Below are 43823 nucleotides of genomic sequence, written 5' to 3'. Positions count from 1 at the left end.
GCATAACCTTAACTTTTCAATATTCAATTTTTAAAGCAGCCACCGAAAGATGGTTTCTTTGTCATGCGATCAAGGGAATGGATACCCTCTACTTTTCATTTTCAATCTTTCATAACAGCATTCATCTCCTTTTCGTTTTCATTATTTTGGATTTATCCTATCTATCTAAACCATTACATACAATGATTACAGATTACAACGCCGCATTTTCCTCAATCCAGCTCTGAACGTGATCCGCTATCACATCGTTATTCAAATCCTGGAACATAAAGTGGTCATTTCCGGTGATGCCTTCCTCCGGAAGATCCACGACCGTGCAGTTTCCGCCCTGCTCATTGTAGGCTTCCTCGAAGTCATAGCAGGTCTGGCGCATGGCCTGCCACATACCTGTGGCCTGAATAGCCGGATCGCCGTTGTCGATATAATCGCCAAAGTACATAGTAATCGGAATGTTCTTTTCCGCAAGCACCTGGAAGTCTGTGGAGTCTGCCGCAGGAGCTCCGCCCGGCTCAATGGCTACAATCGCCGCGATATGGTCAGTATACTGTGCCGCTGTCCAGCCTGGTCCGCCGCCCTGGGAATGTGTTACCAGAATGGCATTCTGTCCGGTCCTCTCAGAGACCTCATCGATCGCCGCGGCCACCGCCTGAGCAACCAGATCGTTGTCGAAGTCTGCGCCCATATCGGAGGTCATGCCCGTATCCGGCGTCATCTGACGGAAAAACTGATCGACGGATTCTGGATCGTTGGGGAACTGGGAGCCTTCATTGACTACGGATTCTCCATTTTCCCAGCGGCCAATGCGGAACTGTGTATACCATCTCTGATCCAGCGTCGTTGTGCTGATGGTTCCGCTGACGGAAGTCGCTCCGGCTTCTCCTCTGTGGGGCTGGTCAATCAGAAATACGCTGTGTCCCATCCGGAGGAACATGTCGGACCAGCCTTCCCGTCCGTCCGGCGTCGTCATCCAGCCCATACGGGACTGTCCGTAGCCGTGCAGAAATACCATCGGCAGTCCTGTCACATTTTCCGGGATCTGGTAAAGTACGTTCGCGTGATCTACATGGGCGGTCTGTCCTGCTCCGGTCTCCTCCCACTGGTTTTCCGGATCAAAGGTTCCTTCTGAGGTAATCGTGGTTCCTCCTGCGCGTTGAAATCAATCTGATTTGCCATGTATGCCTTTGCGGCGTCCTCCAGCGACATGTTATAGTAGCGGGTGTTCTTATCTACTTTTGCGATCTCAGCCATCTCCTCCTCTGTCAGTGCAAAGTCAAAGATATTGAAGTTGTCACGGATATGGTCTGCGTTTTTGGAGCCCGGGATAATGATGTTGCCTGCCTGTACATGCCATCTCAGGACGATCTGCGCGTTGGTCTTTCCATATTTCTGTGCAAGCTTCGTGAATACCTCTTCTCCCACAAGAGATTTATCGCCGTGTCCCAGCGGATACCAGGCCATCAGAACCATCTGATATTTTGCAAGATATGCCTTCAGCTCAGTCTGCGGATAATAGGGATGAGCTTCCACCTGGACCATCTGAGGCTTTATCTCACAGTGGTCAATCACATCCTGAATCAGCTTTTCCGGGAAGTTGGAAAGTCCGAGAGCTTTCACCTTTCCTGCCTTGTAAGCCTCCTCCATAGCATGGTAGCCTGCCAGGTAATTTCCCACCGGCTGATGAAGAATCAGGAGATCCACGTAATCCGTTCCCCGTCTTTTCAGCGTGTCCTCAATGGCCTTTGCTCCATCTTCATATTCTGTCGGCCAGAGCTTTGTCACCAGGAAAATATCCTCTCTTTTTACGCCACTCTTTCTGATGCCGCGTCCTACGCCCTTTTCATTCATGTAAGCATTTGCTGTATCTACCAGCCGGTATCCCGCCTTCAATGCCTGATATACAGACTCCTCTGCCTCCGCAGGCTTCAGAAGAAAGGTTCCGATTCCCTCCATCGGCATCTTTATTCCATTATTTAAAACTGCATATTCCATAACAGGGTTCCTCCTTCTTTTCTGTTTTCATGGTCTCATTATAAATAACCTTCTGACAATACAGAATACCCGATTAGTTTTTCAGCATTTACCTCCTGGTTTATAGTGTGCTGTCACAGAGCTTCTTTCGGTTAAACATTTTCGCGATAGCAGGATTTCCATAATCCATGATTTCACTGCAACCCAGATCCAGGATTTCAATGGCCTTTTTGTCTGCCTCTGACAGGCTGAAATCCCAGATATCAAAATCCTCTTCCATATGCTCCGGAACGCTGCTTCTTGTCACTACGCTGACCTGACGTTCAATATTCCAGCGAAGTGCCGTCTGCGCAGCGCTTTTTCCGTATTTCTTTCCGATCTGTCTGAGCACCTTATTGGAAAAGATTTGTTTCAGGCCCTCGCACAACGGCGCCCAGGCCTGAGGCTGTACGCCAAATTCTCTCATAATGCGCAGCGCTTCCTCCTGATGATAAAAGGGATGGAGCTCGATCTGGTTTACCATGGGCATAATCTCGCTGTTCATGCAGAGATCTGTCAGGCGCTCCGGGCTGAAATTGCTGACCCCGATGGCGCGGACCCTGCCCTCCAGGTACAGCTTCTCCAGAGCGCGCCAGGCTCCGTAATAATCGTTGTAGGGCTGATGGATCAGATACAGATCGATATAATCCAGCCCCAGCCGCTTTAAGGACTGTTCAAAGGCTTTTTCTGCCGCTGCCTCTCCAGCGTCCTGGATCCACAGCTTCGTGATGACGAACAGCTCTTCCCTGCAGACCATTCCGTCCTTCACTGCTCTCTTCAGCGCCGCCCCCACGGCTTGTTCGTTTCCATAGGAGGCTGCCGTATCGAACATCCGGTATCCGGACCGGACCGCCTGAAGCACGCACTGCCCGCATTCCTTCGAATCCTTCATCTGCAGAACTCCAAATCCCAGAAGCGGCATCGAAACTCCGTTTTTTAACACAATCTCATCCATTTTTATATCCTCTTTTCCTTGCTTCCGCTTTCATGGTACTGTAAAATAAAAAGGAAGTAAAATACTGTTTCTGCAATTGTTTATAACTTGAACGCATACTCCGAATGACAGCAGCCTGCCGGAATTCCTGTGAAGGAGGACCGGAACGGCTCAGAAACTTTTGGAGACTTAAAGGAGAATGCTTTATGATCGAGATCCATTTATTTGAACAGCTTGTGGCCTTTGCCGATCACGGCACCCTGTCTGCGGCCGCGGAGGAGCTTCATATATCCCAGCCCGCCTTAAGCCGTTCCATGCAGCGCCTGGAGGATGAGCTTGACGTAAAGCTCTTTGACCGCCAGAAAAGCAGGCTTACTCTCAATGAAAACGGAGAGCTTACTGTGCAGTACGCGAGGAATCTGCTTCTTCAGGAAAGCTCCATGATCGACCAGATTCGGGCCTTTGACCGGAAAAAGCGGACTATTTCTCTGGGGTCCTGCGCCCCGGTCCTGGTTCCCGAAATCGTCTCCCTGCTCTCTCAGCTTTACGAGGGCATGACCATTTCCGCAGAGATAACCGGCGATCCGAATCTCTTAAACCAGCTGCAGGAAGGCCGATATCAGCTTGCCATTCTCCACGAAAAGCCGGACGAAGAAGAATTCTGTTCCTGCCCGGTGGCCAGCGAGCATCTCTATGTCTTCCTGCCACCGGCACACCCGCTCGCAGATGCCGATGGAGTCTGCCTGAAGGACCTGGACGGGCAGACCTTTCTTCTCTATTCTCAGATCGGCTTCTGGGACGGCCTGTGCCGCCGGAAAATGCCAAACGCCCGCTTTCTCATGCAGCAGGAAATAGAGGTGCTCGGAGAGCTGGTCGCCAATTCTGCTCTTCCTGCCTTCACGACAGATTATGTGATGAGACAGTCAGACTATAAATCAGACCGGGTGGCCGTGCCGATTCTCGATGAAGAGGCGAATGTCACCTATTACTGCGCCTGTGTGAAATCAGAGAGAGCCCGTTTCCGCCCTGTATTCCGACATTACAGGAAGGATTGATGACTTGATTTCGGCATAGGTGGACAAGTGGTAATACGCTCAGCGCACCGACGCTGCTGTTGTGGCACGAATAAAATTTCCTGTTAAATGAAAAAAGGTTTACAATGGTGCCGTAATAGGAAAACTCCTCTGGCGCAGACACCGGCTTAGCTGTGAATCTTCAGGCTGTGCAGCATTTTTGCAAATCCCGGATCGTCATGGTTTACAATCTCGCTGTGTCCCAGATCGAGCTTCGCAATCTCTGCCATATCCTCATCGCTGAGTTTAAAATCCCAGATATTCATGTTCTGTTCCATACGTTCTTTGTGTACGGACTTCGGAATGACCGTCACACCTCTCTGGACATTCCAGCGCAAAGCCACCTGAGCCGCGCTCTTTCCATACTTTTCCCCTATCTTTGTCAGAACCGGATGTGTGAAGATGCCATGATTGCCTTCAGCAAAAGACCCCCAGGCTTCCGGATGTACGCCGTACTCCTTCATGAGAGCCAGCGCGTTTTCCTGCTGGAAGAAGGGATGCAGCTCTACCTGATCTACCGCAGGCTTCACCTCTACCGTCTCGCAGAGATCCGCCAGGCGTGCCGGATAGAAATTGCATACGCCGATGGCACGGAGCGTTCCCTCCTTATATGCCTCTTCCATGGCACGGTATGCGCCGATGTAATCGCCCATGGGCTGATGGATCAGATACAGATCCAGATAATCCAGTCCCAGCTTGTCAAGAGAGGTCTGAACCGCCTTTTTGGCGGACTCATAATCTGCATCCTGCACCCAGAGCTTTGTCGTAATAAACAGTTCTTCCCGGGGAACGCCGCACTTTTTGATGGCAGCTCCCACTGCAGCCTCATTCATATAGGCGGCCGCGGTATCAATCAGCCGGTAACCGCTTGCGACAGCGTCCAGAACCGCCTGCTCGCACTGTGCCGGATCCGGCACCTGAAATACTCCAAAACCTTCCAGAGGCATTTCTACGCCGTTATTTAAGGTTACATACTCCATGATAATTCCTCCTTAAAATCCCCAGACGCCGGTGTACAAAGGGTAACCGCCCTGATACACCGGTGCTGTTATTTTCCCTTACATGTCATATGGTAGGACATTTCTCTGTAGAAGTAAAATGCCGATATTGCAGAAGCCTATAACTTTAACGCATACTCAATTTGCAGCTGCCGGACCCGGAGCTACTCTTCTGCCACCGGAATTCCCGTCTGCTTCAGCACGTCCGTTACCCAATGAACCGGGATAATCGTCAACGCTTCTTTCACTTCCTCTGCCACATCCATCAGATCGTCTTCATTCTCCTCCGGAATAAACACCTGCTTCACACCGGCGCGTTGGGCAGCCATCAGCTTTTCCGGCAGGCCGCCTATAGGCATAACCGCTCCTCTTAAGGATACTTCACCAGTCATCGCGTACTCCGGATTGACGCGGGTTCCGGTCACAAGGGAGGCCAGAGCTGTCGTCAGCGTAATTCCAGCGGACGGGCCGTCCTTGGGCACTGCGCCTGCGGGCACGTGGATATGCAGATCGTGGCTGTCAAACTGATCCGCGTACTCTGGAAACAGCGCCTTTACCAGGCTGACCGCAATCTGGACAGATTCCTTCATCACATCTCCAAGCTGTCCGGTGATTATGACCTTTCCGTTTCCTTTCGTGAACATGGTCTCAATAAACAGGATTTTCCCGCCGGCCTGGGTCCATGCAAGACCGGTTACAATTCCCGGATTTTTGGCCTCCAGAATATGGTCGTGCCGAATGGGCGCCATCTCCAGAAGGCCGCGCAGATCCTTGGTATCTATCTCTACCGATTTCTGGCTGCCGCTTACGATTTTCACGGCCGCCGCACGACACAGGGAATCCAGCCGGTTTTTCAGGCCTCTGACACCTGCTTCCATGGTATAGTCCGAGATCACAGACTCCAGGGCCTCATCGGTGAGCGTCAGCTCTTCCTTCTGGATACCCGCTTTCTGCATGGCCTTTGGAAGGAGATGCTTTCTTGCGATCTGGAACTTTTCCACCGCAGAATAGCCGGGGAAGGAAATCACTTCCATACGGTTTAAGAGCGGCTCCGGAATCGTGTCTGTCGTGTTTGCAGTGCATACAAAAAACACATCCGACAGGTCATAGGGCACATTCATATAGTGATCCGTAAACGTGGCATTCTGCTCCGGGTCCAGCACTTCCAGAAGAGCGCTGGACGGATCCCCGCCGTAATCGCGCACCAGCTTGTCCACCTCATCCAGCACTACGACCGGATTGGAAGCGCCGCTGCGCTTGATGCCGTCCATGATCCTGCCCGGCATGGCTCCGATATAGGTGCGCCGGTGTCCGCGGATCTCCGCTTCATCCCGGATACCGCCCAGGCTGATCCGGACATATTTGCGCTTCAGCGCCTTTGCGATGCTCTGTCCGATGCTGGTCTTTCCGGTTCCAGGCACTCCTACAAAGAGCAGGATAGAGCCTGACTGCTTTTTATTCAGCGCCATCACCGCGATCTGCTGGATGATACGCTCCTTCGTCTTTTTCAGTCCAAAATGCTCATCGTCCAGCACCTTCCGGGCGGCCTCCAGATCAATATTCGGAGCCTCTTCCTTTTTCCACTGAAGGCTTGTCACAAAATCCAGATAGTCATAAAGCATGCCGTATTCATGGCTGTCCTGCCCTTCCTGCTTCATGCGGTTCAGCACTTTTTCTGCCTCTGCCTTTGCGGTCTCGTTCATGCCGCTCTCTTGAATTTTCTGTTCAAATTTCCGCACGTCCGTCACATTCTCCGGATGCATCTTGTCCAGCTCATTCTGCAGGAAATTCATCTGCCGTTTAATAGCCTGCTCCCGGTAGATTTCCTCGTTGGACTGCTGCTGGGCGGTCTTTGCCTCATTGCTGACCTTGTAAAGCTCCAGGGATTCATAAAATGCCTTTTCGATCATTTCGGTCCGTTTTGCGACGGAGTCCTCTTCCAGAATCGCATACTTTTCTTCCACTGTAATCTGCAGAAGGGCGGACGTAAACGTAATGAGCTCATTCATATTTCTCCAGCGCATCACATAGTTTCTCATTCCCATCTGCTGCTGGTTTTCCTGAAGAGAATTCAGCAGCGCGGAACGCATCTTCTGGAAGCGTCCCTTCAGCTCCTCCGGATCAATGTCCTCGATATCCGGACGCACGCGCATTTCCAGCTCAAAAATCCTGCCGTTTACCCGGACAGAATCCAGGCTCACGCGGCTGCTTGTGTGAATCAGAGCCCACTCTCCGTCTATGCTCTCCACCGTTCCCCGGGTAGCAATCGGATAAATGTCGTCAGCAGTAACCTCGCCCTCTTCTTTGTTATGCTTCAGCATCAGGAACAGAACCTTGTCCCCGGCGCTTACCGGCCTGTCGGACAGCCCGTTCAGGTAATCCACCTGGAAATAGCAGGATACGTCCGGTAGTGACAAGCCGTTATAATATGTAATGTAAATCATGAATCTTCCTCCTTGTCTTTCTCCTCTGTTCTCTTTTTATGTCTCCCCTCATCCGTTTCCGGTTATTTTTCATTTTTAAAAAGCAGAGCCAGGGAATTCCTCTCCTGCCGGCTCTGCTTTTTTGCAGCGCCTGTATGCCGGGTGAATTTTTCTCTCTGCATACCAGCGCTGAACCTGTGTCTGAATCCATATGGAACCTCATGACGGCTCCCTGCCCTGAAGCCTACTTCAGTGCCGCTCCATCCTTAAAGGCGTTTCCTACCCGTTCTCCCAGGCGGTAATAGCCTGCGTGCACGGTATCAAAAATAATGGGACTGAATTTCTCCAGGCTGAGCTCTCCATCCTCACCGAGAACACGTTCGTCGATGCTGACGTTCACGATCCTTCCCAGGTATTTGCCTCCGTCAATCACCTTCTTCAGTCTGCACTCCAGGGTCAGCGGAAGCTCATTGATGATCGGCGCATGAACAAACTCGCTTTCTGTCGTCGTGAAGCCGGCCTTTTCCATCTTTTTTTCCTCTTTTCTTCCGGATACCAGACCCACATAATCGCATGCCGTCATATGCTCCGCGTCAGCCACGCTTACGGTAAACGCTTTGTGAAGCATAATATTGTCCGTCGTCTTATGGCTTGACATGTCAATGATAATCTCATCTGCTCCGACGATTCCGCCCCAGGCCGCATTCATGGCGTTAGCCTTTCCGTTTTCGTCATAAGTGCCGATAATCATAACCGGCTGGGGATATAAATAGGGTTTTGCTCCAAAATTTTTTCTCATAATGGTCTCTCCTTACTTTCATATCATTTTCTTCACATCATTTTTGTTTACATAATAATATTATGTCTTTCTCTCCGGAAAGTCCAATGCCAATCCGGCAGAGCGTTATAATCTGTACGCATACTTGCGCATACTCTTTCCGCCCTCAGCCGGCATATACCGCAGGATTACCCGTGCATCTGCTTTTTCCTGTCCGTACTTTTACCTGCGGCGCGCAGCGCCCTCGCCAGATAATGTCCGATCCATACAAAAAGTCCCATGACTGCCAGATAATCTGCAAAAAACAAAATCAGCGGCTCCTCAAAATCAAAGAACGCGAAGGCAATCTGCAGGAGCATGTAAGCGCCAATCTGCCGCCGGAAAAAAGCGAATACGCCGTATCCCGCAATCAGAATTCCGATTGCTCTCAGAAGCCAGTCCCGGCGCAGTGAGGGTGCAGCGGCAGCACGGCCTGCCATTCCCATCATCATATTCCAGTGGAGGCCCAGATGCAGGGACATCAGTACAAAGCCCCAGTACGCTGCAAGCATGTGAAGGGTCCGCGCCCAGCCCCAGCCGCCCTGGATCGGCAGGAAGTCAAAGACATACCGGGACATTACGATTCCACTCACCATGGAAGATATCATACAGATCAGAACCAGAAATACCAGAGCCGTCTGCGCAATACGAAAAGGGGGGTACTTCCCTTTCAGAAGGTGCGCGGTCCATTTCCGGTTTAGGATATGGTGAACCACAAATGCAGCAAACATCCCCACGCCAAGCCACTCGTGTTCTTCTCTTCCAATCAGCTCAAAGGCCATCAGAAGCATCAGAAGAACTGTCATGAGCAGATCCACGATGATTTTGATTCTGACCTGTTTCGGCATTTTTTTGTTCATACCCTGCTGCTCCCGGATCTTTTTAATATCCAAGCTCTTCAAGCCAGTCCGCGATGTCATCCGTCAAATCCTCTCTTTTTTCGATACTGTTCTGTCCGGCATGTTCTGCAGAAGCAGGGCGCTGGTAAGCGCCGCCTGCTTCTGCAGATATTACCTGAAGGTTTATAGGGGACTTTTTTCCCTATGGCTACAGTATAAAAGAAACAGAAAGGATTTAGAAGTTTCTATTAGTTTTGGAGTATGAACCTCCAGGCTTTCACTTTCATCCCAAAGCCGCAGTTTTTCAGAATGTCAAGTGATGCACAGTTATTTTTTGATATATTTTGAATCTGAATCTGGAATACCTTCGTTGTCCGAAACATATCTTTCCACTCTCATGTGAAGATCATATTTTTCCCGAAGAGCGGCAATGGTACTCATCATGGAAGAGGCATGATGAACATCAAGGGACTCTTGATCTTTCCAGCTGTCAATCAGCAGAACTGTTTCGGGATCGTTCATCGGAAAAAAGTAGTCGTACCTTTCATTTCCGGCTTCTGCCCGAATCAGGCCGGCTGTTCCGCTGTGTTCCATTTCCTCGGCAAATTTGCGGGCGCTGCCATTTTTCCCAGTATAATAGAGATTCATAGTAATGCTCATGGTTCTTTTCCTCGCTGTCTTTATTTTTTTACATCCAGCAGCTTAACGCCCTCTTCTGGATTGCGGTCGATTGCGCCGACAATCCTGTGGGGGACATACGGCTCCTCCAGATAAGCGATGTCTTCAGCCGTAAGCCTGACGGCAAATGCCTCTGCGGCATCGTCAAAGTGGGACGGCTTGGTAGCTCCGATAATGGGGGACGTCACACCTTTCGCCCACTCCCATGCCAGAGCGATCTGCTGCATTTTGACGCCGTACCTTTCCGCAAGAGTATGGACTCTGCGGACAATCTCCATATCCTGTTCCTGAGTGCTGTCATATTTTCCCATGGCTGCCCGGTCCGTTCTGCTGCGGATGGAGTCAGAGTTCCACTCAGGCCGGGTCAGATGCCCCGCTGCCAGCGGGCTGTATGGCATGAGAGAGACATTCATCTGGCGGCAGATGGGAATCAGCTCCCGCTCGTCCTCCCGGTAGAGAAGATTATAGTGATTCTCCATTGCTGCAAACTGTGCCCAGCCATTGTCTCTTGCGGCAAGCTGCATATTGTAGAACTGATAGCCATACATAGCCGACGCACCGATAGCGCGAACCTTCCCGGCTGTCACCAGATCGTTCAGCGCTTCCATTGTTTCCTCAATGGGTGTGTCATAGTCAAACCGGTGAATGATGTACAGATCAAGATAATCGGTGCCAAGCCGCTTCAGGCTTCCGTCAATCTCGCGGTGGATGGCCTCTGAGGAGAGACGGCCGGGATTAAAGTAGACCTTGGATGCGATGACTACTTTATCTCTTGAAATATTTTTCCTGACTGCCCGGCCCAGGTATTCCTCACTGGTGCCTTCCGAATAGCCGTTAGCGGTATCAAAGAAGTTAATGCCCAGGTCTAAGGCGTGCTTTACGATTTTCTCAGTTTCGGCCTCGTCCACTGTCCAGTCGTGGAGTGTTCCGGCCTTTCCAAAGCTCATGCAGCCTACACAGAGCTTTGATACCTCTATCTCTGTGTTTCCTAATTTCGCATATTCCATATTGATTGACGCCTCCTTAAGGTTCCGGCAGCAGCTGCCGGATACAGTAATATGCAATTCATGAATTGTCGTCTGTGCAGCAGAAAGTTCACTTTCTCTTTTCTGACATCGTGTCAGCGATATTATTATACAGCTTTTCTGACACTGTGTCAACAATGGCTTTTGTAAATTCAGAAAGGTTCTGTCTGCAGATAAGCTTCTGCCTGTCTGCCATCTCAAAAGCTTATAATCCCTGCCGCGTTCAGAAAGACAATGATTCCGCCCAGCAGAATCCGATACCAGCCAAATACCTGAAAATCATGCTTTCGGATATACCCTAACAGGAAATGAATTACTGCCATGGACACCAGGAAAGCAGACACCATCCCTGCGAGCAGAGCCAAAAGCTCTGCCTGGGTGAAGGAAAGTCCATACTGCAGGATCCGCAGAAGGCTCGCGCCGAACATGACCGGTACCGCAAGATAGAAGGTAAACTCCGAAGCTGCGGTCCTGGATACGCCGAGCAGCAGGGCTCCCACAATCGTCGCGCCGGAACGTGAGGTTCCCGGAAATACAGCTGCCAGAAGCTGAAAGACACCGATCACCAGTACGGCCGGAACCGTAAGCTGATCTACAGAGGTCATCACCGGCTTTTTTCCTTTGTTCCATCTCTCAATCACAATCATGGCAATCCCAAAAAGGATTAGCGCTGCAGCCACGGGAAGGGGATGATAGAACAATTTCTCAAAAATGCTGTCAAACAGGATTCCGGCGACGGCCGCAGGAATACAGGCCAGACAGATTTTTCCCCACAGGACCAGCTTCTCCTTTTCCAGCACAGGCTTCTTTCTATCCTGAAGCTGCAGGGGAAAAAGCCGTTTCCAGTACAGCAGCGCAACCGCCAGAATTGCTCCAAGCTGTACCACTACCAGAAACAGCTGAACGAAGTCCGCGGAAGCTCCCAGGCCCACGAACTCATTCAGCAGGATCATATGTCCAGTGCTGCTGACAGGCAGCCATTCCGTAATTCCTTCCACAATGCCAAATAAGACTGCTCTTAAGATTTCCATCCTATCCCCTTCCTTTCCTTCTGGCTGAACCCGTTCTGACAGTCCCCGCCTCCCCGCTCAGCTCCATCCTAAGCCTTCGTGCATGGCGTTCTCTTTCTGTCTCATAGACCGCCTCCACCTTCCGGGCAAAGCTTTCCGCTGAAAAGGGTTCCGCTGAATCTGCAGCTGCCCGGCGCATTTCCTCCTTTTCCGTCTGGGGCAGGCTCAATAATATTCTCCTATCTGCTCATGGGGAATCATTCCGGTAAAAATCACGCTCGCCTCTATCCCCAGCAGACTCACCTGTTTTTCCAGCTCTCTCCGGTGCGGCCCGTCCCCCGCAATCATCAGCACCGTTCCTTTCCCCTGCGTTTTCTTGTGGCAATACAGAAGCTCCTCTATGCTTTTTTCTTTTGCCAGCCTTCCCACATACAGAAGCACTGCGGTCTCAGAATCTATGGAATATTTCGCCCGGATTTTCTCTCTCCAGAAGGGATTCCTGTACCGGGCATACTCTGACAGCTCGACTCCGGAAGGAACCACGTAGACAGGGCACGATACCCCGTATTCCTCCAGAAGTCCTTTTGTCTTTTCGCTGGGCGCAATCATTGCCGATACCCGTTCGGAAAATCCGAGCATCGCTCTGCGGACGAAGGCCCTTCCCCACTCCCTGCGCGGGGAAAAATAATGGGTATATTCTTCATAAACCGTGTGGCAGGTATGTACGACAGGAACATCCAGCTGAGCCGCAAGACGTCTTGCCGCAGGGAATGTGGAAAATTCACACTGGGAATGAATGATATCCGGTTTCCACTCCAGCAGCTCCTCCTTGCAGCAGATGGCCGCGGGAATTTTGACTCTCGCCTGCGGATAGACGCAGCCGGCCCCGACAGACGCCATATAAATTACATCGTTTTCTTCATGAGAATGGCATGTGCCGGATAAGGTCAGAATTTTTACCTCATGTCCTCTTTTTCTCAGTTCTCTGTCCAGTGTAAGCACAGACATTACCACGCCGTTGACCACCGGATAATACCAGTCTGTTGTAATCAATATTTTCACTTCCGTTCTCCCCAATCTGTTTTCTTTCATGCCGCAGGCCGCGGTGCAGGCGGTCTTTCAGGAAAGCTCTTCCATCTGGTAGATTTCATTCAGGCGCATTCCGGTAAGAAAAAGGCTGTGTTCCTCTGCCAGCCTTCTTCCTGCCGCCGTCAGATCACGGCATCTGCCAGAGCATACCATGTCCAGTCTCGCCCGGAACTCCTCGGCATTTTCTGCTTTAAACACATGTATGTTTTCCCGGAGCCAGCCGTCATAGACCGGAATTCTTCTCACGATCACGGGAACCTTGCAGGAGAGCGCCTCCAGCACCACGATGCCCTCCGTTTCCTCCTGGCTGCAGAACAGGAAGGCGTCCGCTCCGCAGTAAGCGTCCTTCAGCTCCCGGCGATCCACATAGCCCGCAAAAATCACATTTTCCGGCTTTCTGCGGACTGCTCTTTTCACATCCCGCGGAACGGCCCACCAGCTTCCGCCTCCAAACCAGACAAACATGGTATCCGGCATTTCCGAGGCAATCTGAAGGAAATCAAAAATCCCCTTCCTGCGAATCAGATGTCCCGCGGAGATAACGGCCTTCCTTCCCTCCGGTATTCCGTATTTTCTCCGAAACCGCTTTCCAGCCTCCGCATCCGGCCGGAAAAAATCCGTATCTACTCCATTGGTTATGGCATACAGAGGCTTTTTGATCCCGTAGCCTTCAAGTATTCTTCGGGAGTATTCCGTAGGCGTCAGAACAAGGTCACCCATACCGTAGCAGAAACAAAGCCATTTTTTAAAATATGGCGCCGCGAAATTGGAGCCGATAAAGGAATTTCGGAAGTCCTCCATGGTGGAATGCCCGTAATAGACCACCCTTTTCTTCTGCCTTCCGGCTACGTATGCCGCCAGCGCCGAATCTGGAAATACCGTATTGATATGTACCACATCTGCATTGCGCCAGCTGTCTGTCAGAGGCGCTCCTGTCATGCGCAGCATCTGTTCCTGGTGACAGACCGCGCTTCCCACGCCGCTCCTCTTCACAATGGAAAAGCCGCCCTTATAGATGTAGATTTTCATAATTTCCCACCTCCGTGCTTCGAGAAAGTCCCCGCAGTCCGGCTGATGCCCGTGAACACAGGCGCCGCAGCCGCAAGCCACAGAAGCAGGCAGAATACAGAAACCGCAGCTCCCAGCCGTAGGCCCGGCACCTCATAGCGGAGTTCCACCTTATGTAATCCCTTTGAGACAGGAACGCCCAGCATTCCGTCCAGATTCAGCGTTTCTGCTTCATTTCCGTCCACCCATACATGAATTCCCGCATCGTAAAAGGCGCCGAAAAACAGTATTCCGTCTTTAGAGGCCTGCATACTGCCTTTTCCATTTTCCAAATGGAGCTCATTTGCAGCCAGCTTCCGGTATATCTGGTCAAGCTGTGTCTCATCGCAGATACCCAGAAGGGCTTCCGTTCTGCTGTCTGTGAGCTCAATTCGAACGGTCCTGTCTGCGTCAGAATAACCCAGATCGAGAAAGTTGTTGTTCCAGTCGCCCTTCTTTCTCAGACTTCCGTCGATTCTTGCCTCATCCGGCTCTACTCCGCCGATCCAGAGATAGCCGTGTTCTCCGCCCTTCAGATCCACTTCAAACACGGTATCTGCTCCCGGCTGTCCCCGCAGGGCAGGTATGATCTTTGTCCGGTAAAGCGTGCCGCAGCCCATGGCAGACAGAAGATGGTTCTGTACCTCCAGGGGATTGTCCCCTGTCAGCCGGAAGCTTCTCATACTGCTGTCTGTCAGATACCCATCTGCCAGCGCCCGGGGATTTTCGTACAGATCAAAATGATTTCCGCTGTCCGTTTTCCTGTAGGGGGTCTGCAGCTGCAGATCCTTCCTGCATGCCAGATATTTTATGCCCAAAAGCATATCGGCTGCTTCTGTCCCTCCCGCATACTGAAACCGGTTTGCTCCCGTCTCAAAGCCCATCCTTTCCATCCACGCCTGCATCCTATCCGTGTTTGTGGAAGAGAACATGGAAACCCCGTTTATCTGATATAAAAGCTCCTCATTCCGTAAAACCGGGTTCACGATATCTGTCCGGTACCCTTGTCCCGTATCCTTTATGCTCATCATCTGCTTCAGCTCCTTTCCACTTATCTCATAAAGATTCCTGTTTGCGCTTCCGTCATGGCAGATGCCAACAATTCCATGAATTCCGATTTCCCAGAATATCAAAACAGCCAAAAGAAGCTCTATCCTTTTCCTTCCGGATTTTTTTACAGAGGCTGATGACGCTTCCATAAAAAGGCTGTAGTATAACGCAAGCATGCCCGCCGTTGCAAGGATCGTTCTCATGTTTCCCGTATTCACACCTACGGCGGCACAGAACAATACCGAAACGGCTCCGCCCGCTGCCGTTGCCCTCGCGTCCATTTCCATGCCTTTTCCCCAGCCCTCGGCGGCGGCCTTCAGAAGCAGAAAGATAAACAGAAAGGCAAAACGGTTTGGCATCCCGACAGGCTTGTGCAGGCCGTGAAGCAGCAGATTCAGCGCTGAAAAATGAAAGCCCGCAAAATAAAACAGCAAAAGACCTCCTAAAGCCGCTCTCTGCTGCCAGCGGATTTTCCGGTTCAGCAGATAAAGCGCCAGAAACAGGATTGCCGCACAGCCGCAGTAAAGATTGACGGCGGACTGGTCAGCGGTAGTAGCATAGGGCCAGGAATCCAGCATCAGCCGGCCCAGCTGTTCCCAGATGCTTCCATAGGTGACAGCCGGCGCAGACAGTCCTGCCTCCTTTGCTGCTGTCGTCTGTGCCACCGCAAACATGGCGGGAATCAGGATTACCGCCGCTATTCCTCCGCCCAGGACAGAGGCGCCTGCAAATTTCAGCCCTGATTTCCACCAGCCTTCTCTCCGCTTCTCCGCGCCAAACCGGGCCGCCAGATAATAAAGAACTGAAAACACACAGAGCAGAAAGCCCATATAATAATTGGACAGAATACAATATCCAAGCGCCGATATTCCCTTCCAGAAGCCTCCCGCATATCTGCTTAATTCCGCCTGCATTTTTTTCTCCTCCACACCTCTGATTTCTTATACCTGATACTACCTGCAAAAGCTAACGGAACAGAATAGAAACCTTAAACTTTTCCTAAACAAATTCTTAACTGGTTTCTGTTTTTTGTTCCTGTAACGTTTCAGAATTATGGAAAGAACAATGAAAAAGGGCTGCCTCTCTTTTTCAGAAAAGCAACCCTTTTTTTATTAGAATTCTTCATTTCTCCTTTTGTTCTGTATTTATTATAGGAGGTTCTTCCCTCTCAGCTTTCAAATACAGCTTCCAGCCAGGCGTCATACTCCGGAATCCATCCGCCTTCCGCGCCAAAGCCGTGGGGCATTCCTTCCAGCACATGGGATTCCACAGGGATCTCCGCTTCCTGAAGTGCCGCGATACACTTCTCAAACTCTCTCACGAAGGGATCTCTGGTCCCGTAGGCAAAATATGTGGGTGGCAGATCCGATGTCCGGAATTTCTCCACGTCTGTGGAAGCCACGCTGAGTCTTCCGTAAAAGGAATAAATCATGCCGCAGGCCGCCGCGTCGGCCGATACCTCATCCAGGGCGTCCGGTACATAGCTTTCATCCAGGGCGGTTCCATTTACGGTTCCGTCATAATTCAGAAGCATCTCGCCGCTTAGGATTCCGCCTGCGGAAAAGCCCATGACCGCAATGTCTTCCTCATCGATTCCATACTCATCTGCATGACTGCGGACAAAGCGCACGGCTCTCGCCAGATCAAGCGCTCCTTCTTCCTGGGTGTAGGGACGCAGCCGGTAATCCACCACAAAGCTCTGATAACCGCGTTCGCTCAAAGCCTCTGCCACAGGCGTGCCTTCATACTGATCGCTGCGGTACTGGAACGCTCCGCCCGCACAGATCAGTACGGCTCCCTTGATTTTCGTTCCTTCCGGAACCGGGAAAGTCCGCACAGTCGGACGGAAATCCGGATCATCCGCATAGCTTCCATTATTTACCGTATATTCTGTCACGGCAGGCATGTTTCCTTCTTCCCAGAGGTAAAAGGTCTGCCGGCTGCGCGGGTCTACCGATGCGCTGGCTACCGTACTGCCTGCGCCAGATTCCGGAGCATTTTCTTCCGGATCAAGCCCCAGAGATTTGGCCCATTCTGTGATACGCTCTGCCTGTTCTTCTATCCCGTCTGCCGGAATCTCCAGTCCGCTGCTCTGTACCAGCGCGCCCGGCTGAATCTGGGAAATGCTTTCCGCTGTCTGGCTGAGCAGATCTCCACTTCCTTCTGTGCCGCTGTCTTCATTTCCGCTAATCACAAAGGGAATGACGGCTTTGGCGCCGAAATCATAGGCATTCAGAAAGTCTTCCGCTGCTTCCGGCAGGCTGCCGTCCGCGCTTTCCATGCCAAGAATCACTGTCTCATAAGCTGCAAAATTTTCTACCGGATTCTCTTCCGGAGCTGCGCTGATTTCATACAGAGTTCCTCCGGTCTCCTGCGCAATCAGGCTGGCTGCATAAGCGGCGGCGTCTGTATTCTGCGCACTCTGCGCCTCCTGTCCGTCCTGCTCTTCTCCCTGAATGTCCTGACTGCTCTGCCCTTCTGCCGGCACATACGCTATCAGGACTCGGGAAACGCTGGTCTCTGAACCGCCTGCATTTTCCGTGCCGGTATTTTCAGAAGCCTCTCCGCTTTCCGCGCTTTCCATATGGTCACTCTGTTCACTGTCTCCGCTACTTCCGCTTCCCCGATTCGTTCCGCAGGCCGCCAGAAGGGCGGAAGCCATCACCAGAGCCAGAAGTAAACATATTACCCGTTTCATTCTTCTCACCTGCCGCCGTCTATACGTTTCTTACGAGACCTGCCAGATTCTCTACCACAGCAGGGTCACGGTGATTGAAGAAACAGCTTGAGCCTGTATCCAGAGCGGCGATCTGCGCCATGTCTTCCGCATCCAACCGGAAATCAAATACGTCAAAATTCTGCTCCATGCGCTCCTTTCGTACGCTCTTCGGAATACACACGATTCCTCTCTGCAGCAGCCAGCGGAGCACAGTCTGAGCGACGCTCTTTCCGTGTTTCTCCCCGATCTTCCGGAGAGTTTCATTGTGGAACAGATCGTTTTTTCCTTCCGCAAAGGGCGCCCAGCCTTCCATGACGACACCCTTGGACTGCATGTATTTCTGAGCTTCCTGCTGCTGGAAGAATACATTTGCCTCCACCTGGTTGACTGCCGGAGCCACCTCGTTAAACGCGATCAGGTCAGCCAGACGGTCCGGGTAGAAGCTGCACACGCCGATGGCGCGGACTTTTCCTTCCCGATACAGCTCCTCCATAGCTCTCCAGGCGCCATAGTAATCATTCAGCGGCTGGTGAATCAGATACAGGTCCAGATATTCCAGTCCCAGCTTATCGAGGGACTTCTGGAAAGCTGCCTTGGCCTTCTCATAGCTGGTGTCGGAGATCCAGAGCTTGGTCGTAATGAAAAGCTCTTCTCTGGGAACGCCGCATTTCTTCAGGGCGTGGCCGACTGCTTCTTCATTTCCATAGGAAGCGGCTGTATCAATCAGGCGGTAACCTGTGGAAATGGCGTCCAGCACCGCCTGTTCACACTCTGCCGGATCTTTGATCTGATAGACGCCGAATCCAAGCTGAGGCATCTTCACTCCATTATTTAAGGTTACATATTCCATAAAGCATCTTCCTTTCTCTTTTTGATTCTGGGACGGTTTATTTCTTGATTCTGGAACCGCCGAACACTTCTGACATGGGAACGGTATCCAGCATCCGGTCTATTTCCTGAAGCTCCTTTTCTGTCAGCTCCACATCCGCCGACCGGGCGTTCTCAATCAGGCGGCTGTACTTTCTGGTTCCGGGAATCGGCACGATCCACGGCTTCTTTGCCAGCATCCAGGCCAGGGAAATCTGTGCAGGCGTCGCGTCCTTCCGGTTTGCAAGCTCTTCCAGATAATGCAGAAGCTCCTGATTCTTATCGATGCCCTCTGCGGAAAACTGGGGCATCACACTGCGGTAATCTGTGCCCGCCGCAAATTTGGACTCTTTGTTGTATTTGGCGGACAGGAAACCGTTTGCCAGCGGGGAAAAGGCTACAAAGCCGATCTGAAGCTCTTCCAGAACCGGGAAAAGCGCTTCATAATCCCGGTACATCATAGAATACCGGTTCTGTACGGCTGTCACCGGGCATACCGCGTGGGCTCTTCTCAGCGTTTCCTCATCTGCCTCGGAGATTCCCCAGTGTGTGATCTTTCCGGCGTCAATCAGCTCCTTCATGGCCCCGGCGGTCTCCTCTATCGGCACAGTCCGGTCGATTCTGTGAATGTAGTACAGATCCAGATGATCGGTCTGCAGGCGTTTCAGAGAACCCTCTGCCGACTTCTTTATGGTCTCCGGCCGACCGTCCGGGATCAGCGGCTTGTTGACCTCCGCAGAGGTCTCGTCAAACCGGATGCCGCATTTGGATGCCAGCACAATCTGATTCCGGTACGGCTTTAAGGCCTCCCCCAGCAGTTCCTCATTGTCGTGGGGATTCTCCGGCGTTCCATATACCTCTGCCGTATCAAAAAAGGTATATCCGGTATCGATTGCCTGGGATAACAGCTCCGTCATCTCTTTCCGGTCAGCGGCTGGGCCGTAGGCGTGGCTCATCCCCATACAGCCAAGTCCCACTGCCGATACTTCCAGATCTTTTCCTAAAATACGTTTTTTCATTTCTGTTTCACCTCAAACTCTTAAATGGATTTTCCGGCTTCATACGCTTCCTGAAAGGCGGGCGTATCCCTGACCTCTCCCTTCTGATAGACGCCCTCTCCACAGATCTCTCCTCTGACGCGGGCGCCCGGAAGGCAGTCGGCAAAGCCTCTCATAGCGTCAAATGTCCGTTCCATCGCGTGCCGGCCTGCCGCAGCTGTGGCGATAAACCAGAGATCCTTATTCCGGATCTCCGTGTAGCGAGGCAGCGTCCGGTCTATCATGGTCTTCAGCTGTCCGTCCATGGAATAAAAGTACACTGGAGTCGCCAGAACCAGCACATCCGCCTGTACCATCTTATCCAGAAGCTCTGTCATATCATCCTTCTGCACACAGACGCCTTTTCCTTTGCAGCCGTAGCAGGCCATGCAATAGCCTATCTTCAGGCTGCGGAGATCCACCTTTTCCACCACATTGCCTGCCTCCTCGGCTCCCTTCTGAAACTGTTCGCAGAGTATGTCAGAGTTGCCTCCTTTTCGGGGACTGCCTGACAGAATCAATACCTTTTTGCTCATAATCTCTTTCCTTCTTTCACTTTTTTAATTTCTGCTGTCTGATATGTATCAGCTACAGGCCAAGCCCTGCCGCCCAGGAGCTGATCTCCTCTTCCGCACCGGCCACCTCGCTTCTGGAGATGCTTAAGCCGTCTTCCCGCACCTCCGCATCAGGCTGAAGCTCCGCGATGGTGTTTACCGTATTGGAAAATCCGCTGCCGCCGTGGGCCGTAAAGGGAATGATGGTCTTTCCTGAGAAATCATATTCTTCCAGGAAGGTATAAAGCGGCATCGGCATATCGCCCCACCAGTTTGGAAAGCCCAGAAGAATCGTGTCATACTGGTCCAGATTTTCGATCTGTGTGGAAAGCTCAGGACGGGCGTCTGCATCCTGCTCTTCCGCCGCCTGATCGACCAGCGGTTCGTGATCCAGCGGATATTCCTGTGCCGTCTCAATGCGGAAGATATCTCCGCCGACTGTCTCCTGAATCACATCTGCCATATACTGCAGATTTCCAAGGACTTCTCCATCTCTCACGACGATGCTTGCGCCGGCCACCGCATCGACGCCCTCTGTATCCACATCCTCAGGAACGGAGAAATACGCAATCAAAACATGCTCATCCGATTCCTGCGCGCTCTCCTGGCTGTCCGCAGACTTTTCTTCGGCTGCGTCAGCTTCCTGCTCTCCGCTTTCTTCCGCGGTCTGCTGTTCCTCGGTCTCTGTGCCTTCCTCGGTCTCTGTGCTTTCCTCCGTCTCTGCAGTTTCCTCCTGTACGGTCTCCGCCGACGCCTCTTCGCTGCTTCCGCAGGCTGCAAGTCCCATTGTCATCGCCAGTGTTAGCAGCATTGCAAGTGTTTTCTTCTTCATTTTCTTCATCTCTCTTTCTTTTTCTTTGTATGTATGTCTCAGTTTCTGTATGGAATTAATAGCATTCCTGAAAGATTTCCAGAATTTCCTGCGACTCTGTCTTCCGGTAGGCTCCCGGGGAGAAGCGGCAGGAATCCGCAATCTGTTTCAGCTGTTTTTTGTCTGTCACACCAAGCTCCCGAAGGGTGGTCGGCAGCCCCACCTCCCGGATAAAGTCCGCAAGCGCGTCGATTCCCGCCCGTGCAAGCTCTTCCCTGCTCTTTCCTTCAGGAGAAATACCCCACACGTTTTCTGCGAACCGTGTGAATTTGACGAGTCCGTCCCGGTAAAGATGCCGGTAGTAAACCGGATGCAGCACAGCTACGCTGCGGCTGTGGCTGCATCCCGTGTAGGCCCCTAGCTGATGCGCCATCAGATGACAGGTAAAATCGCATTTCTTTCCCAGCTTAATCAGCCGGTTTTCCGAAAGGGTGGAATCCCAGAGCAGGTTGCTTCTGGCTGTGTAATCCTCCGGGTTCCGGACTGCCTGCCTGAGATTCCGGATGATGTTCCGCATCAGTGCCTCGGATATCTCATCCGACACATTCTGCTCATCCGGTTCGCTGAAATAGGTCTCCATGATATGGGAAAGGCTATCGAAAGCCCCTGATACCATCTGCTCCTTTGGCAGGCTGAAGGTGTACGCCGGGTCCATCAGGGCGAATTCGGGATTGCATCTGGGATAATCATATCCTGTCTTGATCTTTCGCTTCTCATTGGTGATGACAGCGGCTCCGTTGCACTCGCTTCCGGTTCCTCCGGCTGTGACGATGACGCCCACAGGCAGCGGTTCAAAATCCACGATGCCCCTTCTGGCCCAGTAATTCTCCCAGGGTTCGCCGCCGCACCGGGCCGCGAGAGCCACCGCCTTGCTGCAGTCCATGACGGAGCCTCCGCCGATTCCCAGGATCATTTCCGCACGGCTTTCATTTGCCAGGCGGGTGCCCTCCAGTACCTTTTCGTAGGTGGGGTTTGGCATGATTCCGGAGAATTCCACGACATTTTTTCCTTCCTTCATCAGGATACTTAGAACCTCGTCATAGATCCCGTTCTTTTTCACGGAACCCTCCCCGTACGCCATCATCACCGTGCTGTACTCCTTCACCAGACAGGTCAGGAATTCCCTGACGCATCCCCGGCCGAAGTAGACCTTGGTTCCGTTCTCATAGATAAAATTGTTCATATTTTAAGCTTCCCCCTGACTGCTGTCGAGCTGCGCCTGCCAGAAGGCAATGGCGTCATCGATCCACCCTTCCGCAGAAGTCCCGATTCCCAGACCGAATCCATGCTGCAGATCGGGATAATGGTGAAATTCCGTCTCAACTCCCGCTTCGCTTAGGTTCGCAATTCTCTGCTCCATGGTATGCCAGTTGGCAATGCCGTCGTTTTCTCCCACACAGGCATAGGTGGGCGGGTCGTTTTCTGTATAATCCGTGTGCCCTGTATACTGCATAATGACTGCACCCGGCCGCGGAAGCTCCGCTCCTCCAAAGGCTGCCGGACCATAGGAGCCGAGATAAGCCGCCATTCTTGCTCCAGCGGAGCCGCCCCACAGGGAATAGCAGTCCGTGCTGACGCCAAGCTCTTCCGCGTTTTCAAAGATAAACGTGATGGCTGCCGCCAGATCCTCGCAGGCCACATCCGCTCCGCCTGTCCGGTACTGAAGAGCGAACGCATTGTAGCCCTGGCGGCTCAGCTCCAGCGCATGAGGAAAGCTCTCATGAATCGAACCCACATAGGAAAAGCCGCCTCCCGCGTTCACGACCGCAAAGGGCGCGTCCGGATCTCCCCGGAAGAAAAAGAGTCCCGTATTTTCCTTATCCGGGTCCTCCGCCTTTTCCTCGTCGGTGTAAATGTCGTAAAAAATGGTTTCGCCCGCAGATACCATATCCTTCATGGAGTTGAGGACGTCCAGAGTGGTGTCTGTATTGATATAATTGTGATAGGGCAGCATGGAATCGATGCTTTCGAGGGTCATGTTCTGATCCGGCTCTCTTCCGTTCAGCGGAAACAGGAACTGTCCGAAGCCTTCAAAATCCGGATCGGAAACCACGTCCGCCACCCGGGTATCCGCAGTCATATAAGCCGCAGAGCTGCTGTCCGAAACGCCGTCTTCCGTCTCGGTCCCTTCTGTCTCTGTGTTTTCCGTTTCTGCGTCTTCCTGCCGGTCGTCTCCGGCCGCTGCCGCCGTGTTTTCTTCTGGAGAAGAGGGCTGGAAAGTACATCCTGTTATTCCAAGCGCCAGGGCAAGAAAAAATACCGCTGCTGTTTTTCTCATCATTTAAAGCCTCCTGTCAACCGATAATACTGGCTTTTTCTATGTTTATTGTAATAAAAAAGAGACTTCAGCAGAAGTCTCGATTAGTTTCTCAGTTTATACCTTTCGCTTTCTAGTGATTTTGAAATCCGGTATAAAGTCAGCCCTGGCCGGCACGCAGTTTCAGACTGTCTTCTTTACGGCCTTCAAAAACCGCTTTACCAGATCGGAAGGCTCCGGTGAGTACAGGATTCCATAGGGAATCGTATACTTCCATTCCACAGGAATCACCTTCAGCAGAGGATGCACATCCTTCCAGTTCTCCACAACCATCAGAATATCATTGCTGTTCTCGCACTGGTTAAAAATGTCCACGCTGTAGATATCAAAATCAATGACATGGATCTGGGGATGGTTTTTCCAGATGTCGTCCCGCAGTTCATCCACATAGTTGCTCCATCCACGGTGCATCATCAGAAAATTTTCTCCATGCAGATCCTCAAAGGTCAGAAGTTCCTTATCCGCCAGTCTGTGATTGATGGAAACCGCGCAGCAGAGACGCTGTCTGGACAGCTCAAGTCCCGCGCACTGGCGGAGCTTCAGCATGGTCTCATCGAAGATTCCGGCTACCACGTCAATATTCTGTCCCAGATTTTTCAGGATCTCTCTGGCGTTTTCCAGGCTGTTCATATAGGGAATCATCTGAAGCTTGATGTCGGGATAATCCTTCTGTATTCTGGACCATGTCTGGACAAGGGGTGCCGCCGGCGTCATGGGAGAGGTTCCGATCCGGATGATGTTGTCTTTCTCCTGCATGGCTTTCTTTGCCCGTTCCACGGATTCCTTACAGTATTGAATAATATATTTTGCATCTTTATACAAGGATTTTCCTGCTTCTGTAAGCGCAAGCCCCCGGTGAGTCCGGATAAAAAGCTTCAGCCCCAGATCCTTTTCCAGAAGATTGATCTGTTTCGTGACTGCAGGCGGAGTAATATAAAGAGCTTCAGCTGCCTTATTAAAGCTTCCGAGATCCGCCACAACAATAAATGTCTCAAGCTGCAGGTTATACATAGAACCACACCTCCCATTTATTTTTTATATCACGAAACGTCGGAAAATACCAGATCAAGATGTAATTTTTTTATAAATATGCGCCCGTATGGATAAATTTCCTTTATCTCCCTGCTCCTCTGTTCTTTTTCCAGAAAGCTGCTGCATCGTCCAGCCATCCTTCCGCTTCCGTTCCAATCCCAAGGCCGAAGCCATGCCGGAGTCCTGGATACAGATGAAACTCCGTATCGGTGCCAAAGGCTTTGAGGTGCTCCAGACGTCTCTTCATGACACGCCAGTCAGCAATGCCGTCCCTTCCTCCCACACAGGCATAGGTAGCCGGATCCTTTCTGCTGTACTGACTGTAGCCCGTATACTGCATGATCACGGCCGACGCCCGCGGCAGCCGCCTTTCTCCGAAGGCATCCGTGCCAAAGCAGCCCAGCCAGGCAGCCATCCGTGCCCCTGCGGAGCCGCCCCAGAGCGAATACCCATCTGTGTCAATTTCCAGCTCTCCTGCGTGTTCAAAAATAAAGCAGAGGGCTCTCGCCAGATCCTCACAGGCCGCATCCGCACTGCTGGTCCGGTAGACCAGGGCAAAGCCGTGATAACCGCGGCGTCCAAGCTCCAGCGCATGCGGCAGGCTCTCATGAATGGAACCCACATAATAGAAGCCCCCTCCGGCGCATATCACCGCAAAGGGCGCGCCCTTCTTTCCCTGAAAATGAAACAGTCCGGTATCCCGTTTCTCCGGGTCCCGCCTTTTCTCCTGTTCCGAATAAATATCGTAGAAAATCGTCTTTCCCTCTATTCTCCGCTCTTCCATCGTACGAATGACATCAATGGTGGTTTCCGTATTTATATAATTGTGGTAGAGAAGCATGGAACCCACCTCATCCAGCGTCATGAATGAGGACGGACGCCCAAAGGCAGTGGGAAAAATCAGTCTTCCATAATGTTCAAAAAGCGGATTGTCAATGACATCCACCACCTTTGTTTTCGCCTCAATCAAAAATCGGCCTCTCTGCTTATTTCTTTCCATTTTCGAATTTCCTCCAGCCTCTTCTCCATGACCGCTTCCGCAGCTTCCGCATGCTTTCTCTTTCCTGAAGATTCAGGCGCAGGGTCATGGCCTGCTCCGGATACTGTGCCGCAAGCTCCCAGATCGTCTTCGGATTTCTGGCAGTCAGCGCCACATTTTCTCCATGCCGCAGAGCCGCCTCGGCGATTCCTCTTTCCAGGCCGCTGGAACAGCCTGTGATCAGCCATGTTCTTTTCATCTGATTATTCACCTCTTCTGTCAGCCTGCGCCTCAGGCGCCAGTGCTTTCTTCTGTTTCTATATGGTATCTGACTTCCAGAACGCCTGATACAGAGCTTCGCAGCGTATCCGCCGCATTCTTCTGGAAATCATGGTATCTTTCCTCACATCAAAGCCGTGGAAGGTTCCTTTCACATCCTCAAGCCGGGCCGGAACGCCTGCCAAGCGCAGCTTCTCCCGGAAGCGCACGCCCTCGTCATGAAGGCAGTCAAACTCTTCCACCTCGATATATGCGGGAGGGAGATTCTGAAAATCACCGGCTTCCAGCGGCGAAGCGAACCTTCGCATTCCCATATCGCCGTTTTTCAGATAAAGCTCCCACATTTTCTTTGTAAGCCGGGCATTCCAAAGTGGACTGTCCGTATATTTTTTCATAGACTCCGTCTCCATACGGGCATCCAGCACCGGATAAATCAGCAGCTGGAAACAAAGCTGTCTTCCCTGCTCTTTCTCCCAAAGGGCGCAGGCGGCCGCCAGAGCTCCTCCTGCACTGTCGCCGCCTACCGCAATCCGTTTTTCATCTATATGAAGCGCTTCCGCATGTCTTCTCACATAGGAAAGCCCTGTACGGCAGTCCTGGAACGGAACCGGAAAGGGATACCGGTCCGAGGTTCTGTAATGCACAAAGACTACCATACAGCGTGCTTTCCGCGCATACTCTGCCGCGATTTCATGGATATAGGGAGCGTCTCCCAGACAGAAGCCTCCGCCATGAAAATACACCAGACAGGGGATATCCTTCTTTAAATCTTCCGACTGGTAAATCGTAAGCCGGATCCATTCCCCATCCTCCGTACTCACCCATCTTTCTCTGCGCCGGATCCCCTGGGGAGGAGCCGGCAGCTTCATGGAAGCCAGCCGGCTGTTGGCTATATTAAGAAAGGGATGGGAAAGGAGATTTCCTGGAATGAAAAATTTATTAAAAAGTGGGTATTCATCCACCAGGGGATACCTGTGATTGCGCCAGCCGCACCAGGCCGCCAGAGCGGCCGCGGCGCCTGCCAGGCCAGGAAATTTCTTCTTCATCAAAGAATCTCTCCGTTGCTTTCAATGACCTTTTTGTACCAGTCGAAGGACTTTTTCTTCCTTCTGGAAAGATCGCCGGTCCCATCATCATATTTTTCCACATAGATGAATCCATACCGCTTGGCCATCTCTCCTGTGGATGCGCTTACCAGATCGATGCAGCCCCAGGGCGTATAGCCCATCAGGTCTACGCCGTCCTCCACGGCCTCACGCATCTCCTCGATGTGTCTGCGCAGATAATCAATCCGGTAATCGTCCTGAATGGAACCGTCCTCTTCCTTCTTGTCAAAGGCTCCCAGGCCGTTTTCCACTACCATAACCGGAATCTGATAACGGTCATAGATTTCATTCAGCGTATAGCGCAGTCCCTCGGGATCGATCTGCCAGCCCCAGTCGCTGGATTTCAGATAAGGATTCTCCACGCCTCCGATCAGGTTGCCCTCCGCTGCCTTTTTGCCCGGCTCCGCGCTGATGCAGCCGCTCATATAATAGGAAATGGTATAGAAGTCCACGCAGCCCTCTCTTAAGGTCTCTGCGTCGCCCTCCTGCATCTCGATCTTCATTCCCTGCTCCTTAAAGTACCGCAGGATATATCCCGGATAACGGCCCCGAACCTGTATGTCGCCGCAGAACCAGTTTTTCACCTGATTGAACTCCTGGCAGGCCAGCACGTCCTTCGGATTGCAGGTCAGCGGATACATGGTGGCAAAGAGCTGCATACAGCCCACCCGGTATTCCGGATCGATCTCATGAGCCAGCTTCACTGCCTTTGCGCTTGCCACAAACTGGTGATGCAATCCCTGGAAGCGGAGCTGCGGGATATCCACCTGATGCATGAAGTCCTTCGTGCCCTCATTGAGGATTCCCTGGGAAAGGAAGCCGCCAAACTTACCGGTAGCGCTGTTAATCTCGTTAAAGGTCAGCCAGTATTTCACCTTTTCTTTATAGCGTCGGAACAGTACCTCACAGTATCTGATAAAGAGGTCGATCAGTTCCCGGGACGCCCAGCCGTTGTACTTCTGGGTGAGCGCAAAGGGCACCTCATAATGGGAAAGCGTGATCAATGGCTCAATCTGGTATTTCCGGCATTCATCTATCACACGGTCATAGAATTCCAGCCCTTTTTCATTGGGCTCTTTCTCTTCCCCTGTGGGAAAGATTCTTGTCCAGTTGACGGAAAAGCGGAATACTTTAAATCCCATCTCCGCAAACAGGGCAATATCCTCTTTGTAATGATGGTAAAAATCAATCGCCTCATGGGAAGGATAAAAGGTTCCTTCCTCCAGTACCGGCGTAATCCTCTTGGGCCGGGTGTGGGTTCCCCCTGTGCAGATATCCGCACAGGAGATTCCCTTTCCGTCCACGTTCCAGGCTCCCTCGCACTGGTTTGCCGCCACAGCGCCGCCCCACAGGAAATCCTTTTTAAATGGCATACAAAAGCCCTCCTCTGTGATTTCGTTGTCACTGTTTCTTCCATTCGCGGCAGCAATTCGTTTTCTGCCGCCTGTTTTCTACCGCTTGAAATGTACAGTGATAAAATCATCATTTACAGCCGTCTGTTTCTGATCCGTCACCTGAAGTTCACTCATGTCATCGGGATTTACCACCAGCACAGGCGTCTGGGTGCTGTATCCCTTTTCCCGCAGAAGCTTCAGATCCACATCCAGCAGAAGCTGTCCCTTTTTCACCTTGTCCCCCTGCTTTACATGAGCCTCAAAGCCTTCGCCATCCAGCTGCACTGTGTCCATTCCTACATGGATCAGGATTTCCGTGCCGCTGTCGCTGGTAATGCCCACTGCGTGAAGGGTGGGAAACAGAGTCGATACGGTTCCGTCCACCGGAGAAACCACTTTTCCTTCAGAGGGCTCGATTCCCACGCCCTTTCCCATCACTCCGGAAGAAAAGGCCTCGTCCTTCAGCTCCTCCAGTGGAAGGACTTCACCGCTCATGGGAGCGCCGACGATCTCCTCACTTTTCAGGGCAAATTTCACAGCTTCTGCTTTATCTGCGCCCTCCGTTCCGGAGGAAACCGGTATTTCCGCTGCTCCGCCTGTTGTTCCTTCTGCAGCCGCTTCCACGGAAGTGTCCTTTCAGAAGAAATAGGTAAGCAGGAAGCCGATTACCATGGATACGAGGATACATACAAAGGAGTAATACATGGAGGTGGCGTCTCCGATCTGCTGGTCAATAAAGCTTACGGTACCGAAAATTCCAAGACCGCCGACCACATACTGGCGGCCGCCAAGGAAGGTGAACACTCCGCCGCCGATCGCTGCCGCGATACAGGAAAAGATAAAGGGCTTCTTCTCCGGCAGGGCGTATCCGTAGATTCCCGGCTCTGTCACACCGCAGAAACCGGAGATAATCATAGGAACTGCAAGGGATCTTTTCTTCTTATCCTTCATCTTGATGCACATGGCCAGCAGCGCAGCCGTCAGTGCAAAGGTGGTTCCAAACTGTCCTACCAGAATCGTATCATAGCCCAGGTTCTCGATATTTACCATAGCAAGCGGCACAATCGCCCAGTGCAGACCGAAAATCACGAGAATCTGCCATGCAAAGCCTACCAGCAGTCCGCTGATGATCGGAGAGAAACTGTAAACAGCCGCAAAGCCCTGGCTTAAGAGTTCCGTCAGCATGGAAATCACCGGTCCGATAATCAGAAAGCCAATCGGAAGGCTGATCAGAAGCACAAAAAAGGGAACAAAGAAATTTTGGAACGCTTCTGGAATCAGTTTTTTGGCATATTTCTGTATCAATGCGGCCAGCGCCACGATAATCAGTACCGGGACTACGCTGCTTGTATAGTTGGCCGGGACAAAGGGAATCCCGATAAACCGGGAATAATAATCTCCAATAAAGGGAATGGAACCAATTGCCTCTCCTGCCGCTGAAAGAGCGTCTGCCTGTATGGACGGATAACAGAGGGATCCTCCTATGATCATTCCCACTACCACATTGACATTGAATTTCCTGGCCGCCGTATAACCCAGAATCACCGGCAGGAAATAAAAGATCGCATCACCGATGGCGTTCAGGATCAGATAAGTTCCGCTTGTATTATAGGAGGTTCCCAAAAGAAATACAAGGAGCGCGTTCAGCCCCCGGATGATACCGGATGCGCATAAGGGCCCCAGAATCGGCTGGAAGCAGCCGCTGACAATGTCAATCAACTTATTGAACGCGCCCTTAGGAGCCTCTTCCCCGGCTGCTTCCTTTTCTTTTATCTCATTTCCGATTCCGCACACTTCACAGACATCCTCATAGACATAGGGAACATATTCCTATTTCCATATACAGCTTCTTTTCTGTCCGTACTTCCGGCCGTCAGAATGCGCGCTTTTTCCTGCCGTTCCCGTGAGCTCTCTTCCTGTCATGTTTATTATAAAAAAACCGGAGCTTCGACAGAAGTCCCGATTAGTTTCCCAGTTTATACCTTTGGATTTATACTCGAGCTGAAATACTCATGTGCCATAAAGCAGCACAAGAGAATTTGACAGACAACCGCCCACTATTCCGCAGCAACAGCACGTTGCTTGTTAAACCCTTGTTTTAAAGCTATAATGAATAAAAAATATCCTTTAGGAGGGACGGGCATGGAAATACGAGATATTCTTAAAAATTTGCGCGAAAAAAACAATTTTACGCAAGAGCAACTGGCAGAGCGTGTGCAAGTCACCAGGCAGGCGATTAGCCGCTGGGAAACAGGTGAAACGCAGCCAAATACAGATACATTAAAATTATTATCACAAGTTTTTGATGTGTCAATCAATACGCTTCTGGGCTCTCCACGGCAGCTTATTTGTCAGTGCTGCGGAATGCCATTGAATGAAGATGGTTTGATTAGCCGAGAACCAGATGGAAGCTATAACGAGGACTATTGTAAATGGTGCTATACGGATGGGAAATTTGCTTATCAATCCAAGGAATCTTTGTTGGATTATCTTGTTGCGAATATGCCAAATCCCGATAACACAGAGGAAGAAACCAGACGCAATCAGTTTGATTTGTATCTTTCACAATTAAAGCATTGGAGATAGTTTTATTTCCATAAGTTTCAACGCATAGCAGTCAAGGGGCGACAGCAAGAAGCAGAAACCGCTGCTACACAGAAGCCAACTTATCCGGCGTAAGCCAGGGCATGGAAAAGCGGCCATGCCGGAAAAGCATGGCCGCCTTAATAGAAACAACAAGAATCGTTTACAATGCGCTTTCCATATCGCTGGTAGTCACCAGAGCATTTTTTCATACTGTTCTATCTGCTGAACAGCCAGCCCATAATATCCTCATCCGCGGCAAAAAGATTTCCGCCGCCGTGCTGGTTCGTCATTCCCTGGCTTTCAAAATAGTCTGCGTCTTTCACATCCAGCACAAGAAGCTCACTGATCTCTTCTTCGGAAAGCCCCTCCTGAAGATAAAGAGCATGGAGGGTCTCGTAGGCTTCCTCTGAAGGCCCGGAACCATAATATTCGTCACTCTCTCCAACTACCAGATAGACCGGGGTTCTGTTTTCCACCACAGGCTCATAGGCGCCGTCCCACTGGGAGCTGCACTGCAGGTAAGCCGTAAACAGGTCCGGGCGCATCCCCATCACCTGGGACATGGTCTCTCCGCCGCCGGAATAGCCTTCCCCATAGACCTGATCCGGATCGATATTGTAGTGGGAAAGAAAATATTCCACCAGGGCTATGGTCTGTCTGGCGGAAGTCTCGCCCCAGTCGGAAAGCTGAGGCGCCACCACGATCATCTCCGGATTATAGTTCTGGGCGAGAAAACCGAATTCCTCACTGTACAGATTTTGTCCTACACCCTGGAAATAGAGCCCTTCATAACCGGGCAGCGTAAAAAATACCGCATAAGGCTCGCTGCCGTCATAGCTGTCAGGCACATACAGATTGTAGTGAATATCGCCCTCGGTCTCCGAATGAAGCACATTGTCCAGGACGAAGCCCCTGTATTCTTCTGTCCCTTCACTCACAGTACCGCCGCTTTCCGGAACAGACGCCGATTCTTCTTCCGCTGTATCCGTTCCCGGCTCTATATCTGACCCTGTGTTTTCTGCTGCACTTTCTACTGTAACTTCTTCTGTCTGCTCACTTTCGAAATCCGCAGCTTCTTCCCGCGTGCCATCCGCCGCGTTCTCTGCTTCGCTGGCGCTGCTCTGTAAAGCCGTCTCTGCCCCGCTTCCGCAGGCATTTAACAGCATCATCATTCCTGCCAGCAGCAGACTGCCGGCAATGCGAACTGTCTTTCTTTTCATCGTAATCCGCCTTTCTTTTCAAAGCCTCACTCACACACTTCTGAGCAATGTTCCCTCGTGTATGCTCTTTCATCTTTCTGCTATTTCAGCTTTCTCCAGGTATGCATATACATGCCGAAGGATACCGCCCGCATTCTCTTATAATTCTTCGCGGAATAATTGTATCCTACCAGCGGCATAAAGCCCTGGCAGAGGCCCATGGAGACATTCAGCGGGAACTGATCGATTCTCTTTACAATGCCGTAGGCCGCCACCGGAATGTCGCCGTAGCCGGAAGCCAGATGCACCATGACCATATTGGAGGCATTGCCGAGAGCTGTTGCCAGAGCGGACGCCAGCCCCACCGAGAAGATCGGCCAGGTAAACCGGAACGTAAAGTTCTTCGGAAGCAGGGAAACCGCGCTGCGGTTTCCCAGGCGCATGTAGACGATGACAAAAAACACCACGGAAGCCGCGTTGGAAAATGCGGTTGCGATGGCCGCTCCGGCCACATCCAGATGAAAGCCGAAAATCAGAACCGGGTCCAGTACCACATTCAAAATTCCTCCGAACATCATGCCAATACTGGCCGGACGGGCATGACCTTCACTCCACAGCAGATTGCTCAGCGCCGTCAGCAGGTTAAACCAGGGCGACACCAGCGATACCGCCGCTACCATATAGGGGTTTCCGATCTGTCCGATAAAAAAGGTGTCCGCCAGGTTATAGATCATGGTCACGACCTGGCTGATAATCGTCGGGACTGCCAGGGCAGCCACCGCTTTGGGAACCGGCATGGTCTCAAATAATTCTTTTTCAGCTGTTTCCTGTCTCATAATGCATCATATGTCTTCTTTCTTTTCCATTTTATATACCAGCGCTGGCGTACAGGGGAGATTTCCCTGATACACCAGCATTTTTATCAGTCATTATAAATAACCGGTTTAGTCAATGTTCTGTTATGTTTTAAAAACAGTTCCATAGCTTCGGGAATCTTATCCATCCCATGATAAAGCTGGTTTCCGATATTAAGCAGCCGAAGCTGCCCCGGCATTGCGATACCGCCCAGTTCCGGAGGACAGACAGCCACATAAGATGTCACAAGTGCCGCAGTTCCTCCCTTTGCTCTGGCAAGAAAATATTCCATACATCTTCTTATATACGCTCATCAAAAGCTTCTTCTTTTTCTTATGGATCATTATAGGCTTCTCTCTGCGGCTGCGGAAGAAACAATGTGTTGGCCAGAGGAAACCTTCAGGTTCTGAGCGTCAGAAAATACCCTGAGATTGTTTAGAGTCAAGGAAATTATACGGCAAACGAAAACCAGGACCGGCTTTCTGCCTGTCCTGGTTTTCATATGGGAACACACTTTACATATAGGGGTTTGTCAACTGCGTGTATGCATCGTTTACAAGGAAATCTGCAGTATCTATGAAAGCCTGCGTTACATACATTCCATCAGAATCTCATAGATCTCATCGCGGCCAAGTTCCCGCGGATTGCATTTGATCACATTGCAGGTATCTGCCACATTCTTTAAAAGCTCCGGCGTGATCTCGGTCTTCGAGCGAAGCTCACCCATCTTTGTGGGAAGGCCGCATTCTTTGATAAAGGCCGCAAGAGCCTCCACGCTCTCCCCGGCGCTTTCCACGCCGAAGACCTCTTTGCCGAACCGCTCGAATTTCTCCTTTGCGTCCTTTACAATATGACGATAATAAGCCGGATGGATCACGGCCAGTCCCTGTCCGTGGTTGCAGTCCGTATAGGCTCCGAGCTGATGCTCCAGCTGATGAGCCTGGAAGTCTGTGACTCTGCCCACTTTCAGGATTCCGTTCTCCGCCATTGCGGAGTCCCACATCAGGTTGCTCCGGGCCTGAATGTCATTGACATTCTTCAGAAGACGGCGCATATTTACCACTGTATTGCGCATGATCGCAAGGGCTACGTCATCCGATACGTTATCCTGGTCAGAATTTCCGAAGTAAGTCTCCATGGCATGGCTTAAGGTGTCAAAGGCTCCGGAAATCACCTGCATACGAGGCAGGGACATGGTGTACTCCGGGTCCAGAATGGCAAACCTGGGAGCCGCCGCTGCCATGCCGGCTTTGATGATTTTCTCCTCGTTGGTGATCACGGCGCCGCCGTTCATCTCCGCTCCCGTACCGGAAGCCGTCACCACCGCGCCCATGGGAAGCACTTCTGTGGGAAACTGATGCTCTGTCATCTCCATCTCCCAGAGATCTTTGTCCGTCTTTGCCTGAGCCGCCACGATCTTGCAGCAGTCAATAACGGAGCCGCCGCCCACAGCCAGAATGAAATCAATCTTCTGCTCCTTTGCCAGTTTTGCGCCCTCCTGCACCTTCGCGTAGGTGGGATTCGACATGATGCCGGAGAAATCTGTCACGGTCTTGCCCGCGTTCTCCAGGATCGTCTTCAGCTCGTCGTAGATTCCGTTTTTCTTTACGGAACCGCCGCCGTAGGCCAGCATTACATTTTTCCCATATCCGGAAACAGCTTCCGCCAGATGCTCTCTCGCTGCTCCCTCGCCGAAATAAACTTTTGTCGCGTATTCATATACAAATTTCTGCATACCACACAGCTCCTTCCTTCTTTTCTGAGTGTTATTATAGGCTCATTTTCAGAATTATAGAAGAAACAATGCGTTGGCTTGTAAAAACCCTCAGGTTTTATCTCTGTCTTAAACTCATCACTCCATCCATTTTTGTGTCTCCAGAACCTTTTCTCCCTATCCGCGGCCGCCTCCTGCGCTTAACCGCTCTCTTCCATCCGCCCAGGTATAACCAATCCCATAAACCGTCTTGATATAACGAGGCGTGCCCGGATTATCCTCCAGCTTATCCCGCAGGCGCTTTACGGCCACAGAGAGTGTATTCTCATCTGCGTACCGGGTTCCGTCGGTCCAGATACGTTCGATGAGCTCTCCTCTTGAGAGCGTAAGTCCCCTGTTTTCCACAAGAAGCTGCAAAAGCTTCTGCTCAGTCTTACTCAGCTCCACCCGTCTGTCGCCCTTGGTAAATTCCATCTTCTGAAACGAAAAATAAAAATCCCTGGACTGGTAGACCTGCAGGCTGCTGCTTCTGACACGGCGTATCAGATTATTGACTCTCGCCCGCAGCGCCATCAGGCTGAATGGTTTCGTAATATAGTCATCCGCACCTGCTTCCAGGCCAGTCATAATATCTGTCTCCCGATCTCGCGCCGCCAGAATGACGACAGGTATGCCATACGCTTCCTTGATCCTCTTTAGAAGCTCCGGCCCATCCCCATCCGGCAGATTCAGATCCAGAATCACCAGCTCTATCTTTTCGCTCTTAAGCATCTGTTTTGCCTCTTCCAGCTCAAAGGCCTGCAGAAACAGATAGCTCTCTGCCTTCAGCGCCAGAGCAATTCCGTTGTTCAATGCTCTGTCATTTTCTATAATTAATATTTTATGCATCCTCTATCCCTCATTTCAGAGACGTTCTGTCTGTTTGTACCTCTCATGATTAAAACGCTTCTTTCTTTCGGATTTCTTCACTTTTAAATCCTGTATTCATTATATAGAAAGAAGCTTTTTTTCCTTTTACATATTTCTTAAATATTTCTTAATTCTTACGTGACTGTTACAAAAATATTTCGTTTATTTCAATCATCGGAAAAAACTTTGATTTTTTAAAAATTTGGGAGTACAATAAAGATACAAGACAGATATTGTCCGGCATTTCAGGACACATACGGATCACAAATAAGAACGGAGGCAGAATATCATGAAAGAATATGAAGTAATCCAGGAAATCACCAATGCGTGCGGAGGCAGCAACGTTCCCCAGACCACCATCACCGAAATGGAACTGGAGGATATTGAAGCCTATGTAAAAAGCAAGCATCCAAAGGATTTTGACAGGGCCGTAAGGGAAGAAATGGAAGACGGCGGAGTCAAATATACGCTGGCTTTAGGTGCAGTGACCTACAAATATGTCTTTAATGAGATCTGAGAAAACTGACAGATGCGAAAACGGCAATCGAAGAGGCATAAGGCCGGCTGAAAATTCAGCCGGCTCTTTGCTTTCCCTTTTACAACACACATGTTTCCAGCACATACTGCCGGAAGGCCTGAACTGCCGGAGACATAAAGACAAGCTTGTTATGAATCATGTAAAGGCGTCGCTCACTGGCAGGTGAGTCTATGGGAAGAATGTTCAGCTTCAGCTTTCTGAGCAGATCCATATAGGGGACCACAGAGATGCCAAAGCCCTGGGCAGTCAGTCCCGCAATCACCTCGTCCTCTTCTGTCTCACAGGCAGCTGCAGGCCGGGTTCCCGTTTCCGTGAAAATCTGATCCACCACCTGCCGGAGTCCGGAGCTTTCTGAAAAATATATCATGGGATATGGCAGCAAGTCCTGAGGCTTTACGCGTTCAAGACCAGCCAGCGGGTGGTTTTCGGGTACAATTGCCACCATAGTCTGCTTCGTCACCGGAACAGCCGTAAGATGGCATTCTTCCGATGGCCTGGAACAGAAAACCAGATCATATTTTCTGTTATCCAGTTCAGAGAGAAGCTGCTTTGTCACTCCTGTGTGAAAGGTAAACTGAATTTCCCGTTCCGGATTTTCCTTCAGGAAACCGGCCGCCAGCTCCGGAATAAAATCCACACCCAGAGTCCTCAGAATTCCCAGGCGGATGATCCCTGCCCCCTGTGCGGCCTTCTGCAGAGAAGCTACACCTGCGTCCAGTGAAGCCAGGGTATGTTCCGCGCAGGGAAGAAATTCCTCTCCAAATCTGGTCAGCGTTGTTTTTCTTCCTGTCTTCTCAAAAAGCGGCACGCCCAGCTCCTTTTCCAGCTGGGCGATGGCATGGCTCAGGCTGGGCTGGGTGATGCAAAGCTGCTCTGCCGCTCTGGTATAATGCTGTACATGAGCTAATTTAACAAAATAACGCAGATAATACAGGTTCACAAAGATTTCCCCTTTTTCCTCATCTGTTTTCCTTTATTCAGCAATATTCAGTTTCAGTATATCATTCTTCATAGACAACGTCTATCATTTCATAAAAACTATTCATTTGCAAATCAGTCCACATCTCTTTACACTGAAGGCTGAGATTTATGATTGGAATAAGGGGGATGTTTGTGATGAAAACCGAAAATAAACATAAGCAGAAGATCTGCCGCGGAGAAGCCGCGCTTGTACTGGCAGTCCTGGTAAACAGCTTCGGCGTCATCCTGATGCTGTACTCCGGTTCGGGGATTTCCGCCATTTCAAGCGTGCCCTTTGCCTTTTCCGAAGTATTGCCGGAACTGACGCTTGGCACATGGACGTACCTGTTCCAGGGAGTTTTGATTCTAAGCCTGATGCTTTTGCGGAAACGCTTCGTTCTGCCCTATCTGTTCAGCTTTCTCGTCGGCTTCGCCTTCAGCGAACTGCTGGACCTTCACGAGCTCTGGATTGGGATTCTTCCTGACACGCTTCCCTGGCGGCTCCTTTATTTCCTAATCAGCTACGTTCTGATCAGCCTTGGAATCGCTCTGTCCAACCGCTGTGAGCTCCCGATCGTTCCTACGGACCTTTTCCCGAGAGAGCTTGCTCAAATTACCGGTGTTTCCTATCCGAAAATCAAGATTTCCTTTGATGTCATCTGCCTGGCCGTCACTGCCGGCATGACCTTTGTCTTTCTCGGTCATCTGGAAGGGCTTGGAATCGGCACAATTCTTGCGGCATTTACGATGGGAAAGGCCATCGGCGCCATCGGCAGCCTGCTGGACAGACGCTTTTCTTTTGTGTCTTTCCTTTCCTCGAAAAAACACCCGCTGTATCTATCCTAGCGCCACATCCAACGTCATCATCAGCGTAAAACCAAGTGCAAAAAAGACCGTGCCGACGTTGGAATGCTTCCCGGAAGACATTTCCGGGATCAGCTCCTCCACTACCACATACATCATGGCGCCCGCGGCAAAACTCAGAAGATACGGCAGCGCCGGCAGCACTATGGAAGCCGCCAGAATCGTAACCAGAGCTCCGAGAGGCTCTACGATCCCCGAAAGCATGCCATAGAGAAATGCCTTCGGCTTTCCGACTCCCTCTGCCCGGAGAGGCATGGAAATGATTGCCCCCTCCGGAAAATTTTGAATCGCAATTCCAAGGGAAAGCGCCAGAGCTCCCGCGGCTGTGATATATGCGTTTCCTTCTGACATGCCTGCATAGACTACGCCTACCGCCATTCCCTCCGGAAGATTGTGGAGTGTTACTGCCAGAACCAGCATCGTTGTTTTCTGAAGATGGCATTTTGGCCCTTCACATTCCGTGCTGTTCATATGAAGGTGAGGGATCACATGGTCAAGAAGCAGCAGGAACAGGATGCCAATCCAGAAGCCGGCCGCTGCCGGCACAAAAGCCCAGCTTCCCATATCCGCCGCCTGCTCCATGGCAGGAATCAAAAGACTCCAGATGGAGGCCGCTACCATGACGCCCGCCGCAAAGCCAGTCAGCGCCCGGTGCACCAGCGGATGCAGAGTACGCTTCATAAAGAATACCATAGCCGCTCCCAAAGATGTCCCCAGAAACGGAATCATAATTCCTCTTATCACAGTTCCTGTCATTTTGTCAGTTTCTCCTCTTTCACATAAGTTAGTTTAATCTAACCATCTTTTTCTTATTATAGGACAAGGCTGTGCAGCTGTCAATTCCAGTCTTTCTCAAAGCTCTTCTCTCCAGAACACCGGCTTATTCTGCCGTAAGCGGTACAGCCCTCACAACCGTAATCTCCCAGCTGTCGTAATAATCGTCCGGCAGGGCTTCATACCAGCCGTCCGCCGGAGCCTCAAAGGAAACCACAACACCCTGTCCTTTACCAGCATACTGGACTCCGCATAGCCTGTAGCCACCTTCTTATCCCCCTTATAGTAATCTATCAGGAAGGATACTGTAGAAATATCTTCCCCTGTCTCGTTGACACACTTGGCCACAATCCGGTTATCCGCAAGCTTTGCCTGCTCCGGGCTGGACTCTATAGTGTAGGAGAAGTTCTCAGCCGGGATGGCTTCCGCTTCATCGCGCGGATCTGCTCCTTCGTCTCAGGGCTTACCCGGTAGGATTCCACGATTTTCTGCAGCGCCTTGTTATAGGTCCAGTCGTCCAGCCGGTTATCCTTCAGATACGCAAAGGTCTCCTCCGGAAAATGCACAAAGTAAATGGAAACTGCCCAGGCCACTGCCATACGCACATAGTAGTGCTCCTCATGAATCCCATCAAAATATGCAAATGCAGCCTCGATATATTCCTTCTTTACAAAATGGCTTAACAGCATGACCACCGCAAACCGCAGCTCATAAGGCTTATCCGACTGAAAATATGGCTTCAGAAATTCCCAGTAGAGCTCCGGGTACTTATCCGCATCCTTGACGGATCCGCAGAAAATATCACAAACCGCCCAGTTTTCGATACGCGGCAGAAACTCCCGGATGCGCGCAAGACGCTCCTCCGGCTTCATCCTGGCTCCGGCTGTCACCAGCCCCTGCAGAATATCGTTTTCATACCAGGTACGGTTATTTTCCCGCAAAAAAGCTTCCCAGTCGCCTTTTATGATTTCCTTCGCCAGCTTTCTGAGATCCGGCGTACGCACGCCCATCACATTTTCCGTGCCCGGAAGCAGCTTGCTGTGAAAGTCTCTGTATTTCGGATCTGCCAGAGCCTCTAACCTTTCCTGAATCTCATTTGTGGAGAGCGCTGCCATACCTCTGCCCTCCGTATCTTCTTTTGCTGTATTCTGTCTCTTCGTATTTTCCGCCATCGCTCTTCCGCCTCACAGCGCTCCTTCCAGTTTCAAAAGATATTCCTTGATATCCAGGGATTTGTTCTTTCCCATGTAACCGGTCAGGCTGCCGTCTGCCCCGATCACCCGGTGGCAGGGAATGATGATCGCCACCGGATTATTTCTGTTCGCCATGCCAACGGCCCTGCTGCCCTTCGGACAGCCAATCTGCCGGGCGATCTCCCCATAGCTTCTCGTCTCTCCATAGGGAATTTCCCGAAGCGCCTGCCAGTCCCGAAGCTGAAATTCCGTGCCCTTCAGAGAAAGCGCCACATCAAACTCCTTTCTCTTCCCGTCAAAATATTCCTGAAGCTGTTCCCGCACGGATTTGAGAAAGACCGTCTCCTCCTCCCGGACTGCCGCATAGACTTCAGACTCTCCAAAGGAAAGGCTGCAAAGTCCCTCTTCATCTGCCACAAGCTCCAGCCTTCCGATCGGAGACTGGCAGTAGGATTTTCTCATGTCAGCAGCCCGCCTATTCGAAATAATTCGTGCTTCTGTTCTCGTCATAATAGATCACATTCTCCTGTAAAAGTCTGGCTTCCCCGTTTTTTACTTCAATCATGGAAACACCGCAGTTTTTATGTACGCCGCCCTTCCAGAAATCCTTCATATCCGTAATCGTCAGGCTGGAGAGCAGCCCTTTGACCACAGCCCCGTGTCCGGACAAAAGAACCGTCTTGTCCTGCATATCCGGATTCCGGATCAGTTCCGTCAGGAAATCCGTCGTCCGCACGCAGAGCTCCGCGATCGACTCTCCTCCCTCCGGCGGCGTATAATGAGCCGGATCTGTAAAGAAATTCACAAACTCCGGATCCGGAATGCTGTAGCCCTCCCTGCTGCAGCAAAGTCCCTCGTAGGGACCAAAGCTGATTTCCTTCAGCCTGTCATCCAAAATCACAGGAATCTCCCTGTCACCCCGCATGATTTCCGCTGTCTGCACCGCCCTTTGAAGTGGACTTGTATAAATGATGTCAAAAGGCACTTCCTTCAGGGCTGCGGAGGTGAGTTTTGCCACCTCGATGCCGTTCTGATTCAGAGGAATATCTGTGGCGCCCTGGAGGAGACGCTTCGTGTTCCAGTCCGTCTCTCCGTGGCGGATGATGTATATCTGCATAATGTCTGCTCCTTTTTCTGCTTAGAATACCTATATTGTATCACACTTGAGGTTCTATTTCACCCATTTCATACAGAAAGACAGGCATCCCCAGGCCTTAAAAGGACAAACGGCGGCTGAAATTCATCATTTCAAAGCCGCCGTCTGTCTGCATTCTCCAGCTGCGAAGCAGAGCTGTTCAGAAATTACAGAGACTCGCTTACAAACTCAATATCGATATCGCCATTATTACCGGATACAGTCAGCGTCTTTTCGCCGTCATCCTTCTTATCCGGCAGATTGCTCTCCCCTTTTTTTATTTCAGTCTGAATAGAAAAATCATCATAGCTTCCCACAACTGTACCTGAAATATCTCCATTTTTTGCGTTCAGTGTCAGGCTGCTGCCCACATTCAAATCTCCGAAGGCAATATCTCCTCCATTAGAAGAAATATCAATGCTATCCGTCACAGCCAGAGCAGAAAGCGAAATATCCTCGTTTGTCGTAGACAGCGTAAGGGTACTCAAATCTGCATCTGGTATCTGCAGCGATATTTTCCGGTTTTCAGCAGAGGGCTTTCCTCCAATATAATCTGTCCAGTCTTTCCCGCCCGCGCTTTCCATCGTCAGTACCCTTTCATCTGAAACAGCGACCTCATAGGCTTCCTTGCTGTTTTCAAAATAGGTAACGTGAATCTGATCGTCCTCTGATATTGACACTTCGATTTCCCTGTCGCGCACATCAATCCTGATTCCGTCAACCTGCGATGCATCAGCTGTATATTCCTTTTGCTCAAACGGCTCATCACTGCCGGAGCAGCCCGCCAAAACAAAGCTGCCCAGCACAAGACCCAATGCAGGTAAAATTATTTTTTTCATTTTCAATCTTATTCCTCCCTGTTTAACAAATTAGATTTATAATTCCAGTTCATAACGGCACACTGCCTGGTCAAGCTCCCTGGCAATGTGGAAACCCAAAGAAAGAGACAGCTTTTTCATCCCTTCATCTGCGTGGCCTGTGATCAGGCTTACCCTTTTAACGCCTTGGATTTCCAACCCCCGCAGGATATGCTCCAGGGCCTTTTCCTCAAGCCCCTTCTGCTGAAACCTGGCGTCTATCATAAAACGGCAGATGGTTGCCGTATCAGCTTAATTTTCTGTCCGTTTATACATAAAAAGCCTGACAGCGCTGTCTTGATTTATTGTCAATTCGCACACATCCAGGATATTCTGTGCATTGACTGCCTTGATTCGAATCATAACCATCCCTCTTGTCTATAAGGTTTTCCTTTTCAAAACAATAAGCCCTCCAAGAGATAATGCTGCGCTTAGCAGCAGGCAGAGGCAGATGTGCAGAACGGCATTGCCATTCAGCATGATAACCCGGAAAAATCCGGCCAAGACAGCACGCAGCGGCGCAATCGGCGTAAAAATGCAAATGATTGCAATGAGGAATGCGTCTGCGAGCCACCCATACCAATGTGCCTGCATGGATAACAGCACATGGAGGAAAATCATAACGAGCAGTAAGAAGAACATTTGCTGCAACCCGGCGGCGAATATTCCGTTTTCCGTCCATTTGCACACATCCATCAGGTTAATCACTGTCTGCGCTGGATATGCGGGATCAAGCAGCAGATGTATCACCGTGTTAATCAGAGAAATGCCAAACGCCAGGATCCCATAGCCGATCAGGCAGCCGAAAAAGTAATCTCTTTTTCCCGCTCCCAAATGCATGAGCTTTGTGAAATCATAAAATACAAAAAAGAATGGGCTTAAGACAGCAAGCAGCCAGGTATAATTTCCATTGCTTAACACAACCTCACCGGAGGATGCAGCACAGAGTACCACAAAAGCCGTAATGATAAAACTGATTTTATTGCTCGCAAGCAGGCGTTTTACAATCGCGAAAACAGCTGTCATCTTTTTGCACCTCCCCTGTGACCGACCATTTGGATAAAGAAATCCTGTAAAGACAGCGGATGAATTTCCAATGAAGCAGTCTGCTCCGGCGGGGTGTCGAAGATATAGCTTGTCACAAGGCCTCCGACAGTATCCTGCCCGATGATATTAAGATTCTGTGTAGCTGCCTCCACATCCTTTTGAAGCCCGCTGATGCTGAACGCTTTTGTTTCCACCGCCTTCAAAGTATCAAAGAAGCGGATGCTTCCTTTATCAATGATGATCAGCTTCTGTATCGTCTTTGCGATCTCTTCGATAATGTGGGTGGATACGATAATAATCCGCGGATGCTTCCGGAAGCTCTCCGCCAGCATATCGTAAAACTCCACGCGCATAATCGCATCGAAGCCGAGGACGGGCTCGTCTAAAAGAACAACCCTTTTATTGCTTGCCAGACAGATGATCGTGGATACCATCGTCTTCATGCCAAGGGAAAGCTGCTTAAACTTCTTCTTTCCATCCAGCTCAAAGCGCTCCATCATTTCGGAAGCAAAGTCATAATCATAGTCAGAATTTACCTCGGAAGCAATCTGTATCAGCTTCCGTACCGGAAGATTGAAGTGCTTCGCAAAATTTTCGATATAGCTGACGCCTGTATCCAGCGTAGACGTCGTTATAAGCCTGCCGTCAACCTGAATCGTACCGTCTGTGATATTCTGATACCCGGCAATGGATTTGAGCAGTGTCGTTTTTCCAGCGCCATTCCTGCCAAGCAGGCAGTAAATACCCGGTTCATCAATCGAAAGGGTAATGTTTTTCAGTACGGCAGCCTGCCCGTACTGCTTTGTCACCTTTTTTAGCTCTATCATACAGTGAATCCTCCTAAACAGCTTTGCAATATCTATTGCATTTTGCATTGTTCCATGCGAGAATGAATTATAAACCTTTGTGTTACACAAAAGTCAATAAGAGGAAATTTGAAGATTGAAAATGAAAAGTAGAGGGTATCCATTCCCTTGATCGCATGACAAAGAAACCATCTTTCGGTGGCTGCTTTAAAAATTGAATATTGAAAAGTTAAGGTTATGC

46 protein-coding genes are annotated in these 43823 nt (G+C 50.8%); 4 read left to right on the top strand and 42 right to left on the bottom strand.

Annotation, left to right across the window (positions count from 1 at the left end; genetic code table 11):
• Nucleotides 1–193 precede the first annotated feature (193 nt).
• From B5E77_RS15595 to B5E77_RS15585, 3 genes are all read right to left on the bottom strand, one after another.
• Nucleotides 194–1009 carry an alpha/beta hydrolase gene (locus tag B5E77_RS15595; protein WP_242963776.1) on the bottom strand — a complete coding sequence of 272 codons (816 nt, stop codon included), beginning with the start codon at nucleotides 1007–1009 and terminating at the stop codon, nucleotides 194–196.
• 50 nt (nucleotides 1010–1059) lie between these two features.
• A complete protein-coding gene (locus B5E77_RS15590) occupies nucleotides 1060–1989 on the bottom strand; it encodes an aldo/keto reductase (RefSeq protein WP_087166286.1) in 930 nt (309 codons plus the stop codon).
• Nucleotides 1990–2089: 100 nt separating this feature from the next.
• Nucleotides 2090–2962 (bottom strand): aldo/keto reductase, encoded by an 873-nt coding sequence (locus B5E77_RS15585; RefSeq protein WP_087166285.1) that lies wholly within the window; start codon nucleotides 2960–2962, stop codon nucleotides 2090–2092.
• Between the two features lie 185 nt (nucleotides 2963–3147).
• Here B5E77_RS15585 and B5E77_RS15580 point away from each other — a divergent pair, with 185 nt between their 5' ends.
• Complete coding sequence (locus B5E77_RS15580) at nucleotides 3148–3996, top strand: LysR family transcriptional regulator (RefSeq protein WP_162609721.1); 849 nt, start codon at nucleotides 3148–3150, stop codon at nucleotides 3994–3996.
• Nucleotides 3997–4142: 146 nt separating this feature from the next.
• On the opposite strand, the gene B5E77_RS15575 is transcribed toward B5E77_RS15580, so the two are convergent.
• The 25 genes from B5E77_RS15575 to B5E77_RS15455 all read right to left on the bottom strand — a co-directional run bounded on the left by B5E77_RS15575 (nucleotide 4143) and on the right by B5E77_RS15455 (nucleotide 29939).
• On the bottom strand, nucleotides 4143–4994 hold the full coding sequence (locus tag B5E77_RS15575) for an aldo/keto reductase (RefSeq protein WP_087166283.1): 852 nt from the start codon (nucleotides 4992–4994) through the stop codon (nucleotides 4143–4145).
• A 182-nt stretch (nucleotides 4995–5176) separates the two neighbouring features.
• Nucleotides 5177–7456 (bottom strand): endopeptidase La, encoded by a 2280-nt coding sequence (lon, locus tag B5E77_RS15570; RefSeq protein ID WP_087166282.1) that lies wholly within the window; start codon nucleotides 7454–7456, stop codon nucleotides 5177–5179.
• A gap of 223 nt (nucleotides 7457–7679) precedes the next feature.
• The gene (locus B5E77_RS15565; RefSeq protein WP_087166281.1) at nucleotides 7680–8234 is read right to left on the bottom strand and encodes a flavin reductase family protein; all 555 of its coding nucleotides are present in this window, start codon (nucleotides 8232–8234) and stop codon (nucleotides 7680–7682) included.
• A 167-nt stretch (nucleotides 8235–8401) separates the two neighbouring features.
• Entirely contained in the window at nucleotides 8402–9112 is a 711-nt protein-coding gene (locus B5E77_RS15560; protein WP_242963774.1) for a DUF4405 domain-containing protein, read from the bottom strand.
• A gap of 306 nt (nucleotides 9113–9418) precedes the next feature.
• On the bottom strand, nucleotides 9419–9751 hold the full coding sequence (locus B5E77_RS15555; protein WP_087166280.1) for a putative quinol monooxygenase: 333 nt from the start codon (nucleotides 9749–9751) through the stop codon (nucleotides 9419–9421).
• A 20-nt stretch (nucleotides 9752–9771) separates the two neighbouring features.
• Nucleotides 9772–10776 (bottom strand): aldo/keto reductase, encoded by a 1005-nt coding sequence (locus B5E77_RS15550; RefSeq protein ID WP_087166279.1) that lies wholly within the window; start codon nucleotides 10774–10776, stop codon nucleotides 9772–9774.
• Between the two features lie 215 nt (nucleotides 10777–10991).
• A complete protein-coding gene (locus tag B5E77_RS15545; protein WP_087166278.1) occupies nucleotides 10992–11825 on the bottom strand; it encodes an undecaprenyl-diphosphate phosphatase in 834 nt (277 codons plus the stop codon).
• 1 nt (nucleotide 11826) lies between these two features.
• Nucleotides 11827–12033 (bottom strand): hypothetical protein, encoded by a 207-nt coding sequence (locus B5E77_RS15540; protein ID WP_087166277.1) that lies wholly within the window; start codon nucleotides 12031–12033, stop codon nucleotides 11827–11829.
• Nucleotides 12030–12866, bottom strand: a complete 837-nt coding sequence (locus tag B5E77_RS15535; RefSeq protein WP_162609720.1) for a glycosyltransferase — start codon at nucleotides 12864–12866, stop codon at nucleotides 12030–12032. Before B5E77_RS15535 ends, B5E77_RS15540 begins: the two co-directional genes overlap by 4 nt.
• Nucleotides 12867–12923: 57 nt before the next feature.
• Nucleotides 12924–13922, bottom strand: coding sequence for a glycosyltransferase (locus tag B5E77_RS15530; RefSeq protein ID WP_087166275.1), 999 nt, complete (start codon nucleotides 13920–13922; stop codon nucleotides 12924–12926).
• Nucleotides 13919–15904 carry a YfhO family protein gene (locus tag B5E77_RS15525; RefSeq protein WP_087166274.1) on the bottom strand — a complete coding sequence of 662 codons (1986 nt, stop codon included), beginning with the start codon at nucleotides 15902–15904 and terminating at the stop codon, nucleotides 13919–13921. Before B5E77_RS15525 ends, B5E77_RS15530 begins: the two co-directional genes overlap by 4 nt.
• Before the next feature lie 254 nt (nucleotides 15905–16158).
• Nucleotides 16159–17688: an alpha/beta hydrolase fold domain-containing protein gene (locus B5E77_RS15520; RefSeq protein ID WP_087166273.1), complete on the bottom strand. Its 1530-nt coding sequence runs from the start codon at nucleotides 17686–17688 to the stop codon at nucleotides 16159–16161.
• 19 nt (nucleotides 17689–17707) lie between these two features.
• Nucleotides 17708–18559, bottom strand: a complete 852-nt coding sequence (locus tag B5E77_RS15515) for an aldo/keto reductase (RefSeq protein WP_087166272.1) — start codon at nucleotides 18557–18559, stop codon at nucleotides 17708–17710.
• A gap of 37 nt (nucleotides 18560–18596) precedes the next feature.
• Entirely contained in the window at nucleotides 18597–19595 is a 999-nt protein-coding gene (locus B5E77_RS15510) for an aldo/keto reductase (protein WP_087166271.1), read from the bottom strand.
• Between the two features lie 20 nt (nucleotides 19596–19615).
• Entirely contained in the window at nucleotides 19616–20149 is a 534-nt protein-coding gene (locus B5E77_RS15505; protein ID WP_087166270.1) for a flavodoxin family protein, read from the bottom strand.
• 52 nt (nucleotides 20150–20201) lie between these two features.
• The gene (locus tag B5E77_RS15500) at nucleotides 20202–20999 is read right to left on the bottom strand and encodes a flavodoxin (RefSeq protein ID WP_087166291.1); all 798 of its coding nucleotides are present in this window, start codon (nucleotides 20997–20999) and stop codon (nucleotides 20202–20204) included.
• 55 nt (nucleotides 21000–21054) lie between these two features.
• The gene (locus tag B5E77_RS15495) at nucleotides 21055–22221 is read right to left on the bottom strand and encodes an iron-containing alcohol dehydrogenase (protein ID WP_087166269.1); all 1167 of its coding nucleotides are present in this window, start codon (nucleotides 22219–22221) and stop codon (nucleotides 21055–21057) included.
• 3 nt (nucleotides 22222–22224) lie between these two features.
• The gene (locus B5E77_RS15490) at nucleotides 22225–23319 is read right to left on the bottom strand and encodes an alpha/beta hydrolase (RefSeq protein WP_242963773.1); all 1095 of its coding nucleotides are present in this window, start codon (nucleotides 23317–23319) and stop codon (nucleotides 22225–22227) included.
• A gap of 159 nt (nucleotides 23320–23478) precedes the next feature.
• Nucleotides 23479–24366 (bottom strand): LysR family transcriptional regulator, encoded by an 888-nt coding sequence (locus B5E77_RS15485; protein WP_087166268.1) that lies wholly within the window; start codon nucleotides 24364–24366, stop codon nucleotides 23479–23481.
• Nucleotides 24367–24469: 103 nt separating this feature from the next.
• Nucleotides 24470–25387, bottom strand: a complete 918-nt coding sequence (locus B5E77_RS15480) for an alpha/beta hydrolase (protein WP_087166267.1) — start codon at nucleotides 25385–25387, stop codon at nucleotides 24470–24472.
• On the bottom strand, nucleotides 25374–25625 hold the full coding sequence (locus B5E77_RS15475) for an SDR family NAD(P)-dependent oxidoreductase (protein ID WP_087166266.1): 252 nt from the start codon (nucleotides 25623–25625) through the stop codon (nucleotides 25374–25376). Before B5E77_RS15475 ends, B5E77_RS15480 begins: the two co-directional genes overlap by 14 nt.
• Before the next feature lie 58 nt (nucleotides 25626–25683).
• Nucleotides 25684–26691: an alpha/beta hydrolase gene (locus tag B5E77_RS15470; RefSeq protein ID WP_087166265.1), complete on the bottom strand. Its 1008-nt coding sequence runs from the start codon at nucleotides 26689–26691 to the stop codon at nucleotides 25684–25686.
• On the bottom strand, nucleotides 26691–28124 hold the full coding sequence (locus B5E77_RS15465) for a glycoside hydrolase family 1 protein (protein WP_087166264.1): 1434 nt from the start codon (nucleotides 28122–28124) through the stop codon (nucleotides 26691–26693). Before B5E77_RS15465 ends, B5E77_RS15470 begins: the two co-directional genes overlap by 1 nt.
• Before the next feature lie 78 nt (nucleotides 28125–28202).
• On the bottom strand, nucleotides 28203–28769 hold the full coding sequence (locus B5E77_RS15460; RefSeq protein WP_087166263.1) for a PTS sugar transporter subunit IIA: 567 nt from the start codon (nucleotides 28767–28769) through the stop codon (nucleotides 28203–28205).
• 12 nt (nucleotides 28770–28781) lie between these two features.
• Nucleotides 28782–29939, bottom strand: coding sequence for a PTS transporter subunit EIIC (locus B5E77_RS15455; RefSeq protein ID WP_087166262.1), 1158 nt, complete (start codon nucleotides 29937–29939; stop codon nucleotides 28782–28784).
• 348 nt (nucleotides 29940–30287) lie between these two features.
• Here B5E77_RS15455 and B5E77_RS15450 point away from each other — a divergent pair, with 348 nt between their 5' ends.
• Complete coding sequence (locus B5E77_RS15450; protein ID WP_087166261.1) at nucleotides 30288–30731, top strand: zinc ribbon domain-containing protein; 444 nt, start codon at nucleotides 30288–30290, stop codon at nucleotides 30729–30731.
• A gap of 215 nt (nucleotides 30732–30946) precedes the next feature.
• On the opposite strand, the gene B5E77_RS15445 is transcribed toward B5E77_RS15450, so the two are convergent.
• The 5 genes from B5E77_RS15445 to B5E77_RS15425 all read right to left on the bottom strand — a co-directional run bounded on the left by B5E77_RS15445 (nucleotide 30947) and on the right by B5E77_RS15425 (nucleotide 35387).
• On the bottom strand, nucleotides 30947–31951 hold the full coding sequence (locus tag B5E77_RS15445) for a prolyl oligopeptidase family serine peptidase (RefSeq protein WP_242963771.1): 1005 nt from the start codon (nucleotides 31949–31951) through the stop codon (nucleotides 30947–30949).
• An 80-nt stretch (nucleotides 31952–32031) separates the two neighbouring features.
• Entirely contained in the window at nucleotides 32032–32766 is a 735-nt protein-coding gene (locus B5E77_RS15440) for an MATE family efflux transporter (protein ID WP_087166260.1), read from the bottom strand.
• 86 nt (nucleotides 32767–32852) lie between these two features.
• Complete coding sequence (locus B5E77_RS15435; RefSeq protein WP_087166259.1) at nucleotides 32853–33077, bottom strand: hypothetical protein; 225 nt, start codon at nucleotides 33075–33077, stop codon at nucleotides 32853–32855.
• 297 nt (nucleotides 33078–33374) lie between these two features.
• Nucleotides 33375–34520, bottom strand: coding sequence for an iron-containing alcohol dehydrogenase (locus B5E77_RS15430; protein WP_087166258.1), 1146 nt, complete (start codon nucleotides 34518–34520; stop codon nucleotides 33375–33377).
• Between the two features lie 156 nt (nucleotides 34521–34676).
• The gene (locus B5E77_RS15425) at nucleotides 34677–35387 is read right to left on the bottom strand and encodes a response regulator transcription factor (protein WP_087166257.1); all 711 of its coding nucleotides are present in this window, start codon (nucleotides 35385–35387) and stop codon (nucleotides 34677–34679) included.
• A gap of 310 nt (nucleotides 35388–35697) precedes the next feature.
• Here B5E77_RS15425 and B5E77_RS15420 point away from each other — a divergent pair, with 310 nt between their 5' ends.
• Nucleotides 35698–35925: a hypothetical protein gene (locus tag B5E77_RS15420; protein ID WP_087166256.1), complete on the top strand. Its 228-nt coding sequence runs from the start codon at nucleotides 35698–35700 to the stop codon at nucleotides 35923–35925.
• Between the two features lie 79 nt (nucleotides 35926–36004).
• Here the strand turns inward: B5E77_RS15420 and B5E77_RS15415 are convergent, their stop codons facing one another.
• Nucleotides 36005–36886, bottom strand: coding sequence for a LysR family transcriptional regulator (locus B5E77_RS15415; protein ID WP_087166255.1), 882 nt, complete (start codon nucleotides 36884–36886; stop codon nucleotides 36005–36007).
• A 176-nt stretch (nucleotides 36887–37062) separates the two neighbouring features.
• Between B5E77_RS15415 and B5E77_RS15410 the strand changes: the two genes are divergently transcribed.
• Complete coding sequence (locus B5E77_RS15410) at nucleotides 37063–37752, top strand: DUF6198 family protein (protein WP_242963769.1); 690 nt, start codon at nucleotides 37063–37065, stop codon at nucleotides 37750–37752.
• Here the strand turns inward: B5E77_RS15410 and B5E77_RS15405 are convergent.
• From B5E77_RS15405 to B5E77_RS15370, 8 genes are all read right to left on the bottom strand, one after another.
• On the bottom strand, nucleotides 37744–38526 hold the full coding sequence (locus B5E77_RS15405) for a ZIP family metal transporter (RefSeq protein WP_087166253.1): 783 nt from the start codon (nucleotides 38524–38526) through the stop codon (nucleotides 37744–37746). The two genes, B5E77_RS15410 and B5E77_RS15405, sit on opposite strands and share 9 nt — an antisense overlap.
• A gap of 407 nt (nucleotides 38527–38933) precedes the next feature.
• On the bottom strand, nucleotides 38934–39716 hold the full coding sequence (locus B5E77_RS15400; protein ID WP_330394722.1) for a DNA alkylation repair protein: 783 nt from the start codon (nucleotides 39714–39716) through the stop codon (nucleotides 38934–38936).
• Nucleotides 39717–39728: 12 nt separating this feature from the next.
• Nucleotides 39729–40199, bottom strand: a complete 471-nt coding sequence (locus B5E77_RS15395; protein ID WP_087166252.1) for a methylated-DNA--[protein]-cysteine S-methyltransferase — start codon at nucleotides 40197–40199, stop codon at nucleotides 39729–39731.
• A gap of 13 nt (nucleotides 40200–40212) precedes the next feature.
• On the bottom strand, nucleotides 40213–40854 hold the full coding sequence (locus B5E77_RS15390; RefSeq protein ID WP_087166251.1) for a histidine phosphatase family protein: 642 nt from the start codon (nucleotides 40852–40854) through the stop codon (nucleotides 40213–40215).
• A gap of 185 nt (nucleotides 40855–41039) precedes the next feature.
• The gene (locus tag B5E77_RS15385) at nucleotides 41040–41711 is read right to left on the bottom strand and encodes a DUF4097 family beta strand repeat-containing protein (RefSeq protein WP_087166250.1); all 672 of its coding nucleotides are present in this window, start codon (nucleotides 41709–41711) and stop codon (nucleotides 41040–41042) included.
• A gap of 36 nt (nucleotides 41712–41747) precedes the next feature.
• Nucleotides 41748–41954: a hypothetical protein gene (locus tag B5E77_RS15380; protein ID WP_087166249.1), complete on the bottom strand. Its 207-nt coding sequence runs from the start codon at nucleotides 41952–41954 to the stop codon at nucleotides 41748–41750.
• Between the two features lie 153 nt (nucleotides 41955–42107).
• Nucleotides 42108–42755 (bottom strand): hypothetical protein, encoded by a 648-nt coding sequence (locus tag B5E77_RS15375; RefSeq protein ID WP_087166248.1) that lies wholly within the window; start codon nucleotides 42753–42755, stop codon nucleotides 42108–42110.
• Nucleotides 42752–43603 carry an ATP-binding cassette domain-containing protein gene (locus B5E77_RS15370; RefSeq protein WP_162609719.1) on the bottom strand — a complete coding sequence of 284 codons (852 nt, stop codon included), beginning with the start codon at nucleotides 43601–43603 and terminating at the stop codon, nucleotides 42752–42754. The genes B5E77_RS15375 and B5E77_RS15370 overlap by 4 nt, the downstream gene beginning before the upstream one ends.
• Nucleotides 43604–43823 lie beyond the last annotated feature (220 nt).

It is taken from the genome of Lachnoclostridium sp. An131 (assembly GCF_002160825.1).
GTDB lineage: Bacteria > Bacillota > Clostridia > Lachnospirales > Lachnospiraceae > Laedolimicola.
Note: the sequence above shows the minus strand (reverse complement) of the source record. Positions and strands in the feature narration are given on the sequence as shown.

Bases quoted from the DNA above. Each gene is read 5' to 3' on its own strand.
- B5E77_RS15595 (WP_242963776.1), bottom strand. From the start codon at position 1,009: ATGGTATTTCTGCACGGCTACGGACAGTCCCGTATGGGCTGGATGACG.
- B5E77_RS15590 (WP_087166286.1), bottom strand. From the start codon at position 1,989: ATGGAATATGCAGTTTTAAATAATGGAATAAAGATGCCGATGGAGGGA.
- B5E77_RS15585 (WP_087166285.1), bottom strand. From the start codon at position 2,962: ATGGATGAGATTGTGTTAAAAAACGGAGTTTCGATGCCGCTTCTGGGA.
- B5E77_RS15580 (WP_162609721.1), top strand. From the start codon at position 3,148: ATGATCGAGATCCATTTATTTGAACAGCTTGTGGCCTTTGCCGATCAC.
- B5E77_RS15575 (WP_087166283.1), bottom strand. From the start codon at position 4,994: ATGGAGTATGTAACCTTAAATAACGGCGTAGAAATGCCTCTGGAAGGT.
- lon (WP_087166282.1), bottom strand. From the start codon at position 7,456: ATGATTTACATTACATATTATAACGGCTTGTCACTACCGGACGTATCC.
- B5E77_RS15565 (WP_087166281.1), bottom strand. From the start codon at position 8,234: ATGAGAAAAAATTTTGGAGCAAAACCCTATTTATATCCCCAGCCGGTT.
- B5E77_RS15560 (WP_242963774.1), bottom strand. From the start codon at position 9,112: ATGAACAAAAAAATGCCGAAACAGGTCAGAATCAAAATCATCGTGGAT.
- B5E77_RS15555 (WP_087166280.1), bottom strand. From the start codon at position 9,751: ATGAGCATTACTATGAATCTCTATTATACTGGGAAAAATGGCAGCGCC.
- B5E77_RS15550 (WP_087166279.1), bottom strand. From the start codon at position 10,776: ATGGAATATGCGAAATTAGGAAACACAGAGATAGAGGTATCAAAGCTC.
- B5E77_RS15545 (WP_087166278.1), bottom strand. From the start codon at position 11,825: ATGGAAATCTTAAGAGCAGTCTTATTTGGCATTGTGGAAGGAATTACG.
- B5E77_RS15530 (WP_087166275.1), bottom strand. From the start codon at position 13,922: ATGAAAATCTACATCTATAAGGGCGGCTTTTCCATTGTGAAGAGGAGC.
- B5E77_RS15525 (WP_087166274.1), bottom strand. From the start codon at position 15,904: ATGCAGGCGGAATTAAGCAGATATGCGGGAGGCTTCTGGAAGGGAATA.
- B5E77_RS15520 (WP_087166273.1), bottom strand. From the start codon at position 17,688: ATGAAACGGGTAATATGTTTACTTCTGGCTCTGGTGATGGCTTCCGCC.
- B5E77_RS15515 (WP_087166272.1), bottom strand. From the start codon at position 18,559: ATGGAATATGTAACCTTAAATAATGGAGTGAAGATGCCTCAGCTTGGA.
- B5E77_RS15510 (WP_087166271.1), bottom strand. From the start codon at position 19,595: ATGAAAAAACGTATTTTAGGAAAAGATCTGGAAGTATCGGCAGTGGGA.
- B5E77_RS15505 (WP_087166270.1), bottom strand. From the start codon at position 20,149: ATGAGCAAAAAGGTATTGATTCTGTCAGGCAGTCCCCGAAAAGGAGGC.
- B5E77_RS15500 (WP_087166291.1), bottom strand. From the start codon at position 20,999: ATGAAGAAGAAAACACTTGCAATGCTGCTAACACTGGCGATGACAATG.
- B5E77_RS15495 (WP_087166269.1), bottom strand. From the start codon at position 22,221: ATGAACAATTTTATCTATGAGAACGGAACCAAGGTCTACTTCGGCCGG.
- B5E77_RS15490 (WP_242963773.1), bottom strand. From the start codon at position 23,319: ATGATGAGAAAAACAGCAGCGGTATTTTTTCTTGCCCTGGCGCTTGGA.
- B5E77_RS15485 (WP_087166268.1), bottom strand. From the start codon at position 24,366: ATGTATAACCTGCAGCTTGAGACATTTATTGTTGTGGCGGATCTCGGA.
- B5E77_RS15480 (WP_087166267.1), bottom strand. From the start codon at position 25,387: ATGGAAAGAAATAAGCAGAGAGGCCGATTTTTGATTGAGGCGAAAACA.
- B5E77_RS15475 (WP_087166266.1), bottom strand. From the start codon at position 25,625: ATGAAAAGAACATGGCTGATCACAGGCTGTTCCAGCGGCCTGGAAAGA.
- B5E77_RS15470 (WP_087166265.1), bottom strand. From the start codon at position 26,691: ATGAAGAAGAAATTTCCTGGCCTGGCAGGCGCCGCGGCCGCTCTGGCG.
- B5E77_RS15465 (WP_087166264.1), bottom strand. From the start codon at position 28,124: ATGCCATTTAAAAAGGATTTCCTGTGGGGCGGCGCTGTGGCGGCAAAC.
- B5E77_RS15450 (WP_087166261.1), top strand. From the start codon at position 30,288: ATGGAAATACGAGATATTCTTAAAAATTTGCGCGAAAAAAACAATTTT.
- B5E77_RS15445 (WP_242963771.1), bottom strand. From the start codon at position 31,951: ATGAAAAGAAAGACAGTTCGCATTGCCGGCAGTCTGCTGCTGGCAGGA.
- B5E77_RS15440 (WP_087166260.1), bottom strand. From the start codon at position 32,766: ATGAGACAGGAAACAGCTGAAAAAGAATTATTTGAGACCATGCCGGTT.
- B5E77_RS15435 (WP_087166259.1), bottom strand. From the start codon at position 33,077: ATGGAATATTTTCTTGCCAGAGCAAAGGGAGGAACTGCGGCACTTGTG.
- B5E77_RS15430 (WP_087166258.1), bottom strand. From the start codon at position 34,520: ATGCAGAAATTTGTATATGAATACGCGACAAAAGTTTATTTCGGCGAG.
- B5E77_RS15425 (WP_087166257.1), bottom strand. From the start codon at position 35,387: ATGCATAAAATATTAATTATAGAAAATGACAGAGCATTGAACAACGGA.
- B5E77_RS15420 (WP_087166256.1), top strand. From the start codon at position 35,698: ATGAAAGAATATGAAGTAATCCAGGAAATCACCAATGCGTGCGGAGGC.
- B5E77_RS15410 (WP_242963769.1), top strand. From the start codon at position 37,063: ATGAAAACCGAAAATAAACATAAGCAGAAGATCTGCCGCGGAGAAGCC.
- B5E77_RS15405 (WP_087166253.1), bottom strand. From the start codon at position 38,526: ATGACAGGAACTGTGATAAGAGGAATTATGATTCCGTTTCTGGGGACA.
- B5E77_RS15400 (WP_330394722.1), bottom strand. From the start codon at position 39,716: ATGGCGGAAAATACGAAGAGACAGAATACAGCAAAAGAAGATACGGAG.
- B5E77_RS15395 (WP_087166252.1), bottom strand. From the start codon at position 40,199: ATGAGAAAATCCTACTGCCAGTCTCCGATCGGAAGGCTGGAGCTTGTG.
- B5E77_RS15390 (WP_087166251.1), bottom strand. From the start codon at position 40,854: ATGCAGATATACATCATCCGCCACGGAGAGACGGACTGGAACACGAAG.
- B5E77_RS15385 (WP_087166250.1), bottom strand. From the start codon at position 41,711: ATGAAAAAAATAATTTTACCTGCATTGGGTCTTGTGCTGGGCAGCTTT.
- B5E77_RS15380 (WP_087166249.1), bottom strand. From the start codon at position 41,954: ATGATAGACGCCAGGTTTCAGCAGAAGGGGCTTGAGGAAAAGGCCCTG.
- B5E77_RS15375 (WP_087166248.1), bottom strand. From the start codon at position 42,755: ATGACAGCTGTTTTCGCGATTGTAAAACGCCTGCTTGCGAGCAATAAA.
- B5E77_RS15370 (WP_162609719.1), bottom strand. From the start codon at position 43,603: ATGATAGAGCTAAAAAAGGTGACAAAGCAGTACGGGCAGGCTGCCGTA.